48 protein-coding genes and 1 pseudogene (2 of these 49 cut by a window edge) are annotated in these 57671 nt (G+C 59.4%); 26 read left to right on the top strand and 23 right to left on the bottom strand.

Going from position 1 to position 57671, the window contains the following annotated elements; translation table 11 throughout:
* Both LKE90_RS03775 and LKE90_RS03770 read left to right on the top strand, forming a co-directional pair.
* A protein-coding gene (locus tag LKE90_RS03775; protein WP_291490946.1) for a hypothetical protein crosses the window boundary here: on the top strand, window positions 1-31 show its 3' end. Its footprint begins 422 nt before the window's first position; only the last 31 of its 453 coding nucleotides appear in the window; its start codon lies beyond the left edge, outside the window; its stop codon occupies window positions 29-31.
* A gap of 36 nt (window positions 32-67) precedes the next feature.
* Window positions 68-724: a thiamine phosphate synthase gene (locus LKE90_RS03770; protein ID WP_291490945.1), complete on the top strand. Its 657-nt coding sequence runs from the start codon at window positions 68-70 to the stop codon at window positions 722-724.
* A 19-nt stretch (window positions 725-743) separates the two neighbouring features.
* On the opposite strand, the gene LKE90_RS03765 is transcribed toward LKE90_RS03770, so the two are convergent.
* A complete protein-coding gene (locus LKE90_RS03765) occupies window positions 744-2270 on the bottom strand; it encodes an FAD-binding protein (protein WP_291490944.1) in 1527 nt (508 codons plus the stop codon).
* Window positions 2271-2452: 182 nt separating this feature from the next.
* The gene (locus LKE90_RS03760) at window positions 2453-3415 is read right to left on the bottom strand and encodes an NrtR DNA-binding winged helix domain-containing protein (protein ID WP_291490942.1); all 963 of its coding nucleotides are present in this window, start codon (window positions 3413-3415) and stop codon (window positions 2453-2455) included.
* A 417-nt stretch (window positions 3416-3832) separates the two neighbouring features.
* Here LKE90_RS03760 and LKE90_RS03755 point away from each other — a divergent pair, with 417 nt between their 5' ends.
* Both LKE90_RS03755 and LKE90_RS03750 read left to right on the top strand, forming a co-directional pair.
* Complete coding sequence (locus LKE90_RS03755) at window positions 3833-4519, top strand: carbonic anhydrase (protein ID WP_291490941.1); 687 nt, start codon at window positions 3833-3835, stop codon at window positions 4517-4519.
* A gap of 135 nt (window positions 4520-4654) precedes the next feature.
* Complete coding sequence (locus LKE90_RS03750) at window positions 4655-5425, top strand: endonuclease/exonuclease/phosphatase family protein (RefSeq protein ID WP_291490940.1); 771 nt, start codon at window positions 4655-4657, stop codon at window positions 5423-5425.
* An 87-nt stretch (window positions 5426-5512) separates the two neighbouring features.
* Here the strand turns inward: LKE90_RS03750 and LKE90_RS03745 are convergent, their stop codons facing one another.
* The 5 genes from LKE90_RS03745 to LKE90_RS03725 all read right to left on the bottom strand — a co-directional run bounded on the left by LKE90_RS03745 (window position 5513) and on the right by LKE90_RS03725 (window position 15359).
* A complete protein-coding gene (locus LKE90_RS03745; protein WP_291490939.1) occupies window positions 5513-6436 on the bottom strand; it encodes a transglutaminase family protein in 924 nt (307 codons plus the stop codon).
* On the bottom strand, window positions 6433-9048 hold the full coding sequence (locus LKE90_RS03740; RefSeq protein WP_291490938.1) for a circularly permuted type 2 ATP-grasp protein: 2616 nt from the start codon (window positions 9046-9048) through the stop codon (window positions 6433-6435). The genes LKE90_RS03745 and LKE90_RS03740 overlap by 4 nt, the downstream gene beginning before the upstream one ends.
* A gap of 92 nt (window positions 9049-9140) precedes the next feature.
* Window positions 9141-10235 (bottom strand): zinc-binding metallopeptidase family protein, encoded by a 1095-nt coding sequence (locus LKE90_RS03735; protein WP_291490937.1) that lies wholly within the window; start codon window positions 10233-10235, stop codon window positions 9141-9143.
* Window positions 10236-10357: 122 nt separating this feature from the next.
* Window positions 10358-11776 carry a vWA domain-containing protein gene (locus LKE90_RS03730; RefSeq protein WP_291490936.1) on the bottom strand — a complete coding sequence of 473 codons (1419 nt, stop codon included), beginning with the start codon at window positions 11774-11776 and terminating at the stop codon, window positions 10358-10360.
* A 175-nt stretch (window positions 11777-11951) separates the two neighbouring features.
* The gene (locus tag LKE90_RS03725) at window positions 11952-15359 is read right to left on the bottom strand and encodes a transglutaminase family protein (RefSeq protein WP_291490934.1); all 3408 of its coding nucleotides are present in this window, start codon (window positions 15357-15359) and stop codon (window positions 11952-11954) included.
* A gap of 149 nt (window positions 15360-15508) precedes the next feature.
* Between LKE90_RS03725 and LKE90_RS03720 the strand changes: the two genes are divergently transcribed.
* Entirely contained in the window at window positions 15509-16255 is a 747-nt protein-coding gene (locus tag LKE90_RS03720) for a phosphohydrolase (RefSeq protein WP_291490933.1), read from the top strand.
* A 431-nt stretch (window positions 16256-16686) separates the two neighbouring features.
* Here the strand turns inward: LKE90_RS03720 and LKE90_RS03715 are convergent, their stop codons facing one another.
* Together LKE90_RS03715 and LKE90_RS03710 are read right to left on the bottom strand one after the other, a co-directional pair.
* Window positions 16687-18888, bottom strand: coding sequence for a pyrroloquinoline quinone-dependent dehydrogenase (locus LKE90_RS03715; protein WP_291490932.1), 2202 nt, complete (start codon window positions 18886-18888; stop codon window positions 16687-16689).
* Window positions 18885-19268 carry a glycerol dehydrogenase gene (locus LKE90_RS03710; protein ID WP_291490931.1) on the bottom strand — a complete coding sequence of 128 codons (384 nt, stop codon included), beginning with the start codon at window positions 19266-19268 and terminating at the stop codon, window positions 18885-18887. The genes LKE90_RS03715 and LKE90_RS03710 overlap by 4 nt, the downstream gene beginning before the upstream one ends.
* A 144-nt stretch (window positions 19269-19412) precedes the next feature.
* Between LKE90_RS03710 and LKE90_RS03705 the strand changes: the two genes are divergently transcribed.
* A complete protein-coding gene (locus LKE90_RS03705) occupies window positions 19413-19931 on the top strand; it encodes a hypothetical protein (protein WP_291490930.1) in 519 nt (172 codons plus the stop codon).
* 50 nt (window positions 19932-19981) lie between these two features.
* Here LKE90_RS03705 and LKE90_RS03700 read toward each other — a convergent pair whose 3' ends face one another.
* Window positions 19982-20185 carry a hypothetical protein gene (locus tag LKE90_RS03700; RefSeq protein WP_291490929.1) on the bottom strand — a complete coding sequence of 68 codons (204 nt, stop codon included), beginning with the start codon at window positions 20183-20185 and terminating at the stop codon, window positions 19982-19984.
* A 199-nt stretch (window positions 20186-20384) separates the two neighbouring features.
* On the opposite strand from LKE90_RS03700, the gene murJ reads away from it, so the two are divergent.
* On the top strand, window positions 20385-21947 hold the full coding sequence (gene murJ / locus LKE90_RS03695; RefSeq protein ID WP_291490928.1) for a murein biosynthesis integral membrane protein MurJ: 1563 nt from the start codon (window positions 20385-20387) through the stop codon (window positions 21945-21947).
* 84 nt (window positions 21948-22031) lie between these two features.
* Here the strand turns inward: murJ and LKE90_RS03690 are convergent, their stop codons facing one another.
* The gene (locus LKE90_RS03690; RefSeq protein ID WP_291490927.1) at window positions 22032-22730 is read right to left on the bottom strand and encodes a YfdX family protein; all 699 of its coding nucleotides are present in this window, start codon (window positions 22728-22730) and stop codon (window positions 22032-22034) included.
* 205 nt (window positions 22731-22935) lie between these two features.
* On the opposite strand from LKE90_RS03690, the gene LKE90_RS03685 reads away from it, so the two are divergent.
* The 3 genes from LKE90_RS03685 to LKE90_RS03675 are packed head-to-tail and all read left to right on the top strand — an operon-like array spanning window position 22936 to window position 25062.
* Complete coding sequence (locus tag LKE90_RS03685) at window positions 22936-23214, top strand: hypothetical protein (RefSeq protein ID WP_291490925.1); 279 nt, start codon at window positions 22936-22938, stop codon at window positions 23212-23214.
* A gap of 4 nt (window positions 23215-23218) precedes the next feature.
* Entirely contained in the window at window positions 23219-24748 is a 1530-nt protein-coding gene (locus LKE90_RS03680) for a PepSY-associated TM helix domain-containing protein (protein ID WP_291490924.1), read from the top strand.
* On the top strand, window positions 24745-25062 hold the full coding sequence (locus LKE90_RS03675) for a hypothetical protein (protein WP_291490923.1): 318 nt from the start codon (window positions 24745-24747) through the stop codon (window positions 25060-25062). Before LKE90_RS03680 ends, LKE90_RS03675 begins: the two co-directional genes overlap by 4 nt.
* Before the next feature lie 516 nt (window positions 25063-25578).
* On the opposite strand, the gene yajC is transcribed toward LKE90_RS03675, so the two are convergent.
* On the bottom strand, window positions 25579-25950 hold the full coding sequence (gene yajC, locus LKE90_RS03670) for a preprotein translocase subunit YajC (protein ID WP_291490922.1): 372 nt from the start codon (window positions 25948-25950) through the stop codon (window positions 25579-25581).
* A gap of 138 nt (window positions 25951-26088) precedes the next feature.
* On the opposite strand from yajC, the gene LKE90_RS03665 reads away from it, so the two are divergent.
* The 4 genes and pseudogenes from LKE90_RS03665 to LKE90_RS03650 all read left to right on the top strand — a co-directional run bounded on the left by LKE90_RS03665 (window position 26089) and on the right by LKE90_RS03650 (window position 30284).
* On the top strand, window positions 26089-26949 hold the full coding sequence (locus LKE90_RS03665) for an ATP-binding protein (RefSeq protein ID WP_291490921.1): 861 nt from the start codon (window positions 26089-26091) through the stop codon (window positions 26947-26949).
* A 134-nt stretch (window positions 26950-27083) separates the two neighbouring features.
* Window positions 27084-28211: pseudogene (locus tag LKE90_RS03660) on the top strand (Rieske 2Fe-2S domain-containing protein); the annotation flags it as partial.
* Between the two features lie 280 nt (window positions 28212-28491).
* Window positions 28492-29475 (top strand): 8-oxo-dGTP diphosphatase MutT, encoded by a 984-nt coding sequence (mutT, locus tag LKE90_RS03655; protein WP_291490993.1) that lies wholly within the window; start codon window positions 28492-28494, stop codon window positions 29473-29475.
* Window positions 29476-29528: 53 nt separating this feature from the next.
* Complete coding sequence (locus LKE90_RS03650; protein ID WP_291490920.1) at window positions 29529-30284, top strand: competence/damage-inducible protein A; 756 nt, start codon at window positions 29529-29531, stop codon at window positions 30282-30284.
* 138 nt (window positions 30285-30422) lie between these two features.
* On the opposite strand, the gene LKE90_RS03645 is transcribed toward LKE90_RS03650, so the two are convergent.
* The 3 genes from LKE90_RS03645 to LKE90_RS03635 form a co-directional block, all read right to left on the bottom strand.
* Window positions 30423-31394 (bottom strand): acetyl-CoA carboxylase carboxyltransferase subunit alpha, encoded by a 972-nt coding sequence (locus LKE90_RS03645; RefSeq protein ID WP_291490992.1) that lies wholly within the window; start codon window positions 31392-31394, stop codon window positions 30423-30425.
* 65 nt (window positions 31395-31459) lie between these two features.
* On the bottom strand, window positions 31460-32431 hold the full coding sequence (locus tag LKE90_RS03640) for a tyrosine recombinase (protein ID WP_291490919.1): 972 nt from the start codon (window positions 32429-32431) through the stop codon (window positions 31460-31462).
* A gap of 62 nt (window positions 32432-32493) precedes the next feature.
* Entirely contained in the window at window positions 32494-32763 is a 270-nt protein-coding gene (locus tag LKE90_RS03635) for a hypothetical protein (protein WP_291490918.1), read from the bottom strand.
* Window positions 32764-32907: 144 nt separating this feature from the next.
* On the opposite strand from LKE90_RS03635, the gene aroB reads away from it, so the two are divergent.
* The 4 genes from aroB (at window position 32908) to alaS (ending at window position 39461) form a co-directional block, all read left to right on the top strand.
* Entirely contained in the window at window positions 32908-34683 is a 1776-nt protein-coding gene (gene aroB, locus LKE90_RS03630; RefSeq protein ID WP_291490991.1) for a 3-dehydroquinate synthase, read from the top strand.
* 284 nt (window positions 34684-34967) lie between these two features.
* The gene (locus LKE90_RS03625; RefSeq protein WP_291490917.1) at window positions 34968-36095 is read left to right on the top strand and encodes an OmpA family protein; all 1128 of its coding nucleotides are present in this window, start codon (window positions 34968-34970) and stop codon (window positions 36093-36095) included.
* Window positions 36096-36183: 88 nt separating this feature from the next.
* Window positions 36184-36693 carry a GtrA family protein gene (locus LKE90_RS03620; protein WP_291490916.1) on the top strand — a complete coding sequence of 170 codons (510 nt, stop codon included), beginning with the start codon at window positions 36184-36186 and terminating at the stop codon, window positions 36691-36693.
* 110 nt (window positions 36694-36803) lie between these two features.
* Window positions 36804-39461, top strand: a complete 2658-nt coding sequence (gene alaS / locus LKE90_RS03615; protein WP_291490915.1) for an alanine--tRNA ligase — start codon at window positions 36804-36806, stop codon at window positions 39459-39461.
* A 386-nt stretch (window positions 39462-39847) separates the two neighbouring features.
* Here alaS and LKE90_RS03610 read toward each other — a convergent pair whose 3' ends face one another.
* The 3 genes from LKE90_RS03610 to epmA all read right to left on the bottom strand — a co-directional run bounded on the left by LKE90_RS03610 (window position 39848) and on the right by epmA (window position 42283).
* Window positions 39848-40609 (bottom strand): fasciclin domain-containing protein, encoded by a 762-nt coding sequence (locus LKE90_RS03610; RefSeq protein ID WP_291490914.1) that lies wholly within the window; start codon window positions 40607-40609, stop codon window positions 39848-39850.
* Between the two features lie 149 nt (window positions 40610-40758).
* A complete protein-coding gene (locus tag LKE90_RS03605) occupies window positions 40759-41196 on the bottom strand; it encodes a hypothetical protein (protein WP_291490913.1) in 438 nt (145 codons plus the stop codon).
* A gap of 82 nt (window positions 41197-41278) precedes the next feature.
* Window positions 41279-42283 (bottom strand): EF-P lysine aminoacylase EpmA, encoded by a 1005-nt coding sequence (epmA, locus tag LKE90_RS03600; protein ID WP_291490912.1) that lies wholly within the window; start codon window positions 42281-42283, stop codon window positions 41279-41281.
* 142 nt (window positions 42284-42425) lie between these two features.
* Here epmA and LKE90_RS03595 point away from each other — a divergent pair, with 142 nt between their 5' ends.
* Window positions 42426-43505, top strand: coding sequence for a lysine-2,3-aminomutase-like protein (locus tag LKE90_RS03595; protein ID WP_291490911.1), 1080 nt, complete (start codon window positions 42426-42428; stop codon window positions 43503-43505).
* Between the two features lie 43 nt (window positions 43506-43548).
* Here the strand turns inward: LKE90_RS03595 and LKE90_RS03590 are convergent, their stop codons facing one another.
* Window positions 43549-43953 (bottom strand): hypothetical protein, encoded by a 405-nt coding sequence (locus LKE90_RS03590; RefSeq protein ID WP_291490910.1) that lies wholly within the window; start codon window positions 43951-43953, stop codon window positions 43549-43551.
* A gap of 209 nt (window positions 43954-44162) precedes the next feature.
* Here LKE90_RS03590 and LKE90_RS03585 point away from each other — a divergent pair, with 209 nt between their 5' ends.
* The 4 genes from LKE90_RS03585 (at window position 44163) to LKE90_RS03570 (ending at window position 50935) form a co-directional block, all read left to right on the top strand.
* Window positions 44163-44786: a thioredoxin domain-containing protein gene (locus LKE90_RS03585; protein WP_291490909.1), complete on the top strand. Its 624-nt coding sequence runs from the start codon at window positions 44163-44165 to the stop codon at window positions 44784-44786.
* Between the two features lie 80 nt (window positions 44787-44866).
* Window positions 44867-49417, top strand: coding sequence for an AAA family ATPase (locus LKE90_RS03580; protein ID WP_291490908.1), 4551 nt, complete (start codon window positions 44867-44869; stop codon window positions 49415-49417).
* On the top strand, window positions 49410-50237 hold the full coding sequence (locus LKE90_RS03575; RefSeq protein ID WP_291490907.1) for a hypothetical protein: 828 nt from the start codon (window positions 49410-49412) through the stop codon (window positions 50235-50237). Before LKE90_RS03580 ends, LKE90_RS03575 begins: the two co-directional genes overlap by 8 nt.
* A 152-nt stretch (window positions 50238-50389) precedes the next feature.
* Window positions 50390-50935 (top strand): lysozyme inhibitor LprI family protein, encoded by a 546-nt coding sequence (locus LKE90_RS03570; protein ID WP_291490906.1) that lies wholly within the window; start codon window positions 50390-50392, stop codon window positions 50933-50935.
* A gap of 236 nt (window positions 50936-51171) precedes the next feature.
* On the opposite strand, the gene groL is transcribed toward LKE90_RS03570, so the two are convergent.
* Together groL and LKE90_RS03560 are read right to left on the bottom strand one after the other, a co-directional pair.
* Entirely contained in the window at window positions 51172-52815 is a 1644-nt protein-coding gene (gene groL / locus LKE90_RS03565) for a chaperonin GroEL (RefSeq protein ID WP_291490905.1), read from the bottom strand.
* A gap of 56 nt (window positions 52816-52871) precedes the next feature.
* Entirely contained in the window at window positions 52872-53165 is a 294-nt protein-coding gene (locus tag LKE90_RS03560) for a co-chaperone GroES (RefSeq protein WP_077812914.1), read from the bottom strand.
* 564 nt (window positions 53166-53729) lie between these two features.
* On the opposite strand from LKE90_RS03560, the gene LKE90_RS03555 reads away from it, so the two are divergent.
* The 3 genes from LKE90_RS03555 to cysE all read left to right on the top strand — a co-directional run bounded on the left by LKE90_RS03555 (window position 53730) and on the right by cysE (window position 56284).
* Entirely contained in the window at window positions 53730-53876 is a 147-nt protein-coding gene (locus tag LKE90_RS03555) for a hypothetical protein (RefSeq protein ID WP_291490904.1), read from the top strand.
* Between the two features lie 124 nt (window positions 53877-54000).
* Window positions 54001-55377: an MFS transporter gene (locus LKE90_RS03550; protein WP_291490903.1), complete on the top strand. Its 1377-nt coding sequence runs from the start codon at window positions 54001-54003 to the stop codon at window positions 55375-55377.
* 88 nt (window positions 55378-55465) lie between these two features.
* Window positions 55466-56284: a serine O-acetyltransferase gene (gene cysE, locus LKE90_RS03545; RefSeq protein WP_291490901.1), complete on the top strand. Its 819-nt coding sequence runs from the start codon at window positions 55466-55468 to the stop codon at window positions 56282-56284.
* 155 nt (window positions 56285-56439) lie between these two features.
* Here cysE and folP read toward each other — a convergent pair whose 3' ends face one another.
* Both folP and ftsH read right to left on the bottom strand, forming a co-directional pair.
* A complete protein-coding gene (gene folP, locus LKE90_RS03540) occupies window positions 56440-57471 on the bottom strand; it encodes a dihydropteroate synthase (RefSeq protein ID WP_291490900.1) in 1032 nt (343 codons plus the stop codon).
* A 97-nt stretch (window positions 57472-57568) separates the two neighbouring features.
* Window positions 57569-57671, bottom strand: partial view of an ATP-dependent zinc metalloprotease FtsH gene (ftsH, locus tag LKE90_RS03535; protein WP_291490990.1) — the 3' end only. Its footprint extends 1820 nt past the window's final position; only the last 103 of its 1923 coding nucleotides appear in the window; the start codon falls outside the window, past its right edge; its stop codon occupies window positions 57569-57571.

Raw genomic sequence — 57671 nt, 5'->3', positions numbered from 1 at the left:
TCTTGGCATCGTCGGTCCTTCCGGGGAATAAGCTGTCTCACAGACAATCCCGCTCCCGGAGACTGGAATGAGCAGCAAACAGCCCGACACGGGACGACTGGTAGAACCCTGTGAGGCATATCTTGTCACTCCTCCCCTGCGGGAGGCCTCCTCTTTTGTCGGCCTGCTCGACCATGCCTTGACGGTGCTCCCTGTCGCGGCTGTCCGACTGAGGCTCGCCGATACCTCGCCCGGCACGATGAAGCAGACGATTCTCGACATCCGGCAGGTCATGGACCGGCATGACGCCGCGCTGATGCTGGATGGTTTTCCTGAACTGGTGCGCGAGACAGGGTGTGATGGCGCGCATGTCGGGGCGGAGGATGTTGCCGCGGCACGAAAAATACTGGGAGACAGTTTTCAGCTCGGCGCCGCGTGTGATTTCAGTCGGGATCTGGCGATGCTGGCGGGTGAAAAAGGGGCTGATTACGTGGCTTTCGGGCCATTTGGCGCCCAACCCGAGACGGATGGTCTCGCCCTTCTGACATGGTGGCGGGAAATGATGGAATTGCCCGTGGTCGCTGCCTACAGCCCCGCATCAGAAACAGCCGGTCTTCTCCCCGATGAGACGCTCAGAACTCTTGCAGGAACGGCGGATTTTCTCGCGCTGGGGATTACGGGTGATGGTGAGGGGTTCGACGCCCTCTGGCAGACGCCGGAAAAGTTCCTGCCTCTGTTCGCCTGAGACGTCAGTCAGCCGACCCTCAGGAATCTGACGGACGATGATCCAGCGCCGTCAGCGAGCCTGCCGTGTCCAGCGTATTGAGGTCATGCACATCGTAGGCGATGGAGCGCACCATCGCCGCGAGTGACTTTTCGCAGAGTTCCGTATGACGGGCCGCACCGGATTCCGCCGTGAAGTCGGAACGGAAATGCGCCCCCCGGCTTTCCTCTCTCTGATAGGCTGAAATCATCATCATCTGAGCCACCAGCGCCGCATCGTCGCAGGATGCCAGACGGGAAACCCGAAACAGCGCCTGCCGCAGGGACGAGCCTTCACGCACAGGGCCCAGCCCCATCTTCACAAGCGGACGCAGCATCTCCGCGACACCATTAGGCACAGAGAGATCCGGCGTTATCATGGACACGTCGATCCGCGTGTTCTTCGATTCATTCAGCACGCTCTCCGCAACCATCTCACTGCAAACGATCATTTCCAGAAGAGGATTGGCCGGGAGCGCTGACGCTCCATGAAGACCTGTGCTCGCACATTCACCGCAGGCCCACAGCCCGGAGATGGACGTCCGCCCCGCGATGTCGGCCCTGATCCCGCCAATATGGAAAGCCGCCGCAGCTTTCACGGGCAACGCCTCACTACGGGGATCAAGCCCGACACTCGTGCAGCGTTTCAGAAAACGGTCGAAATGATCACCCGCAATCGCGGACTGGCCGGAAATCTGCCTGCTCAGATCGAGAAAAACGGCGTGTCCTGTATCCGCATGCCGCTGGACGAACCGGGCGAGACCATCCGAATCCTCCCCCGCCACATCAAGCTGGTTTCCTTTTTCATCGAGAAGGGACACCTGCCCTTCCCATAAATCCGGCGGAACGGAAAAGCTGCTTTTTCCGGTAGTTTCGATGGACAGGGCAAACGGATCGAACCGGACAAACTCCATGTCACACAACGTCGCGCCAGATCTGGCCGCGATCGCCATGCACGAACCCGTTCCGCGGGACAGGCCGGGGTCGTTGCCAAAAAGCCCGCACGCGCCACTGCCAGCCATGATCACGGAACCTGTATCAAGAATGCCTGTTTTATCTCCTGTTGCGAGAACTGCGCCCCTGACATGACCTTCTACAAGAATGAGCTGGCGCAACGCGGTTGCGGGAATGATCGTGACATTCTTTCTTTTCGCCAGAATACCGAACAGGATCGCGTAAAGAGCGCTTTCAGAATCCGGCCAGCCATGCGTTCTGATGAAATCGAACCTCGCAAGACTGGCCATGGCCTGATCCATGCGTCCCATGACACACTGCACGACATCGAGCCGCGCCAGTCCTTTCCCGGCGCGAAGCGTGCGGGCGGCCCTTTCCGTAGAGGAACCTGTTTCTTTCAGCAGAGAAAACAGACTGTCACAACCGGCATCGGAAACCTGAGGCTCCCTCCCGGCGATAAGGATGCAGGGCGCGTCATTCATGTGGAGAGCGACAAGCACTCCGGCAATACCCGCGCCGACAATCAGCGGCTGTCCACGCAGTTTTTCAAGATTGACGGTATGAGCCGCAACCATGCCACTTTCTCCTCTGAGCCGCACAGATCCAGTCCAAGGCTCTGCTTTTCCGCCCTTACGCCATCGGGCATTTCTGCCACGCAACCAGACTGTCCTGCCGCTCCGGGTCCACGGGGAGCCAGCCACCTCTTTTCCCAGAGAAAAGTCAGCAAAGGGTTACTGCGTCCCTCCCCCATCCGGATCTAATTTTCCTCGCTGGTCCCGTCCTGACCTTTTGTCCGTCTGCGATGCGAGAAAAGCAGATTTTCGATTGTTTCCGCATCTGTCAGTGTATCAGCCAACGGAAGAACCAGCGGCATGCTCTGGGCATTGCGGGCGATGACCACATCGTTTTTAAACCGGAACAATCTCGCGGGCCGACCAAATATCTCGTCACTGACACCACCCGCTTCTTCAATCAGTCCGCAATTCGATACATTCCTACGAAATGCCTGTTTATCGAGCGTCTCACCCAGAACGCCCTCCATGGACGCCTGAAACTGCGGAATGGTGAAGCGCTCAGGCATCAGTTCCACCGGCATGAGCAGCGATCTGAGCGGCTTCCGGAGATGCCCCAGCCCCTGAGCAAGCCATTTGTAAAATCTGCTGCCAGCAAGTGTCATCATGTCCACCTGTCCCTCTTGAGGCAGATATCCGGCCTCAATAAGCACCCGGCAGCGCTCGGCAGCGAGTTCGGGACGCCATCGGGAACCCTCAAGCGCAAAAAGCACGCACAGTTTTTTACGCGCGCCGACCTGTTCGGACGTCGATGGAGGCGTGAACTGCCTCAGAAGCGCCTCGCCAAGCTGATTTTTGAGGCTGACGCCGTGATGGTTTCGCTGATCCTCCCACGGTAAAAAATCGTAACAGGATGACCAGCCCCTTCCGTCACCCCCCGTCTGGGTTGTGACAAGATAGGGAATCTCCAGATTTTTCCGGCCATCCGCAGTCACTTCGATTCTGGCCGACAACTGTTCGGCAAAGGCCGAAAAGACCCGACGACGGGTTACGATCAGCGCCTCCAGAGCCTCGCGGATCTGCGCTTCTTCCGTTCCGTAAAATTGCATATGTGGCAGGCCGCGCTGCCCGTCCGTCAGAACAAGCGGTTCGCCTGCCTGCAGGGCAACAGGCACCGCAGCAATGATGACCCCGGTTCCCTCCGTCATGTTGGGCGGATCATGTCAGCCACGTCTTTGGCTCACTTTGCTGGACGATGCTCTCGTGCGACGCTCATCGTTCCGTTGTTTCAGGCGAGCGTACGCGCTCCCATACATACCCCCAGCTCCGGCCCCCTGCTCCGGTCCTGCGTCCGGTTCCACGGTCTGCGGGCCCAGCTATCCGTGAAAATCCCCTTTAATCCCGTACAATTCTCCTGAAACATTGCGGGATACGCCGGACAGGACAAGCGAAACCATTGTCGCGTTGTCAACGCCCCGCTGTCCATTATGTCATAGCTGTTGCGCCGCAATAACTTTTCCTGTCGTTGGAAACCCGCTAGCCCTTCAGAGTTTTAAAACGCATGCGCGGCGTGCTACGCTGACGTCAGGATATGCAGCTTTTTCCTTATTATAGAGAGGGTCACAATGGCAGCCACCAGCGCCAGAGAAAGTCTCATTGCTCTTCTGCGCGGCGTTGAAAAGTTCAACACCGAAATTTTCCCTGAAAAGCAGAATCTTTTTCAAGAGCTGGCAGAGGGACAATCGCCCAGCACACTGTTCATCACCTGTGCGGACAGCAGGGTAAATCCCACCCTCATCACCCAGACGGACCCCGGCAATCTTTTTGTCCTGCGCAACATCGGCAACATTGTCCCGGCCTATGGCGAGATGCTCGGTGGCGTCTCATCAGCCATCGAATATGCCGTACAGGCGCTCGGAGTTTCCAGCATCATCGTCTGCGGCCACTCCAACTGCGGCGCGATGATGGGGCTGCTCGACCCCGACCCGTCCAAGCTGGACAAGATGCCGACGGTCAAATCCTGGCTCCGCAACGCAGAAGCGGCGAAGGCCGTTATCGGTGCTCTCAACAGCACGGATGTCGGACCCGCCGCCGTTCGCAGCCTCGCGGAACAGAATGTGCTGTTGCAGATTTCCCACCTGCGCACCCATCCGTCTGTCGCGGCTGCCCTCGCGCAGAACCGACTGATCCTTCAGGGCTGGTTCTATGATATCGGAACGGGTGAAGTGCTGGTTCTGGACGAACAGTCACGCAAGACCATCTCGATTGATGAAGCCATTGACCATCTTGAAGAGTCAAAAACTCCCGCCTGACGTTCTGCTTCCCTGATGGCGGGATCACTCCTTCCAACAGGAATCAGATCAGCCGCTGTTTCTGTGGGCCTCTGGCTGGCCGTGCTCTTTCCTCAGAAAGGGCATTGCCAGCCACTTCGCATCACGACCTGGAATATGAGCTGGCTCACATCGCGTGCGGCCTCTGACCCGGCTTTGCCGGAAGACATCTATCACCGCTCGCCTGAAGACGTTCAGCGTCTGGCCGATTATGCCCGTCGTGTCGATGCGGACATCATTGGATTTCAGGAAGTTGACGGTCCACAGATTGCCGCCAGAATTTTCCCTGCGGCCCGGTATCATATCTATATGACCGATGACCCTGTTGTGCAGCGTGTTGGTCTTGCCGTCAGAGATTCCCTCTCGGTCGAGCGTCACCCCGACCTTACCGGCCTGAACGTCTATCCTCCTACCGCACCACACCCTCTGCGTAGTGGTCTGGACGTGACGGTTTCCGATGGAAAAACCTCTCTCCGCATCCTTGTCCTGCACCTCAAAACGGGCTGCTGGGAAAATCCGCCTGACGAGCGCAAACATGCCTGCCCGACCCTGCGTCGGCAGTTCGAAGTCCTTTCAGACTGGATTCTCGAACGTCAGGATGAGGGAGAATCCTTCGCCATCATGGGGGACTTCAACAGAAGAATGACACCCGGCGACCCGCTTTTCCAGAACCTTTCACAGTCCGCCCCCCTCCTTCTGACAACGGCAGGCAAGGCCAGCCCGTGCTGGGGTGGTGAATATTTCATTGATCATATTCTTCTGGGCGGACCGGCCAGAAGCTGGCTCGTCCCCGACAGTCTGCGGGTCATGACGTTCAGGGGAGCGGGAGAAACACCGAAAAATGTTTCTGACCATTGCCCTGTTTCCGTCGAGCTTTCAGCTCCCTGAGATTTGCGCGGATCGGCGCTCAGAGAGGAATGCCCGCGCGGTCTGTTTCGGTGTTCACCGGAGGCCTCCATTCAGGAAAAAAGAATCTCAGGCCGTTTCCCGTGTCGGAAACGCCCCGAGATTCATCAGCGTCGGATCGCGTTCCCATTCATCAAGCGGAACGAGATCCACCCCGACACGCAGGACATCGCCACCACCGCCAAGAATCAACCCGCGAACCGGGCTGATATCGGCGTAGTCCCGGCCCCAGCCGAGAATCACATGCTCATCACGAACGACAATGCCGTTGGTCGGATCAAGACCGATCCACCCCGTTTCCGGTCCCAGCCAGACGCCAACCCACGCATGGGAGACATCCGCGCCAAGCCTGCGTTTCTGCCCGGCGACCGGTCTCGTGCGGATATAGCCCGACATATAGCGCGCGGGCAGACCCAGCCAACGTAATCCGCTCAGCATCAGATGCGTAAAGTCCTGACAAACTCCCTCCCGGCGCTGAAGCACTTCTTCCGGAGTTGTCCTCAGGTTGGTGACCCCAGACCGGAAGCGGAATTCCTTGTATACCCGCTCATTCAGCGCGAGCAGTCCTTCCAGCACAGGCCGTCCGGGAGGGAAGTCCGCCGCCACATATTCCCCCACAAGCCGGGAAGGCCCACCCATCGGGCCGCCGAACAGATACTGGGAAACGTCCGCGCCCCTTGCAGCGAGAAGCGCGCTGTCCTCCCACGCTGGCGTGCTGTCGGGAGGAGGCGGTTCCGGAAAATTCACATCGACATCGGACAGGGCGACGATATCGAAGTGCGAATGCGGCTCTTCGTGAAACAGCCACACGATACGGTTGCCGAAATGATCGACGCCTGTTTCACGCCGCACAGGCGCGGGATTGCATTCCAGTTGGGTACGCAGAACCGTCTGTCCCGGACAATCACGAGGCGTCAGATGCAGGATATGCGCCGCCAGATCCACAGGATGTCCATAGGTATAGGACGTTGTATGCCGGACACGATAAATCATGCCACGGTTCCATCCGTATCAAGGACGGTCTCGCTTTCGATGCCGACAAGCCGTGCAGAGTTGAGAACGGAGAAATAGCTGCGGCCTATCTGCTCGGAAAGGTGCAGAACAGCTTCATGCATCTCCTTCAGGGCCGGAGGCAGCGCGGCGGTGGCGGCATCCTGACTGGAGGCGGACACAACCGACGCCACCATCCCCGCCAGTGTCGCGCGGATATTTTCCGCTGTATGCGCCAGTTCATAGGAAGCGGATCGTAGTCCTTCCGGCATAAAGGGACTATCCGAGGCCAGTCCGGTCAGGGAGTTACGCAGGGCGGCAAGCTGGTAGGCCACACCACGGGGATTGTCTTCATCAAGCAGGAGAAGATCCAGCACGGGCGCTGGCTGCACCACCCCGAAATAACGGGAACGATAGGTAATGACGCTATCGCAGAGTTGCAGCATCAGGCGCAGCGCGGCTTCCATGCGACCACGCTGATAGACATCCGGCTGCTCAAGAACACCGGAACAGATGAGAAGCACGGACGACGCCCTCTCGATCCTGCGTCCAAGATCCAGAAACTGTCGGCCACCGGACAGAACCATGCTTTCCGCAGCAAATCCCGATAAGGTCGCGGAATACAGCAACAGATCACTCGTCAGCCCCGAAAGCTGGTCAAGCATGCGGGCCGGATCGATACGGCGGGGGCGCTGGTCGATCTTTTTGAGTAGTTCGCCTCCCCGGTGGGAGATGAAATCACGGACATCCTGCGTCAGCCGATCAACCAGTTCAGGAACAAGACGGATGATCTTTCTCAGCACACGGGCAAAGAAGCCATCAGACCCACCGATGGCGAACAGCCCGCGCACCATCCCGGCATAGCCGTAGGCTGCTACCGGTGTTTCCTGCACAAGCCCCATGGTACGCATCTGCCGCATCAGGACAGCGATATCCGCGAGTTCTCTGGGAGACGGGTCCGTACCGGACATGTGCGTCATGATGACACGCAGAAGACGCGCGCCGCTCTCGATCTGTTCGAGATAACGTCCGAGCCAGAAAAAATCATCAGCCGCCCGGCTGGGCAGGTCGCCCTGCGACCGACGGATGGCCAGCGGATACGGAGTGGAAAAAGAGGTTTCCTGAAAAGAGAAAGTCTCGTCCACCATCACCCAGACGTCCTTGGTCGTCTGGCCCTCTCCGATCGGTCCTGCTGTAATGGCCTGCCCAGCATCAAATACGCGGCAGACACCGCCGGGCAGGACTGACCAGCCATTTTCGTCCTGAATCGCAAACATACGCAGGACAATCGACCGGGGCACGATTTCCTTGTCGCCGACACAGGGCGACAGCGACGCCAGCGGTTCACGGCAGGCGACATAGCGCCACGGTTCCGCAAGGATTTTTTCCCAGAGGAGAGTACGCTGGCCGTCATCCAGTGTTGCAAGACGCTGGACCGGCAGTTCCTCCCCTATGGCGGATGCAACCGCCCAGTAGTCAGTCCTGCCATGATCGGGCTCAGGCCGTCCGAACAGAATCTGCTCAAGGAAAGCCCGATTCTCCGGCTGTCCCAGCCATAAACTCTCCACGTTCTCCAGATTCAGCGTTTCGCCGAACAGCCGTGACACAATGTCAGGCAGAAACGACTGCACGCCGAGCGCTTCGACAAATCCGGCTCTCGGGTCATTGATCAGCCGCACAGATCCGTTGCGGGCCGCATCAAGAAGACCCGACACGCCCGCCGGTCCAGTGCCTTCCAACTCAAGAGGATCAATCGAGTCAGCATTCTGGCGGACAAGAAGAACGTCTATCTTCCGTAGCCCTCGCACGGTCTTGAGCCACAAGGCCCCTTCCCGCACGGTGAGATCACCCGCCTCCACCAGCGGGCATCCCAGTTCCCGGGCAAGAATGACATGCTCACTCCAGAAAGGACTGGAGGGGCCCGGGGTCAACAATGCCGGATTGGCCGTCTCCCCCCCGCCCGTCTTCTGCACGCTGTCCTGCCAGCACTCCAGAAAAGGACGGAGCCTCTGAAGCGCCACACCTGCGAACAGTTCGGGGATCATCCTCGTCATCTGCCGACGATTTTCCAGAGCGAGACCGATCCCATTTCCCTGCCGAACTCGGTCGGCCAGCACACGCCATTCGCCGTCCGTTTCGCGGACAAGATCCACTGCATAGGATGAAATGAAATGCTGACCTGCCTGACGCAGAGCATCCACCATTCCGCAGCGGAGAAATCCCTTGTTAGCCCAGACGAGCGCGGGAGGCAGCAGGTGGTCGGCCAACACGTTCCGCTCGCCGTAAACATCCAGCAGAAGAGCTTCCTGCAGGCGGGCGCGCTGGATGATCCCGGCTTCCAGCCTGCTGAACTCATCGGCCTTCAGTAGCAGCGGAATAGGATCGCACTGCGCCCCGATAAAGCTGCCCTGAGCTTCCAGCGTTTCTCCAGCGCTGGACGAAGGCGAGGAAGGCAGCGCACCTGTCTGGTCGGCCAGAGCGAGCGCGATTTGCTGCTGGCGCGACCTCAGTTCCTGATGCCCCAGATCGGAAATGGCACTCAGGAGACGACGCCATTGCGGACGCACGCCTCCCTGACCGTTCACCATCTCATCAATTGGAATCGCGCCGTTCATCCGATCGCTTCTAGGGTGTCACGCTCTCCTCATGCAATCCTGCAGTAAAGAATGGAGCTGATTTCATGCATGAAATCAGACAAACCAAAGACTTACTGTGGCGCGGGGGCAACGGGTGTCAAAGGCAATCCATGCACAAGATCGTGCACAAAACGCAGTTTTTCGGCGATCGCCGGTGTAATGACAAAAGGATAGAGATCCGGCTGTCCCATTGAACGATTCAGCGCGTTCACTGCCACCGTCAGAGGCGGCCAGGCCACCAGCAGCTCCTCGAAACTGGTCGCTGCATAGGTATCGAAATTGAAGGTCTGCGACAGACTGCCATCCTTCGCCACTGCCGGACTGACCGCCACACCGAACGCCACGGCGGTCTGGAGCGTGTCCACGATATGCAGATAGTGCGCCCACGTTTCCGCGAAATCTTCCCAGGGATGCGTGGTGGCATATGAACTGACGTAATTCTCCTGCCAGCCAGTCGGCGGCCCGTTTTCGTAATGCTGCTGAAGAGCCGCGCCATAATCCTGCGTGTGATCACCAAACATGGCGCGGCAAGGCTCTTCGTTACCCGCGTCACGCACCAGGACGTTCCAGTAGAAATGCCCGATCTCATGCCGGAAATGCCCGAGCAGCGTGCGGTAATACTCACCCATCTCGACCCGCATCTTTTCACGCTCGGCATCATCAGCCTCGCGCAGGGCAATGGTGATGATGCCCTCGTCATGACCGGTCATGACTTTTTCATCCCCGTTTTCAGGGTCATCCGGAAAATTGAAGACCAGCCCTCCCGTCGGGTTTTCCTCACGGGTCGGCACGGGAAGATGCAGCAGCAGAAGGCTGTAAAACAGGCGGTGCTTGGCCTGTTCCAATCGCCACCACAGTTCCCGGTTTCCTTCCTTGTTCAGGTCGGGAATGACGTGGTTATAACGGCACGCGATACAGAGGGCATCCGTATGGCCTTCGGGAACCAGCCAGTTGCAGACGCCATAGTCCGCGTTGGTGCAGAGAAAGCGCGTCGGTGCTTCTGCGCCATCCCCAACGGCGAGCCAGCCGCCTTTATCAGCGGACGCTTCAAGCGCGAGAAGCCGGCCCGTTTCAGTGCAATATCCCAGCCTGTGGCCACAACTTTCGCATTGCGTGTTTTCAAAGAAAAGAACCTGACCACAGCTCTGGCAACTGAACAGTTTCATGGCAGCCTGACTTCCATCCGCATCGATATGCCGATGAACGCGCACAAGGTGATTTTGTTGCACCCTTGCGGCGGATAAATTGCCTTCCTGACATGACAACAAAAACTGCTCTTGTACGATTTTTACTTGGTCAGCCTGAGAGAGGTGTCAGTGATAATTTTATTAAAAACCGATGAAAATGCCTGCTTGATTTCAGGGCCATCAGTCGCTTCGAAATAGTAGTCATCGCTTGTGGCACAGTCCTGCACAGCATCCTGCATGGACCCGGCGCCACTATCGGGAACTGATCCGAAATACTGATTGAACCACGAAGAACTTCTGTCGACGTAATAAGGTGTCCAGACCGAAAAAATCTTTACGTTCATATTTTTCAGAGTTGTACAGCCTGATCCGAAATAAGTTGTAACATTTCTGTTGGCCAGAGAATTATTGTTGACGTAGGTGTCTGATGTACCATCAGACAGAAACACAACATAGGTCGTCATCTTGTTGGCGGCGGAACCATCACCGACATTTGTCAGATGAGAAGCAACATAGTTCAGGGCATCTGCTGTTTTCGTATAACCACCATTGTAAACATCAATTTGCATTCCGTATCTGCTTGTATTTTGACTGTTATAGCTGTTGATGTAAGGGGTGGCATCTTCCACATCCACGGAAGACAGAGCAGATGAAATCTGGGACTGGTCCGAAGTAGGCGCAAGAACCTGCGTTATCTGCGTGCCAAAAGTCACCATGCTGATCGAAAAATGATTGGCAGCATTTGCTGACACATCGGATATCTGCGAGGCCAGATTGGACAAAGCGGACCGCACATAGTCGATTTTCAGATCAAGTCCGTTGTTCTGCGCGTAAGCCCGCATGTTGCAGGCTGGCAGACTCTGATAAGATGATGTCTGTGTCGTACATTTTATTGATTTGATGCTATCGTAATAACCATGAGTATCATGGCAGGCAAAAGCGCACTGGGCAGGTGTGTTGAGCAGTGTATTGATGACCGCCTGCGTGCCACCAATCGCCATAGAATTCGAAACATCCACAAGAAAAATGATCTGTAGATAGGACTGTCCGGCTGTGACACTTGCGGTCGATGATACGCTGACCGCCCCGCTCATACTGGGAATCAGATTGGCCAAAACAAACTTGGGGGTAGAACTTAAAGCGACGGTTACAGTACTGGAATAATCTCCAATGCTGTTATACGTCACAGTCGCAGTCGGGGTGGCCGACAATCCGGCTCCGGCAGCGTTTGCACTCACGGTCGCCTGAGCAACTGTTGTCGCTACGGTCTGAGCATTGCTTTTGGCGTCACTCCCTCCCGAAGCAAGACTTTCATTCGCCGCTTTCGCCGCCTTGAGCGCCGCAGCATCCGCAATGCTCTGAAGTCTGGTTTTCGTGTTGACGATCGTCCCCACGTTGATCGCGACAGATACGCCGATCATCGTCGTAAACATGGCGGCAGCCACAAGAATCGCGACGCTACCTTCTCTCGCCCTGAGGAAAGAAACCTGACCTACAAAGAATTTTTTGAAATAGGACACATATATGTCCTACAGGAATGAGGTTTATAAAATATTTATTTTAAAAATCCTGTTTCCTCAAAACGGCGAAGACCGTCCTGAGGATGGATAATCGCGTCCCCAACCTCGTCCTTGTCAGCCGTGAAACAGTCAAGCCGACGGGACATCAGGAAACTGTCCCGTCGATCATGATCTCTCAGAACCTTCTGAGATCCAGCGTCCTTGGCTGCTCCATCGACCGCTCCACATGCGGTTCCCTCATCGCGCCCGGCGTATGACCGAACGGGAAGAAACGGATGCGACGCCGTGCCTCCGCCTCATTGGCGTTGACGGGCCGTGTCTCGTAATTCCGGCCACCCGGATGCGTCACATGATAAGTCAGGCCGCCAATACTGCGTCCGGTCCACGTATCATAAACATCGAAGACCAGAGGCGTTTCCACACCGATCGTCGGATGGAGGGCGCTTGGCGGATTCCATGCCTTGAACCGCACACCGCCGACATATTCTCCCTGCCGCTGCGTTCCGGTCAGCGGCACGGCGCGACCGTTACAGGAAAGGATGTAACGCTCATCCACCCAGCCGGAGACGAGGGCCTGCACACGCTCGACAGAGCTATCGACATAGCGCGCCGTCCCCCCTGCCGCCGGCTCTTCCGCCAGCGTATTCCACGGTTCAAGCGCCGTGCGCAGTTCCAGCGTCATGCCCAGTTCAGTGACGGAGCCGATTTCCGGGAAACGGAACTGGAAGTGAGGCTCGAACCATTCCTTTTCGAGCGGCGCGCCCAGCATCCGCAGTTCGTCGATGGCATCTCCGAAATCCTGCCTGACATAATGGGGCAGCATGAAATCGTCATGCAGACGGGTCCCCCAGCGCACCAGACGCCGCTCATACGGCTTGTCCCAGAAAGCCGCGATCACGGCCCGCATGAGCAGCACCTGCGCCGCCGCCATGCGGTGATGCGGCGGCATTTCGAACGCGCGATATTCCATCAGCCCAAGCCGCCCGGAACTGCTTTCCGGCGCGTAGAGCTTGTCGATGCAGAATTCGGTGCGATGCGTATTACCGGTGATATCCGCGAACAGATTGCGGAACAGCCGGTCCGTCAGCCAGGGCGGCGTAAATACCTCCCGATTGACCTGCCGGAAGGCAATCTCCAGTTCGTAAAGAGCATCCTGCCGAGCTTCGTCGATACGAGGGTGCTGCGAACTCGGGCCGATGAAGAGACCGCTGAACAGGTAGGACAGCGACGGGTGATTGTGCCAGAACCCGGCCAGTGATTTGAGCAGGTCGGGCCGCCGCAGGAACGGACTGTCCTCTGCATTGGCTGCGCCCATCACCACGTGGTTGCCTCCACCCGTGCCGACGTGACGCCCGTCAAGCATGAATTTTTCCGCAATCAGCCCGACATTGCGCGCTTCCTCATAAAGCTGGCGACTGCGGGTTTCGTGCTCGTTCCAGCTCGCCGCAGGATGCACGTTGACCTCGATCACACCCGGATCAGGCGTGATGGAGAAAGAAAGCAGGCGCGGATCACGTGGCGGCGCATAGCCTTCCAGCACGACCTTGCGGCCAAACTCGGCGGCCGTCGCCTCGACAGCCGCGCAGAGATCCAGCCAGTCTTCCACCGCGTAAAGCGGCGGAAAGAAGACATGCAGAATGCCGTCGCGGGACTCTACGGTCAGCGCCGTACGGACGACATCCGGTTCCTCGCGATTGATCTCCAGCAGATGTTCGCTGAGCGCCCGGTCTGTGCTGATGCGCCACGGCTTCCGCACCGGGTAGGGCGGCAGGGCCGGAAGATCGGAGAGCTGCGGCATCGGACGCTCGGGTGGCGCCACCGACCGGCTGATAAGATCGGGCACGGTCGCACGATAACTCTGCGATGAACGCCGCGCAAAAGCCGGATGGGGCGGTAGCCGCGGGTGAGGCGCGAACGGATCGACAGGGAGCGGCTGGTCAATGTCGTCGGCGTCCGCCCAAGGCAGACTCTGCAAAGGCAGCCGGAAGCCGATCGACGAATCACCGGGAACCAGAAAGATCGTATCGCCCCGCAGGAACCAGCGGCCGGACTGCCAGCGGCGTACACCGTCCTGCACGGTCACCCGCAAGGGCAGGACTGATCCGGATTCGCGTGAGAGGCCACGACCGAAGACACGCGCCAGACGGTCGCGTTCCAGCGGATCGTTCAGTCTGGAGCCTTCCGCCAGCACGTTGGCCGGAAGACGATGTTCTTTCCAGAGGTAGTAATGAATGTCTTCGTAGGCAGGCGTGACGAGTTCCGGATCGACCTGCAACTTGCTCGCCAGAGACTGGGCGAAGCGCCTTGCGTCATGCTCGGTGGCGTTGTCGGTATCATCATCGGACGCCAGCAGCCCGCGATCCAGCCAGACCGGCTCGCCATCGCGCCGCCAGTATGTGGTCAGCGCCCAGCGGGGAAGCTGTTCACCCGGATAATGCTTGCCGAACAACGTCATATAAGTCGCGCCGGGCGACCAGATCGACATGAGACGGCGCAGCAGACGGTTGGCGTAGGCCCGCTTGGTCGGGCCAAGCGCCTCGATATTCCATTCCGGCGCGTCCATGTCATCGGCGGCGATAAAAGTCGGCTCACCCCCCATGGTCAGGCGGACATCGCCTTCTTCAAGCTTGCGATCGACCGCCTCGCCAGCGGCGAGAATGGTGGCCCATGTCTCCTCATCATACGGTTTTGTCGTGCGCGGCGTCTCGGCGACACGCTTCACATGCATGTCGAAACCGAATTCCGTTTCACACAGTTCGACACCGCCGGAAATCGGCGCTGCCGAACCGGGCTCGGGTGTCGCCGCGAGCGGGATATGTCCCTCGCCTGCCAGCATGCCCGATGTCGCATCCAGCCCGATCCAGCCCGCCCCGGGGAGATAGACTTCCGCCCATGCGTGCAGGTCGGTGAAATCCTCGCCCGGGCCTGACGGTCCCTCCAACGGTTTTTCATCGGCCACAAGCTGGATCAGGTATCCTGAGACAAAACGGGCTGCGTAACCGAGGTTGCGAAGAAGCTGGACAAGCAGCCATGCGCTGTCACGGCAGGAGCCCTTACCCTCTTCCAGCGTCTTGTCCGGAGACCAGACGCCGGGCTCCATGCGGACGATGTAGCTGATGCGTTTCTGGACAGTCTGATTGAGCGCCACCAGCATATCAACGTTGCGCCGTTTTTCCTTTGGAATCTCGGCGATAAGCGCCTTGAGCAGAGGACCGGCGGGTTCGATTTTTCTGTAGGGAGCGAGTTCCTGATCAAGAACATGGTCGTACGTAAACGGCCATTCTTCGGCTTCCGGCTCAAGGAAGAAGTCGAAGGGATTGATGGTCGCCATATCGGCGACAAGATCGACGGTGACGTCAAAATGCGTGACACGTTCAGGAAAGACGACGCGCGCCTGCCAGTTCCCGGACGGGTCCTGCATCCAGTTGATGAAATGGGGCTTCGGTTCAATGGTCAGCGCATAGGACAGAATGTCTGTCCTGGCGTGCGCGGCAGGTCTGAGGCGAATGACCTGAGGCCCCATCGTGACAGGGCGGTCATAGCGATACGTTGTCTTGTGAGTCAGCGCGACGTTCAGCGTCATCGTCATCTTTCCAGATCGGTCCTATAAGGGATTAAACCTCAGCTCTCGCCGCTTCGACAGTCCTTTTCGTTACGATTCTAAAAAAAATTAATGATCCCTCCCGAAAGCGCCAACACCCTGCCGTGAACGTCCTGCCCGGAAGAGACGAAATGCCAGCATCATCCGACACATCCCACACACTTCATGCTCTCGCTCATGACCTGCAAGGCTGGCGCTGTCAGGAGTTGAGCCCCCATGTCCAACTGGTCGTCAATCAATCCGGGCCTGTTCTGACACCGGATATCGAGCTGCATGTTCAGACCATATGGGAAGACGCCTGCACCCGCCGTCCGGGACTATTTAACGGGCGTATCTTCTGCATGGAGACAATCGCCCCTGACCGCATCGCAGGCTACTGGACGGAATACCGCCGGGCTCTGGCGCAAATGGCGGACCCGACGATTTTTGGTGACATGCCCCTGCATCAGTTAGCCGTTTGCGGCCTGCTACGCTGTGCGGACGGTATCATTCTGGGCAGACGAGACCCTTCATCCCTCTATCTCGGCGGCTTCTGGCAATCGCCGCCAGCGGGGACTGTCGAGATGCGCGAAGCGGGACAGCCTCTTTCCCTTGCCGGGCAGATTCTCGCTGAAGCCGAAGAAGAGCTTGGCCTGACATCCGCCGACATCAGCGTCGGCGCACCCCTCCTCGCCGTCACCCATTCCAGAACCGCCATTGTCGATATCGGTATTTCCCTGATCACACCGCTCTCTTTCGCCGCCGTGAAAGAGAAATGGCTGTCGCGAGCCAACAAGGAATACGACCAGTTGATGGTCATTCCTGACGAGCGGATCGAGGACTGGTGTCTGCGGGATGACGTGCTGCCGACGACACGGGCGTTACTACGCACGACATGATCTCTTCTGTTTCAGCCATGTTATTTTTTCATGTCTGAATTACGATTTTCGTTTACCAATCGATCCGTAAATGATAAATCTGGCTCAGGATCAAGCCTCAAACGAAACAGGAGCCCGTGCCATGGTCACCCGCATTGCCCGTTTTGTCTCGAACGGCCTGATTGCCGTTCTGGTGGCATCGAAAGATGAAGTCGGCATTCCGATGACTGCTACCGCCAAGTCGCAGCAGAAACCCTTCTGATACGCGCTGCCCGCAGGTAACGTTTCTTACAGGCACGACGTCCGTCAACGATTTGTCGTAATCAAAAAACCCGCAGATTTTTTCTGCGGGTTTTTCTGTTTCCGGGTCTATTTCAGGAGCATGGCACACCCCGAAGAGGTCTCCCTTTTCACACTGCCCATGGCAGAGGGAAAGGAAGACCGTTTTCTGTTCAGTGCGCCTCAGGCAGTGCGTAGACAACCAGTTCATCGCTGACCGGCGTCATCATGAAGTGATGCCCTCCGGCCATGATCGCAACATACTGCCTACCCTTGTACTCATACGTCATCGGCGTGGCCTGTCCGCCGCCCGGCAGGACAGCGTTCCAGACTTCCCTGCCTGTTTTCAGGTCGAAAGCGTGGATCAGATTGTCGGTCGTCGCTCCGACAAACACCAACCCACCAGCCGTAATCACCGGACCACCGTTATTCGGCGTGCCGATTGTCAGCGGCAGGTAGGTTGGAAGTCCCCACGGACCATTGGCGCGTGCGCTGCCCAGCGGATGCTGCCACAGCACTTTTCTTGTGTGCATGTCGATCGCCGTGATCATGCCGTATGGCGGCTTGTTGCACATCATGTTGGTGAACTTGTTCCAGAACGGCGTCACGACAATACCGTACGGTGTGTCGGCCATCGCGCCATTCCCTTCGGCGCCACCGGCCTTGGGATTGAAATGCGGACTGTCGATCGGCAGAAGCCCCAGTTCATCAGCCTTGGCGCGATCCACCAACTGGTCCCGCATCGGGGTATTGTTCCAGTTGGCGATCAGGATGCCGGTCCCGGCATCATACGCCACGCTGCCCCAATCGCTGCCACCATTGTAACCCGGATATTCAATCCACGGCCTGTTGATCTCGGGAGCCGTAAATTCACTCTCGTATTTCGACTTGCGGAACAGGATGCGACAGTAAAGCTGGTCGATGGGCGTCATGCCCCACATGTCGCTTTCCTTGAGATCAGGAAAACCGAGACGCGGCATTCCGACCGACCAGGGCTGTGTGGGAGAGCGCGGGTCGTCCGGAACATCCGTGTCCGTCGGAGCCGGACGCTCCTCCACCGGCAGGATCGGTTTGCCGTTCCGACGGTCCAGCACGAAGGTCTGACCACGTTTTGTAGGCATGATGAGAGCCGGAACAATGCCATCCGCCGTGGGCATGTCCATCATCGTGGCCTGAGAACCGATGTCGTAATCCCACACGTCCTTGTGGACCGTCTGGAACACCCAACGGGGCGAGCCCGTCTTGACGTCGATGGCGACAACGGAGGAAGAAACGGCGTTTTCCTCCGGCGAACGCATGGCGCTGTAATAGTCGGCCGCAGAGTTCCCTGTCGGCACGTAAACCAGCCCAAGCTCGTCATCACCCGTCATGGCCGCCCATGAGTTCGGGGTGCCACGGCTGTAGTGCTCGCCTTCCTTGGGCTCGCCATGCTCGTCGGGACGATTGACATCCCACGCCCACAGGAAACGTCCGGTTTCAGCGTCATAACCACGGATCACGCCAGAAGGCGCCCAGCGTCGCTGCCCGTCCAGAACCTCCTGATTGGTCACGATGGCACCATTCACAACCGGCACCGGCGCAGTAATGGAGACGAATCCCGGAACGGATTCCCCCATGCCCTTCATGAGATTGACCTCGCCGTGATAGCCGAAGCCTTCACATTTCCGGCCGGTCTCCGCATCAACCTCGATCAGACGCATATCCAGCGTGCCTTCGAGAATACGGTTATGACAGGGTTGTCCTTCAGGAACGGTTGAGGACGTGTAGTAGGTCACACCCTTGCAGGCGGCCGTATAGGGAATGCTCTCGTATCTGACGCCAGCCTTGAAGTGCCAGACCTCCCTGCCCGTGGCGGGATCAATCCGCATCATGTCGTTCATGGCGGAACACATGTAGAGACCATCGCCCACCTTGATCGGCGTGGTCTCGGCGGCCCACTTGTTGGCCTGTCCGGGGCCGGGCTTGCTGCCTGTGTGGTAGACAAACGCCTGCTTTAACTGGCTCACATTGTCAGGCGTGATCTGGTCGAGCGGAGAATAGCGCGTGGCGTTACCGTCACGACCATAGGCTGGCCAGTCGTCATGGGCTGGATGACTGCCTGCCTGTGCGACCGCAGGAGTGACCTCACCGGGAGGCGCTGGTGGCCCATCCGGAATGTCTCCCGCATTCACACCGCTCGCCTGAGGCGCGCTGGGGGACGGCGCTCCATACCAGTTCGCGGGATGCGGAGGGGTATCGTTACTGGCGCCCGCCCCATCTCCCGGCGGTGTCTGGTTCTTCGACGGAGCCTGCGCCAGCGACACGGAAATCGGTCCGGACAGGCAGGGCAGACCGCATATGACAGTGGCCGCGAGCAGAACTCTTTTCCGTATCATATCATTCCCCCTCTGGGCGAGGTCTCGCGCTGGATACGGTTGAGAACCGGAATTGTGAGCAGGACGGCAACAGCCACAAGGGAAGGCCCGAACAGACGGGGAAGCAGGCCCCAGCCATCCATTCCGACTTCCCAGAAAGCCCATGGCCAGGTACAGATCCACGCTGCGAGATAGACAAGCGCCCCGACGACGCGCCCGAACGCCATCAGGATACCTCCAGCAATGATCGCCGCCCCGAACAGCACATAATATAATGAGCCACCCAGCACCGCGAGTTGGGCTCCCATTATGAGCAGGGGCAATCCAAGCAGAACAATCAGAATTGCCACAGCAAGCGTGGCCAGTTCTGATGCGCTTTTCGGACGATGAACCGTTTCCATCAAAAATCTCCGACTGCGTTGATACGCTGCCGGGGGTAACGCTGAATGATATAAAGTGTTCCGTGCTGATAAATCGCCATTCGCGGCTACCGGTTGGCGCAGGCAAATGATAGATTCTACGGACATTTTTTCGGAAGGATGGAAATGCGGCGTTTAGGCTTTACCGCAGGGCTGCTGTTCTGCTTTTCGGCTCATGCACAGGAAGCCGTCACCACGCCGGAAAGAATGGATGGAGCATGGGTCGCCCTGCATCATTCGTCCGATGGCGGCGAGCATGTGGATGCCTGCATCCTCAAGGCCAGCGGGCCGGTGCTGCAATTCCGAGCGACCCGGAAAGCGCTCGCCATTCAGGTCGCGGACGAGAACGCTTCTGTCGGACAGTCCCTGCCCGTAACCCTGACAGCGGGACATTTCACCAGAACCTTCCAGATGACGTCAGCAGAAGCAGCCACCCTGTCGGCAGGTGTCGAGGCTGGCGTCATACGGAGCACGCTGGAGGCTTTCAAAAAAGCGACGAATCTGACCATCCGGATTAACGGAATTGACGGAGAGCCGATTTCTCTGGACGGCAGTTCACGCACTCTCGATGCGTTTCTTTCCTGCATGAACACACAGGGGTTCGGAGACCAGAAAAAAGGTCAGGAGCAAAAGCAAACACGCTGACCGAACCTGCATCCGGTCGCCTGTCGAAAACGAATGGCGTCCGACTTTCTTCAGGCAGCGAGCCAGATGGCGGCCAGCACGAAAATGGTTCCCAGAGTGACGAGAACCAGTATCCCGGCCGCATTGCCGGGCATGACGGAAGGCAGTTCGACGACAAACCGCGTCGCGGCCAGCAGCATCAGCACTCCGGCGACAAAAGCCACGATCCTGACGATTGACGTGGAACTGATGGGAAAACGTCTGATCGGTCGCATGATGACTCCGGGTCCGCTCCTGTCCGGAAGCCGGTGAGGAAGCACTCTCACGCTCTAGCATCTCTCTGAGGCAGGGCAACCCATGACTTCGCGGCCCCTCTCATGCAGAAAGAAACAGGCTGGCTTCTTACCTATTTTTTCTGCGCGCCGCCCCACAAGCCGTCTTCCCGATAAGCGCTGGACGCCCCTATAAGCATTCATGCTCAAAGGGTTCCTCACTGTCGGCGGCTGGACCATGCTCAGCCGCATCCTCGGTCTTGTCCGCGATCAGCTTCTCGCCGCCTTCATGGGGGCCGGGCCGATGCAGGATGCCTATCAGGTGGCGTTCCGTCTTCCCAACATGTTCCGTCGTCTGTTCGGCGAAGGCGCTTTCAACGCCGCTTTCGTGCCGCTCTTTTCCGCAGAACTGACGACGGAAGGTGACGACACGGCCCGCACGATGGCGCGGCAGGTGTTCGGCGTCCTTCTGACGTGGCTGGTGATCCTGTGCGTGCTGGGCGAGATCTTCATGCCCGCCGTGCTGCGGGTGATCGCCCCGGGTTTCGCTGAAAACGGCGCGCAGTATGCGCTCGCCGTTACTCTCAGCCGGATCACCTTTCCCTATCTCGTGCTGATCTGCGCGGCGGCGCTGGTGTCGGGCGTGCTGAACGGGCTGCATCGCTTCAGCATGGCCGCCGCCGCCTATCTGTCATTCAACGTGGTCGGCATCGCCGCCGTTCTTTTCACGACGCCGTTCTTTCCCAGCGTCGCCCATGCCGCCGCATGGGGCGTGACAGCCTCGGGCTTCGTACAGCTTGGACTTCTCATGTATGCCGCGCGCAAGGCTGGCTTTGACCTCACGCCGCTGCCGCCCCGCATCACGCCGAAAATCCGTCAGCTTGGACGCCGCATGCTGCCGGGGCTGATCGGCAGTGGCGTCACCCAGATCAATCTGACCATCGACACGATCATCGCCACCCTGCTTCCTGCGGGCAGCGTCTCGCTGATGTATTTTGCCGATCGCCTTAATCAGTTGCCTCTTGGCGTGCTTGGAGCCGCCGCCGGAACGACGCTTCTGCCGGTTCTGACCAGACATCTGGCGTCAGACGATATCGACGCGGCTCACGCGGCACAGAACCGGGCGATGGATTATGTCCTGATGCTCACCCTGCCTTCGATGGCTGGCCTGCTGGTTCTCGGCACACCCATCATGCAGGTTCTGTTCGCCCACGGCTCCTTCAGCCTGATGGATGCGGCCCTATCCGCCCAATCGCTTCGGGCCTACGCGCTTGGCCTGCCCGCCTTCGTGCTGGTGAAGGTTCTGGCTCCGGCCTTCTTCGCACGCGGCGATACATCCACGCCGGTCAAAATCGGTTTCTTCACATTGACGATCAATCTGATCCTCAACCTGCTGCTGATGAAACCTCTGGCGCATGTCGGGCCACCTCTTGCCAGCAGCCTCGCGGCCATCGTGAATGTCAGCGTTCTTTCTGCGCTGCTCATCCGCCGTGACGCCCTTCGCCCGGATGCCGCCATGCTCCGGCGGATTGCGCTGATGGCGATGGCCTCTGTCATCATGGCGATGGCCCTGCTTGGGCTGAACAGCCTGCTCCCCATGCCACCGTCACATGTCACATTCTGGCTGGCTGTCCTGCTGGCCTGTGAAGTGCCTATGGGCGGTCTGCTCTATCTGCTGTCCCTGCACCTGTTCGGCGTGCTGGATCTGGCCAGCGCCCTTGACGGCGTCAGGCGTCGCCTCAACCGGAAGCGAGGAAAGGCCTGACGACAGCAGAAGGCGCGGCAAAAGCGTTTCTTCTGTCCGGAAGTCTCTCTGACACGGCTCCCGGACAGAAACAGCGGACTGGTTTCAGCGGGCCGAATGCGACGGAACCGGCTTTTTCCCGACGTTACCCAGCACATTGTCTTCACTGACGAAACGAAGCGATTCCTGCGCCCCGGTCAATGCGGCGACAGCTTCTTCGGTCTTGCCGCCCTCCAGAAGAACGGAAGCACGGTAAACGTCTGCCGTGAAAGTCTGCTGGGGTGCGATGGCGAGAACGAACTGAACGTCCACACCTGCCTTTTCCAGCCCTTCGGCAGCGGTTCGGGGCTGTCCTTTCTTCAGCAGATCATTGGCTTCGGCGATAGCCTGCTGCTGGCCGGGGGACTGTTTCGCCTGTGACGAGATGACATACTGTCCAAGCACAGGCAGCCACAGAACAGGGTCAGCAACAGCGACCGAGGATGGCAGCCTGCCCGAATGACCCGCGGGAATGGCGGCGGCAGGATGCAGCTCGTTCTCGGCCTTCAGAAACTGGCGGTTGTCCTTCGATGCCCGGGCCAGTGTCCGGTTGGCGTCGGCCAGCGCATCCGTGGCAATCTTCTGGTCCTTCTCGATAATCGCCCTGCGCGCCACATCGACGTCAGCAAAAGCCCTCAACCCTTCCTGCGAAAGGCGTCCGAAATCCTGATCGACCTGTCTGGCGGTCACGGGGGCGGCAAAGGCGGGCTGGGCGCAGACTGCGGCAGTCACGAAAGCTGAAGCCAGAAAGGTGCGAATAGTCATGAATTTCTCCAGAAAAACGATCACCACACATTGACGCATCCGGCCTCAGATAAAAGACAGGGAGATGCAATGCCGCCTGCAGATTTTGGCATGGAACAATTTTCAACAATTCCGGGGGCTGCTTCCCGGCATTATCCACTTTACAGGATATGAGGACAGCCCCTATCAATTGCGAATAACTATCATTTACAGAACCGGTTCTCCCATGGCCTTCGCATCCTACTACCTGCCCCGACTGCTGATTGCATCCCTTCTGGCGTATCCGGCGGGGCTGGTCGTCGCAACCTTCCTGCCCCATCTGCTGCATATGGCCCGCCCGGACTCGTTCTGTGTGGCCCAGATGGGAGCGATCATTGTGGTGCCCACCACGGTTCTGACCATTTTCGGGACGCGTTCTCTCTGGGTTGGACTGCTGGCGGCCGTCGCGGTCATCTCCGCGACCATGCTCATAGCACTCCCCCTCGCCGCTTTCGGACCCCAGTGACGCGATGACAACCACACACAAGCAGAGCGCGCCTTCCCTGCGTACGCGTATGGGATGGCTTCACGCATGGGTCGGCTTTATCGCGGGGCTGCTTCTGGTCTGTATCTTCGTAACCGGCACCATGGCCGTTTTCGATACTGAGATCACGCACTGGATGCAGCCGGAAACGCCCTACGCACAGCCGGGCATCCCCTCCGCTGCGGCGCTCGATCAGGCCGCCGCAGTCGTGATGACGCAGGAAGGCAAGAAAAACCGTATCTTTCTCGGCCTGCCCTCGGATCGTGATCCCTTTCTCCATGTGAGCTACATGGATCACGACGCTTTCAAGAGCGAAACGTTTCATCCCCAGACCGGACAGGCGGTTCCCCTGCGGGAAACGGCGGGCGGACTCTTCTTCTTCTCCTTTCATTACACACTTTATATGGGCCATATGTTTGGCGTCATCTGTGTGCAGGTGCTCGCCATCGGGATGCTGGTCACGCTCGGATCAGGCGTCATAATCCATCTGAAAGCCCTGCTGCCCAATCTCGTGGCTTTCCGCCCGCAGTCCAGCAGCCCTCGCCCGTGGATCGACGCGCATGTCATCGCCGCCGTCCTCTTCCTGCCCTTCATGTTCATGATCGCCTACACTGGTGTTCTGATCCATGCGAACCGCTTCTTTCCCAACACGGCCATCGAACGTCCGAACCGTGATGGACCGGGTCGAAACGGTCATCACCAACTGCCTCCCCTGCCGCCGCTGGCTCCCCTGCTGGCTGACGCGGCAGAGACATTCGGTGCGGACAAGCTCGGCTTCATGCAGTTTTCTCCCAAAACCGTGACCGTCGTGCGGGCGGACAACAGCAGGATCGGCATCAGCCGGGATCATATTGACTATGACCGCGTGACAGGAGCGCGCATCGGTCTGGTCAGCAAGGACAGTCCGGCAGCGAACACCTCCCAGTTTCTCAGCGGCCTGCATATGGCGCGCTGGGCTCCTGTTCCTGTCCGCTGGTTCTATTTCATTTCGGGCTGCGCCGGTTACGTGATGTTTGCCACCGGACTGGTGATGTTCCTCATCAAGCGCCGTCGCTCCGCCTCTCAGAAAAACTCCCTGCCCATGGAGATTGCGGAAGGGCTGGCTCTGGGAACCGTGCTGGGCATGCCCCTGGCCTGTGCTGGCGTTCTCTGGATGAACCGGCTTCTTCCCGCCGATCTGCCTTCCCGCGTCACGATTGAAGGCTCGACCCTGTTTGTTCTGTGGGGCGCTCTGACTGTCCATGCACTTGGCCGGACGTTTGGACGCAAGATGATGAAAGGCTGGATTGAGCAGAGCAGCCTGCTGTCCCTGCTCCTCTGTCTGCTTCCCGTCCTTGATCTTGCGACACGCTGGAAATGGATCGCCGGACAGGATCAGACCGTCTATGTCGCCGTCGATCTCACCTCTGTCGTGCTTGGCCTCGTCGCGCTGCGTCTCTCGGTCGTCCTGAAACGCAGGAGCGACACAAACGCCAGCCTGACTGAACCGTCTTTCTCGAAAGAGATCGTGTCATGACCATGCTGACAGTGTCGTTGCTGTTCAACCTTGTCCTGTGGAGCATCGCTCTGACCTGCCATGCCCGTCTCCAGAGCGGCTGGCAGAGACGCCGGAAATGGTCTCCCTCCCGACCCGTCCAGCAGATCATGCAGGCAGGCAGGGCGATCCTGCCCGCGCTGGGACTGATCCTGTCCATATTTCTGACCGGATCGGAAGGGGTTGTCGGCTGGGTAGCGTCCGCTTCTCTCGCGGGTGTCCTGATTGCTTTGGGAGATGCATGGCGCGCGCCACCTCCAAAATCGCAACGCGTGGTAAGTTCATCAGGACGATAAGGAAAACGGACAGGATCTCCTGACAAAAACAGAAGACCTGTTGAGGCGAAAGAAAACACCGTGAAATATTACGTCCCCATGTTTGCGGCGGGATATAGCTTCATAATCGTCGCAGGGCTGATATTTTCCATGGAAATATGGGAAGGTCTGGCGCCCACTGGCTCTGCCCCTCACATGACGCCTGGCTTACGGTGGGCGGGGCTTATCCTGCTTGAAAGTGGCAGCTGCCTCTGTGCTGCCGCCGCTGCCCTGATGGTTCAGATTTTTCTCAGGACACAGCAGGACAATCGCGCTCCCCGCATCCGTGCTGATTGAAAGCAGCATTAGGGCGGGTCTTTGTCATGGCGCGGTTCGCGGACATCATGCCTCAAGGAACATCACCCTTTACGGGTAACTTCCCGAAGACCCTGACCGTCCGGGATAAAGCAGAGAGCGGGCACAGAGGATCAGCCGTCACCGATACCGATCCTCTCACACCGTGCCGACAGTCATGGGTTAGAGAGACATGCGTTCCGATCAGGCCTTGCCGACGCTTGCGCCTGTGTCGTTGGCGGGCTTCTCGACACTGGAAAGCACAGTAGAGACCGTGGAGCGCAGAACTTTCACAGTGACATTCGGCGCAATTTCCACGTCGATTTCATCCATCTCCGGCGAAGCCTTGCGCACCACACCGATGATCCCGCCTGACGTGACGATACGATCACCACGACGCATGTTCTGGAGGCTCTCTTTCAGCTTCTTCTGTTTCTGCTGCTGAGGGCGGATCATCATGAAATAGAAAATGACAAAAACCAGCGCATAAGGGAGCAGTTGATACATGCCACCCAGACCGCCTCCGGCGCCGCCGGCAGCCTGAGCGTAAGCAGGAGAAATAAGGAAATCACTCATCACGGTAACTTTTCGTCCGACGGGTTGCGGTCAGCCATAGCTGACTGATAGGCCGGGACCATAGATTTTGGACGCGATGCGTCAACCATTGCTTTATGGCATGACCTTCCGTCTCAGGACTGTTTTTCGGAAATCAAGATGACAACAGATATCATGCCCGTTCTGGAACGTATCGCCTCCGCACTGGAACGTCTTGCACCGGCGACAGCCTCGCTGGACGGTCTGGACGCGGCCGACGCCTTCGTCTGGCAACCGCAGCGCGGCAGACTTTCTCCTGTCCGCGCCGTCTCGCATGTCGCCCTGAAGCTGCTTCAGGGAGTCGATTCCCAGAAACAGCTCCTCCTGAACAACACCACGCATTTCGCAGCGGGACTTCCGGCCAACAACGCGATGCTGTGGGGCTCACGCGGCACAGGGAAGTCCTCTCTGGTGAAAGCGTGCCACGCCGAGATCAACGCGACGCTTCCGCAGGACCAGCACCTGATCCTCATCGAGATCGAGCGTGAGGATCTCGGCACCCTCCCCGATCTGATGGATCTTCTCCGCGCATCAAACCGCCGCTTTATCGTGTTCTGCGATGATCTCTCGTTCGAGCGTGAGGATGCGGATTACAAGGCGCTCAAATCCGTGCTCGATGGCGGCATCGCGGGACGACCGGAGAACGTGCTGTTCTACGCCACTTCCAACCGGCGTCATCTGATGCCGCGCGACATGATCGAGAATGAGCGGGCGACAGCCATCAACCCTTCCGAGGCGACAGAGGAAAAAGTCTCTCTCTCCGACCGTTTTGGCCTCTGGCTGGGCTTTCATGTCTGTCCGCAGGACGTGTATTTCGACATGGTCAGAGCCTATGCGAAAGAGCGCAAACTGGCGATTTCGGATGAAGAACTCTGTGCCCGCGCCAATGAATGGGCTGTCACGAGAGGCAACCGCTCCGGTCGCGTCGCCGCCCAGTTTATGGATGACCTGACAGCCTCTCTGGGAAGCAGAGGGCGATAAAGTCACAAATTTTTTCCTTTTGATCTACCTCACTTCGCCGGGAGGACCGAATTGCTATAGGAAAATGACTTTATTTTTTATACCGTTACGAAAAGCAGTGCATACTGTGCGTTATGGATGTGAGCAGAGATACGATGGATCAGCCAACCACGACCGAACTGCCCGACGACCTTGAAGACATCTGCGAAACAGCCTCTGAAGCAAAGCGCAGCCAGACGGTCGACCTCCGGCGTGTCCACTGTGATCCTGATTTCTGGTATCCCGTCGCGTGGTCACGTGAACTGAAACGCGGCAAGACGATCGGCGTGCGTTACGCCGGTCAGCCCATCGCCCTGATCCGCCCTGAAGAAGGGAATGTCTTCGCCCTAGAAGACCGTTGCGCCCACCGACAGGTTCCCCTGAGCAAAGGCCGTGTGCAGGGACAGTCCGTGCAGTGCTGCTATCACGGCTGGGCCTACGGACGTTCCGGCCGCTGCATTGACGTGCCGTATCTCGGCAAAGGCAAACTTCCGAACGGCGTGCGCACCTTCCCGGTGATCGAGCAGGACGGTCTGATCTTCGTGTTCCCCGGAGACCCGGAAAAAGCCAAGACGGTTCACCTGCCCGCAACCCTCGCCCGTGTGGATGATCCGGCCTACAAGACCCGCCGCTTTGGTCGGGAAGTCGGCTGTCATTACAGCTTCATGCATGAGAACCTGATGGATATGAATCATCAGTTCATGCACATGAAGCAGATGGGCCAGATGCGCCCGCGCTTTCTGGGGCAGAAACGTGAGCCCGGCCTGGTCGAGGCGCGCTATTCCTTCGCCCGCACCGGCGGCAAGCAGCCGATCGGAGAAGCGCTGATCTTCGGCGAACGTCGGGATGCTTCGGCAAAGCATCAGGATCGTGACGTCATGACGATCCGCACGACCTACCCGTATCAGACCCTGCATATCCAGACCGGTGATGAAGCCCCGGTGATGGATTTGTGGATCGCCTACACGCCGCAGGACAAGGACCAGTTGACGAACCGCACGTTCGGTCTTCTGTCCGTAAAACGCCCCGGTATTCCGGGCCTGCTTGATCTGGCGTGGCCGTTCCTGATCGCGTTCACCGAGCGGATTTTCGCGGAAGACCGTGAAATCGTCGAACTTGAGCAGAAAGCATGGAATGAACTGGGGGGAGACCACAATGTGGAGGTCTTCCCGGTCATCAACACCCTGCGCGCCCTGCTGGCTGAATGCGGCGTTCCTGCCGACACCAGCAAGACCGATACGCCTGCATCCTGTGCACCAGCTTCCTGCAAAAAGGCAGAACAGCCCGTAGCGGCTACTGCCCGTCCTGTGTCAGAATCCGACGCAGATGCTGTCAGATCAGAAGCGCCCGACTGTCAGAATCCTGACGGCTCTGCCGAAGAAGCAACGGCGTCTTCCCCTGCGACATCGACAAAGCGGAAGCGTCATCGGACCAGAAAGCACCCCAAAGATAACACCGTGACCCCTTCCGTTTCCTGACAATATCGAGGCTATTGTGACTTTTCCGGTCGAACCGCCAAGGCTGATGGCTGGAACATTCTGTCTGCGAGGTCTCCGCCCCGACGATGCCGGGGCCATTCACACGCAGGTCAATGACTGGAACGTCATCCGGATGCTGAGCCGGCTGCCGTTCCCCTACCCCCGCGATCTCGCCGAACGCTGGATCACCAGCGCCGTGCAGCAGGCTGAAGCCGGGACAGCCTATCATTTTGCGGTCGAAAATCAGGCTGGCGTGGTCATCGGCTGCATCGGTCTGACACTGAGCCAGACTGACGGCCATTGCCGCGGCTCACTGGGCTACTGGATCGGGCGCGAACACTGGCGGCAGGGTATCGCTACCCTCGCGTCCGACCGGCTGTGCGGCTGGGCTTTCGCCAATCTGCCTCTGGATACGATTGAAGCTTCTGTCGCACAGGATAACGTCGCGTCCGTCGCCGTGCTGAACAAGCTCGGCTTCCGGCAGACGGGCGTCGCTACTCAGGTGTTCACAGCCAGAGGCGGCAATGTGAATGTCCTGCTGTTCAGCGCCTCAAGAGAGAGCTTCGACACCGCTCACGAGAACAAGCCTCTCGCGGACACCGACACATCCCCCCAAGAGGCAGCCGAACCCCGCCGTCTCGTGCTCGTCGTGGCTGCGGCCCTGATTGATGCGAGCAACCGCATCCTTCTCGCCCGCCGTCCGGAAGGCAAGACGCTCGCGGGGTTATGGGAATTTCCCGGCGGCAAGATGGAGCCGGGCGAAGCGCCGGAAACCTCGCTGATCCGCGAATTGCGGGAAGAACTCGGCATTGACGCCAGCACCGCCTGTCTTGCGCCTTTTACCTTCGTGTCTCACAGTTACGAGAAATTCGATCTGCTGATGCCGATCTATCTGTGTCGACAGTGGCAGGGGCAGCCAGAAGGCCGTGAAGGACAGAAACTTGCCTGGGTGGAGGCCCGCGATCTCGATCAGTATCCGATGCCGCCCGCCGATATTCCTGTCATTCCCTTTCTGCGTGATCTGCTTTGACTGCCTGACGCCCGATTGTCTTTACTGCGCATGAGAAAACGAGATACCCGGTCATGAATCCCACTTCAGCTCTTATCGTCATCGGCAACGAAATTCTTTCCGGGCGCACGCAGGACGCCAATATCCGTTTTCTGGCGACGCAACTCGGCGATCTTGGCGCTCCGCTCAAGGAAGTCCGTGTCATTCCTGATGTAAGGGAGACGATCATCGCCACCGTCAACGAGATGAAGGCGCGTTATGATCAGGTCTTTACGACCGGCGGGATCGGTCCGACCCATGACGACATCACCTCATCCTGCGTGGCCGAGGCGTTTGGCGTCCCGCTTGAGCTTCACGCTGAAAGCGCCGCCCTGCTGGAAGACCATTACGGCCGGGATCAGTTCACGACAGCCCGCCAGCGGATGGCGATGCTGCCGCGTGGCGCAACGCCGATCAAGAACACCGCCTCCATCGCGCCGGGATTTTCCATCGGCAACGTGCATGTCATGGCCGGGGTGCCATCGATCATGCAGGCCATGTTCCACGCCGTCAGCCCGGCGCTGAAGCGGGGGCAGCCGATCCAGTCGAAAACATGGTATGCGCTTGGCATCTATGAGAGCGTCATCGCCGCTGCTCTGGAAGCCGTCCAGAATCGTTATCCTGATCTGGATCTTGGCTCCTACCCGTTCAAGCGGCCTGACGGACGTGGTGGCGTCGCTCTCGTGGCGAAAGGTTCCGATCTTGCCGACCTCGAAGCGGCGTCACAGGCAATCCATGATCTGATCGTAGCGGCTGGCGAGACGCCGGTAGAGGGTGAACCAAAACCCTGATCCGGGCCTGTCAGAGTCCCAGAATGCAGAAAGGCCCGGACACGATGTTCCGGGCCTTTCTTTATGGCTGATAGCCCCAACACATTGTTTACCGAGCCCTTTATCCGACCAGACGATCCCGCCTGATCGGATGTTGCTCTAGCTTAGCGCGCTGCGCCCCATGGCAAGGAACTTTTCGCGTCTCTGGGCGACAAGGGCCGCCGCGCCTTCACTCAGAAGCGGCATGAGTTCCTGTGCAATCGACTGGCCGAGTTTCTCGATCATTGACTGAGGGTCACGCTGCGCGCCTCCGACCGGCTCTTCGACAATCCGATCGATCAAACCCAGCTTCCGCAGATCCTGAGCCGTCAGACGCAATGCTTCGGCGGCGGTCCCGGCCTGCTTCGGGTCACGCCAGAGAATCGACGCACAGGCCTCCGGTGAAATCACCGAATAGATGGCGTTTTCAAGCATCAGCACGCGGTCAGCCGTCGCCAGAGCAACAGCGCCACCCGAGCCGCCCTCACCAATCACGGTGGCAATCAGTGGCACAGGCACAGTCAGACAAGTCTCGATGGAACGGGCAATGGCTTCCGCCTGACCACGGGCTTCCGCGTCAATGCCGGGCCATGCGCCTGAAGTGTCCACAAAAGTCAGAATCGGCAGACGGAACCGTCCGGCCAGTTCCATGAGACGAATGGCCTTACGATAGCCTTCCGGACGCGCCATGCCGAAATTATGCTGTAGGCGGGTTTCCAGATCGGAGCCCCGCTCGGTCCCGATGACGACCACGGACTGTCCGTTGAAACGACCGAGGCCACCAACGATGGCCTTGTCATCGGCAAACTGCCGATCGCCCGCAAGCGGTGTGAAATCAGTGATCAGCCCCTTGATGTAATCAAGGGTATGCGGCCGCTGCGCGTGACGTGCGACCTGCACCTTCTGCGACGGCGTGAGCTTGGCGTAGAGAGCACGAAGCTGCTTCTCGACCTTGTCGGAAAGCTTTCCGATCTCATCGGCGATGCTGACGCCATCACTTCCGCCATCGGCTGCGGCGGCGGTGTTGCGAAGGCCATCGATCTTGGTCTCAAGCTCGGCGACCGGTTTTTCAAAATCCAGAAACTGACGCATGGTCGACGCCGATAGCACACTCACAGACAATTCCAAGCGTGCTGATTTCCCTCACCCGCTCTTTCTTACGGTTTTTTCTCGATAGCGTCTTCGTGCATGGGACTCTGTCCGTCTGCATCGACCGCCCCGATGGCGGACTTCCCCAGCGGGTGATGCGATTCGACGGCTGCCCGCAGACGGTCTGCCTGCACATGGGTATAGATCTGGGTGGTTGCGATATCTGCGTGCCCAAGCAGCGTCTGAAGCACCCGAAGATCCGCTCCATGCGCCAGCATATGGGTTGCAAAGGAATGGCGCAGCACATGAGGCGACAACCGACCGGGATCGATTCCGGCCCGTGCGCCGATATCCGCGAGAATCTTGTCGAATCCCTGCCGCGTGACGGGGCGCAAGGCCGTGCGTCCGGGGAAGAGCCAGAGGCTTTTTCGGGACTCGTCTTCCTGTAACAGCGCCCTGACGGCATCGCGGGCCGGGTCGGACAGAGGGACAAGACGCTCACGCCCTCCCTTGCCACGCACCATCAGCATGCGCGCTTCCTCGCGGAACATATCCCGCCTCAAGGCCAGCAGTTCCGAGATTCGCAACCCGGTAGAATAGAGCAGTTCGAGTGCCGCCCGTCCCAGCAACAAGCGTCGGCGCTGTGCCGGACTGTTGTCCGGTGAAGAGGCTGAAGCATCTATGAGAGCTGCAACCTCATTTTCCGTGAGGAATTTTGGAAGCGTCTGCTCAGGTGACGGCGCATCAAGCTGACTGGCAGGATTATCCTGCCGCCGCCCTTCTCTCAGAAGAAAGAGATAGAACTGGCGGACACAGGAAATCCGCCGGGCAATCGTGCGGCGGGCCAGCTTGTCTGCCGCCATTTCAGCCACCCACCGCCTCAGGGCGTCGGCCGTAGCCGTAGCCAGCGCCTCCCCTTCGGCTCCGAGACTCGCGCTGCAATGCTCCAGATCCCGCGTATAGGCCGCAAGAGTCGCAGGAGCAGCCGCCCGTTCAGCCGCCAGCATTTCCAGAAACGAATCGACTGCATCCTCAGTCACGTTTCTCTCCCGCGTCCCGGCGCGTCTCCGTCAGACGGCCGAAGCACGCCGACTGGTGGCCTTCAGTGTGTCGGCGCTGCTGCCGGAGACGCGGATGGCACTGCCGACGCCGGTGAGGGAATAGGGGCCGCCGAAGGCGCGGTGACGGCTGCCTGTGACGGGATGACGGAAACGGGCGCAGGCTGCGCGGCGGCTGTCAGGCTGGCCACGGAGAGTTCCTTGTGAACCATCTGCTGGGTCGCCGCCGGACCGGACGACACTCCCAGAGAGAGGATTCCACCACAGATGACGACAGCAGCGGCTCCGGCTGCGATAAGGACGATTCGGCGCATTTCAGCCTCGATTCTTTCAGTCCCGCAGCCGGTAATATCCGCCGCGTTCCGACGATGACGTGTGTTTGCCCGCTCTATGTTACGATAACCGACATGTCACGCCCATTCTTACCTGAACGGGGGAATGCAGCCCTGCCGGAGCAGATGCCTGCGTTGCCTCCCTCCCCGCCTCCGGACACGATCCCGGAGCCCGCGCCTGCGCTCCCGCTCAATCTCGATGCGGTTCGCAGCAGCACAGGCTTTGGTCCTCTCTGTGGTCGCAGCATCCTGCTGATCGGCCTGATGGGAGCCGGAAAATCAACCATAGGCCGTCGGCTCGCCCAGCGCCTCGGACTCGGATTTGTCGATGCCGACGCCGAAATCGAGCGGGCGGCAGGCTGCTCAATCAACGATGTCTTCCGCCTTTATGGCGAGGACGCCTTTCGGGACGGCGAACGGCGCGTCCTGAAACGGCTGATCGACGGCCCTTCCCGCGTGATCGCAACGGGCGGCGGCGCTTTCATGAACGAGCAGACCCGCGCGCTCATCCGGGAGCGCGCCATCTCGGTCTGGCTGCGCTGCCCCCTGCCTGTGCTGCTGAAGCGGGTCAGCGGCCGGACGCACAGGCCGCTTCTGAACGGCCCGAAACCGCGTGAGGTGCTCGAACGGCTGATGCTGGTTCGTCATCCGGTTTACGCCGAGGCTGATATCATCGTGCAATGTGGAGAAGACAACGTGGACAACGCCACAACCCGCGTCATCGAGGCGCTGGCCCTGAATCACCGCCCGCGTCGCCTGCCGGTGCGGCTTGAGCGCAATCCTTACGAAGTCGTCATCGGCACCGGCCTGATAGAGCGTGCAGGCGCCCTGCTGGCGACGATGCTGCCGCAGAAGCGTGTCATCGTGGTTTCCGACACGACGGTCGCTGAACTTTACCTCCATCCTCTGCTGGAATCCCTGACAGATTCGGGCTTTGCCGTTCAGGCAATCGTCGTGCCGCCGGGTGAACAGTCGAAATCGCTGAGTGAGTTCCAGCGCGTCACGGACGCCATGCTGGAGCAGAAGGTCGAGCGGCGGACCACCGTCATCGCTCTCGGCGGCGGCGTGATCGGTGATCTGGCGGGGTTCGCCGCTTCCGCTACACTCCGCGGGCTGCCTTTCGTCCAGATGCCGACAACATTGCTGTCGCAGGTTGATTCTTCTGTTGGCGGCAAAACCGGCATCAACACGTCCTGGGGCAAGAACCTGCTCGGCGCCTTCCATCAGCCGACGATGGTGCTGGCGGACGTTTCAAGTCTGGCGACTTTGCCTGTGCGCGAGATTCGGGCCGGTTATGCCGAAATTGTGAAAGCTGGTCTCATCGGTGATGCGGATCTGTTCACCTGGTGTGAACGACATGGCGCTTCCGTCATTTCACAGGACCCCGACGCACTGGCTGAGGCTGTCGAGCGAGCCTGCGCCTTCAAGGCGGCCATCGTGACCGACGATGAGTTCGAACAGAAACCGGAAGGAGGCCGCGCACTCCTCAACCTCGGTCACACGTTTGGTCACGCTCTTGAGGCGGAGATGGGCTATAACGGCACTCTCCTGCACGGAGAGGCGGTCTCCATAGGCCTCCGGCTGGCTTTCATGATCTCCGTGCGTCTGGGATACTGTTCGCAGGAAGATCTCGACAGGGTGACGGCTCATCTTGATGAAACCGGAATGCCTGCGCGGATTTCCCAGCTTGGCCGCACTTTTGAGGCCCGTACGCTTCTTGACCACATGACAAGGGACAAGAAGATGCATGACGGCAGACTCAAATTCGTGCTGGTCCGGGGAATCGGTCAGGCCTTCACCTGTCGGGATGTCCCGGCCCAGGCGGTTCATGATGTTCTTGTGGAAGATGGATGTGCGCCAGATGCGATGCAGACACACGCTGTTCGCGCGACTGACATCTAAAAGCCACATAGGTCGTTACAAAACCATCATCAGCCAGCCATCTACGGACGTTCTGGCTGGGGAAAAACAAGAGGGTTAACACCTTTTGCAACATAGAAAGTTCATGACCCGAACATGAACTGTTGCAAATAAATCACGCCTATGGCGTGTAATGGGTGAAAGCCCCATCAGATGGGTTCCATTCACGGAACCCATCGTTTTATAGGGCTTTTAGACAGCCTGTAGGGGCAAGGGACCGCATTTCATCGGTCCAGCCCAAACAGTTGATAAATGAGGACGAAAAAATGCGTCTCCGCAGTGCGTTACTCGCAACCACACTGATGGCAGCAGCACCGGTTGCTGCTTCCGCAACAACGATCACCGGCCCGTACGTCAATATCGGCGGTGGTTATGACCTGACACAGACCCAGCATGCCAGCACATGGGATCCGGGTTCACAGAGCACCGTCAGCTCCAAGTACCGTCACCAGAACGGCTTTACCGGCTTTGGTGCATTCGGCTGGGGCTTCGGCAACGGTCTGCGCGTTGAGGTCGAGGGTGTTTACAACTACTCCGAAATCAACCACCGCAACGGCGCCGGCGTCGCCAACAACAAGACGCGTGGCAGCGACCAGTCCTATGGTGGCCTCGTCAACGTCCTGTATGACATCGACCTGAAGCAGTTCGGTATCGATGCGCCTGTCACACCGTTCGTCGGTGTCGGTGCAGGTTACCTGTGGCAGCACTACAACCCGACTGACTCGAACTTTGCCAACGGCTCACGTTCACGTCTCGGCGGCACGAACGGCAGCTTCGCGTATCAGGGTATCGTTGGTGCATCCTACGACACGGGCGTTCCGGGTCTGCAGGTCACAACCGAATACCGCATGATCGGTCAGACTTTCTCTGACGGCGCGTTCAAGACCACAGCGTATGCTCCTGGCGGCGCGAAGATCGGCAGCGGCAACACCAGCTTCGATCATCGCTTCAACCACCAGTTCATCGTCGGTCTGCGCTATGCGTTCGATACGGCTCCTCCGGCTCCGCCGCCGGTGCCCGTCGTGGCTCCCCCGCCTCCGCAGGCAGCTCGCACTTACCTCGTCTTCTTCGACTGGGATAAGTCCAACCTGACGGCACGCGCTCGCCAGATCGTCGCTGAGGCCGCTCAGGCTTCCACGCACGTTCAGACGACGCGCATCGAAGTCAACGGCTACACCGACAACTCGTCGGCTCGTGGCGGCGCTGCTGGTGCGAAGTACAACATGGGTCTCTCCCTCCGTCGTGCAAACGGCGTCAAGGCTGAGCTGATCCGTGACGGCGTTCCTGCTTCCGCCATCGACATCCATGGTTACGGCGAAGCTCACCCGCTGGTTCCGACAGGCCCGAACACTCGCGAGCCTCAGAACCGTCGCGTGGAAATCATCCTGCACTGATCCGCTTTCCGGATCTTTCAGGAAACGCTACGAAGAAGGGCGCCTTTCGAGGCGCCCTTTTTTTATGTTTATTGCTCAGGAACCATCCATGGCTGACCGGAAGTCTTCTGTCCTGCGTCTTTTCAGATTCGCAGTGGTCGGCAGTCTGGGCTTTCTCTGGGATACAGGCACCGTCTATGGATTAAGGGATTTCATCGGGCTGAACGCAGCCACCCTCGCCGCTTATTTCGTAGCCGCCAGTCTCAACTGGGCCATCAATCGATTCTGGACGTTCGGCGATGTTGGGAGGCACGACCATCCGGTTCTCCAGTGGCTGCGTTTTCTCTCCGCCAACAGTCTGGGCTTTCTGCTGAATCGCGGCACGGTTTACGTCCTGTTCTTTCTCTCGCCCTTCTGTGTGCACCATCCGGTCGTAGCTCTCGCAGCAGGCGCGCTTGCTGGCATGACAGCCAATTTCAAGCTGAGCGAAAGGCTTGTCTTCCGCGAAAGACCTCCAAAATCTGTCATGGATCTCGCGGAAATCTCAGCCGGCATGGCTGATGCAGAACTCCCACAATGCCCGGATGATGAGTCACCATCGTCCTGTCATCACTCCTAGCCACCTTTCCCTGCTGGCACCGACTGCGCTAATATCGTGCCTCAGATATCTTTCTTGCTTACCGGCTGTCGCTGACAGACGGCAGCCGCCACAGGACGCTCTTCCGCACCATGCCAACAACAAATGAAATCCGCTCCGCTTTTCTGGATTATTTTGCGTCCAACGACCATCAGATCGTCCCCTCGTCATCACTGGTTCCCAGTAATGACCCGACGCTGCTGTTCACCAATGCCGGAATGGTGCAGTTCAAGAACGTCTTTACCGGTCAGGAAACCCGCCCCTACGCGCGCGCCACAACCGCGCAGAAGGTTGTACGGGCTGGCGGCAAACATAACGATCTCGACAATGTCGGCTACACAGCCCGGCATCACACTTTCTTCGAGATGATGGGAAACTTCTCTTTCGGGAATTATTTCAAGCCCGGTGCTATTGAACTGGCCTGGAATCTGATCACGAAGGATTTCGGACTATCGAAAGAGAAACTCCTCGTCACGGTCTATTCGGAAGACGAGGAAGCGGCGGGACTGTGGCGTAAGATTGCCGGTCTGACCGATGACCGCATCATCCGTATCTCGACTTCGGACAATTTCTGGCGCATGGGCGACGTCGGTCCCTGCGGTCCCTGCTCGGAAATCTTCTATGATCACGGTCCCGATGTATTCGGTGGTCCTCCGGGTTCTCCTGACGAGGATGGAGATCGCTTCGTAGAAATCTGGAACCTCGTGTTCATGCAGTTCTTCGAGGACCCACCGGGAACGCGCACGCCGCTTCCCCGCCCTTCGATTGATACGGGCATGGGTCTCGAACGCTTCGCCGCCATCATGCAGGGCAAGCGCGACAACTATGACACCGATACTTTCCGTTCCCTGATCCTCGCCTCCGCCGAGGTGACATCGCAGGACGCGGACGGCCCGTTCAGGGCGAGCCACCGTATCGTCGCCGACCATCTGCGCTCCACAGCCTTCCTGATCTCCGACGGCATCCTTCCATCCAAGGATGGTCGCGGCTATGTGCTGCGTCGCATCATGCGTCGCGCCATGCGCCATCTGCACATGATGGGCACGTCCGAGCCGGTCTTCTACAAGCTGCTCCCTGCCCTGATTCAGCAGATGGGCGCGGCCTATCCTGAACTCACTCAGGCGGAAGCCCTGATCCGTGAAACGATGCGCGGCGAAGAAGAGCGCTTCAAGGCGATGCTCGGTCGCGGACTGTCGCTCCTGACGGAAGAAACGGACAAACTGTCAGCGGGTGGTGCCCTGCCGGGCGATGTGGCCTTCAAGCTGTACGATACGTTCGGTTTCCCGCTCGATCTGACGCAGGATGCTCTGCGTTCAAGTGGTCATCTGGTGGACGTTCCGGGCTTTGAAGCCGCCATGAAGGTGCAGCGGGATCGTGCCCGTGCCGCATGGTCCGGTTCGGGCGACACCGCCGTCGAGACCGTCTGGTTCGAGGCGCGCGACAGGTTCGGCGCGACTGAATTCCTTGGCTACAGCACGGAAACGGCTCAGGCGGAGATACAGCTTATTGCTTCGGCTGGCGTCAGCGTTGAAACCGCCGGACCGGGCACCGAGGTTGCGATCCTTCTCAACCAGACCCCTTTCTATGGCGAAAGTGGCGGACAGGTTGGCGATACCGGTGAGATCGAAGCATCAGGCGTAAAGGTGGCCATCTCGGACACCCAGAAAAAGCTTGGTGACCTGCTGGTGCATTATGGCACCGTCACGGAAGGCACCCTGAAGACCGGTATGGCCGTCACCGCGAAGGTCGATCACGCCCGCCGCTCCGCCATCCGTGCACATCATTCCGCAACTCATCTCCTGCATGAAGCGATGCGTCGTCGTCTGGGCGATCATGTCATGCAGAAAGGCAGCCTCAACACACCGGACCGCCTGCGTTTCGATGTCAGCCAGCCACGCCCGATCACCCGCGAGGAACTGAACGAGATCGAGGCTGAAGTGAACGCCCGTATCCGAGGGAACACGGCCGTCACGACCCGCATCATGACGCCGGATGAGGCTTCGGCCGAAGGGGCGATGGCTCTGTTCGGTGAAAAATATGGCGAGGAAGTTCGCGTCGTCTCCATGGGCGGCAGGGATGCTGACGGCAGCAAGCCTGCGTGGTCAGTCGAGCTATGCGGCGGAACGCATGTCAGTCGCACGGGCGATATCGGCCTGTTCCGGATTTCCTCGGAAACCGGTGTTTCGGCAGGCGTCCGACGGATCGAGGCCGTAGCTGGCTCCGCTGCCGAAGCTGCGGCTGTGGCCAACGAAGAGCGTCTTTCGCAGATTGCCGCGATGCTGAAAGTGACCATGACCGAAGCGCCAGAGCGCCTCGCCACACTTCTCGACGAACGGAAGATCATGGAGCGGAAAATCTCCGACCTTCAGCGCAAGCTGGCGGCCGGTGGAAGCAATGCAACCAAGGTCGAGACCATAGCAGGCATTTCTTTTGCGGGCCGCAATGTCGGAGAAACCCCGGCGAAGGAACTCAAGGGACTGGCCGACACGATCGGCAAGCAGATTGGCGAAGGTGTCGTCGCCCTTGTTTCAACGGCTGATGGAAAAGCCAGCGTCGTGGTGTCCGTCAGCCCGGCCCTGCCAGAAGGGATTGACGCCGTCTCCCTCGTCAAGGCGGCAAGCGAGGCTCTTGGCGGCAAGGGTGGCGGTGGACGTCGGGATATGGCGCAGGCAGGTGGGCCGGATGTCGGCGCAGCCGATGCGGCACTCAACGCCGTGCGTGCCGGAATTGAGGCCGCTGTAAGCGCCTGACCAGCAGGAACTGCTAACCACCATCCGGGTAACACGTGTCATGTTATCCGGATGGTGCGTCATTTGTTACACGAAAAATTTCCGTGCTCCGACGCTGCCTGACCGAAGAAACACGGTCAGGTTTTTCATGTATTATATTGATAATAAAAATAAAAATAGTTTTCATGCAGGACCATTCAATGGACACCTGACAGAGAGATTCTTGAGAACGACACCCGTGATCCAGCCTGAACGGATACCGCTCTAACAATCTTCCGCACAGTCAGGCCCATCCGGTCACTGGCTGGTTACGCGACCTCGAAATGGAAAGTGGAGGTGCCTACCCGGTTCTCTGAACGTCCGAAGCCGACGTGCATTATTCACACGTCGGACCAGTCTGACTGAACTCAGTGTGTCGCAGGCAACGGTGTCGCAACGACGCCTTTGGAGGCGGCAGGTTGAACGACGGGCTGGGCCGGAAAGACAGGAGCAAGCGTTGACTGCGTAAAATACAGAACGCCATTGGACTGGGGCACGCCTGTCACCCAGAGATGATTGCTCGCACCCGAAGCGTTACTGATCAAAGGCTGACCGGAGGTTGCATCCAGCGAAAAGGTCAGCGGAATTCCGGCAAGTGTCTTCAGGCTGAAGGCATGCGTCGGCGATTTGGCGAGACGGTTCTTGATCTTCGCCACGGGCCACTTTCCCGGAACGATTGTGTAAGAAATCAGAGCTTTCAGGGCTGACTGGTTGGCCGGGTCAAGCAACCCGTTCCGGAACTGCGCCGAATAGTGCGCCAGAGGCTCGTTCGGAATGGCGAAGACCGTGTAGGGTCCAGCCTGCTGCAAGACTGCGAAATAGCCGGAAACGTGCAGCGCCTGAGCATAGTTCGCCAGTTCGATCGCCTGTGAAACAGCCTCCGAGATGGGACGGTCACAATAGATCGGCGTTTCCGGGTCGGCATAGGCAATCCGGCTGTCCGGCGCCTCTTTGTCGCTGGCCGGTGTGTAGTTTCTGGTGCCGGACACTGTCGGCGCCATGAACGAGCAGACGCTGCCTACCTGCTTGTAGGAATCCTGCCGTGCATTGCTCTGGCATCCTCCGACGGACAGCGCCATTACCATAGCAGCGCCTGCCGCGCTCCACTGCACTGCCCGCTCTGGCCGCATACTGAATCCCCGTTCCAAATCCCGTGCCCCCGCCCCGGCGGGTGCTGTTCTTTTACTCTCTATGGGGTCCGGGTTTCGTATCTGTAAATCCCTGCCAGACCGCAAAGGAGGATTACTTCTTTTTTCAGGCCTCTGGAAAGTGGAGACGATCAGCAACCGTCTCCCCGCATGGTCCAGCCGCGAACCAGTCCGTCAGACAGCTCAAACGTGGTCTGACAGACGGAGTTGTAATAGCTGGGCGGAAAACCGCCGCCCATACCCATACCCCAGCCGCCCATGCCACCCCATCCTCCCATGCCGCCCCAGCCCCAGCCGGGTCCCCAGCCAGGACCGCCCCAACCCCAGCCCCAACCCATGCTGCCCGGGTAGTACTGGGTCTCGTTGTCTATGTAGGCGAGGAACAGGTGATTATTGGCCATGAAGGTCCGTGTCGGCACGCCGAAGGCGCGCACGACGTCCACTTCCGTCTTGCCTACAAGGGCGTCAAGCTGACGACGCTGCTCCTTTGTAGGGCCAGAGCAGGCCGTCAGAGAAATCAGAGTTAAGGAAGCGAGCGCCAGAAATGGCCCGTTACGCCTGATGCTCATGACAAATTCCCCTAATTGTTTCTCCTGCATGGTCAGGCCGGAGAGGATGACGACAGTGATCGGACAGGATGCTGGCGCGAAATCACTCCAGCCACAAGATATCTGACAGACGTGGCGCACCCGTGGCCAGCATCACCAGCCGGTCAAACCCGAGCGCAATACCGGATGTGGGCGGCAGATGAGGCAGGGCCGCCAGCAGATTTTCATCCATCCGCCAGTCCGGACGCTCAGGATACAGCAACGCCCGCCTGTGACGATCGTTTTCGAAACGCGCCCTCTGCTCGCTGGCGTCGGACAGTTCCTCAAAAGCATTCGCCAGTTCAATGCCGCCGATATACAGCTCGAATCGGAGCGCCACACGCGGGTCCGCCGGACACCGGCGCGCCAGCGCCGCCTGACTGGCGGGCCAGTGCGTGAGAAAGGTCGGCCTGTTCCGTCCGATCACAGGCTCCACACGCTCCAGAAGCAGCCGAAAGAAAAGGTCCTCCCATTCTTCACCCGCTCTCAGGACAACACCCGCCTGCTCGGCCAGAGCTTCCGCGTCATCCGCTGTGGCCAGAACATCCGCTCCGACATGACGCTGGAAGGCTTCCGCGACTGTCAGCCTTTCAAAGGGCTCTTCAATCGGGATCGCATACCCGTCTCGCTGGACGACTGGAGGGAGCATGGTGCGGACCAGCAGTTCCGTCTCATCCATCAGATCTTCAAGACCGGCCCCCGGCCGGTACCATTCCAGCATGGTGAATTCAGGCGAATGTAGCGCGCTTCCCTCGCCATTCCGCCAGACGCGGGCCAACTGGAAAATTTTCAGCCCCGTCGCGGCGACGATCCGTTTCATCGCAAATTCGGGACTTGTGTGCAGGAAAAGCGGCACCCGCTCGCCAGTCGGAGCTTCCCGTTCCGTGGCGAACACATGCAGATGCACTTCCTCACCGGGAACAGGCACCGCATAGGGCGTCTCGACTTCGAGATAGCCCCGGGCATCAAAGAAAGCCCGCAAACCCTGCACCATCAGCGAACGGCGACGCAGCAGAGGCAGACGTTCCGCTATCTGTTCAATACCGCCCTTTGCGCCATCCGTTTTCATCCTGAAGCTCCCCGTTTTCAACATGCCTCTCTGCGAGAACCGTGCAATCCTATCAGGCAAGGCGATCGTCGGCACGCCCCGTTTCCTGCTCCTTCCTGCCCGACATTGCCCAAACACAGACAAACCCATTAGAAGCGCGCCCATGTCCTCGTCAGCTTCTCCCATCGCTCGCCATGGGACACATCTCTCTACTGCCGGCACGCTCCGCTCCCCCGAGGAACTGGTCGGGGCTGGTCTTGTAGGGCACGAGCAACTGCCCGCCATCGCCCGTGTTGCGGAACAGTATGCGACGGCAATTCCGCCAGCCTTCCTGAAACTGATCGAGACACCGGACGATCCGATCGGCGTGCAGGTCATCCCCTCACCGAACGAACTCCATACAGCCCCTCATGAACTCGCCGACCCGATTGGAGACGATGCACTCTCACCGGTTCCCGGCATCGTTCATCGCTATGCCGACCGCGCCCTGCTGAAACCGCTACTGATCTGCCCTCTTTACTGCCGCTTCTGTTTCCGGCGCGAACATGTGGGACCGGACGGAGGACTGCTCGACGAAGCCGCCCTTGAGACCGCGTTCAACTGGCTGCGTGAAAACACCGCCATTCGTGAGGTGATTCTGACAGGTGGTGATCCGCTGATGCTCTCGCCAAGGCGGCTTGGGCATATCATGAGCGAACTGGCCGCCATACCGCACGTCACAACCCTGCGGATTCACAGTCGCGTGCCGCTTGCCGCGCCGGAGAAAATCACCGAAGCGCTTCTGGATGCGATGGATGCGGACAAGGCGGTCTGGCTGGTCGTTCACGCCAATCATGCGCGCGAATTCAGTCTTGCCGGGCGTGAGGCACTGAAACGAATTCTGCGCCGAGGCATTCCCGTTCTGGGCCAGTCCGTTCTTCTGCGCGGCGTCAATGACAGCGAAAACGCTCTGGAAGGACTGTTCCGGGCCATGGTCGAGAGCAGGATGAAACCCTACTATCTGCATCAGCTCGACCCCGCTCCCGGCACGGCACGCTTTCATGTGCCCATTGAGGAAGGTCGCCGACTTCTCGCGGGGTTACGGGGGCGCGTAACCGGACTGGCCTGGCCGACATACGTGCTGGATATTCCAGGCGGATACGGGAAGGTGCCGCTGGGACCGGACTATCTTGAGCCCTCTCTGGTCGAGGTCAGCGATCCGAACGGACACCGGCACGCCATCCGCACACCGGACTCTCTCTGAAACTGCGTCCGTGTGGCAGCCGAAGCCACCACACGGAACGGAATCACATGTGAGTCGTATCGGGCCCAGGCTGCCCCTGCGGAACAGGGCCATTGGTCTGCGGCGCATTGACCTGCGGCACAGCGGTTGTGGGGTTCATTGCGCCCGGCTGGGTTGAATGTTCGACATCATAAGCCGTGGCCTTCTCGGCGTAGGTGCCTTTCGCGCCCGGATGTTCCTTGTCGTAAAGCACAGCCTTGGCGCGGGCTTCCTTACGATAACGGTGACGCACATACATGCCGGTCACACAACCGCCCAGAGCGCCCAGCACGCCATGATGATTGGCAACATGACCACCCACGGCACCAGCAGCGCCATACTTGATGCAGCCACCGGGTTCGGCATGCGCGACCGGAACCACACCGACAGCCATCACAGCCGCGAGGGAAAGAGAGAGAAGTTTTTTCATTGCAGCGCCATTTCAAGAATGAGGTTCCGCTCGGTAGAACCAACTCTCCGAGAGTGACTCATAATTGCGGCAGAAACCAGAACAACGACAACACTTTGTAATATTTCCGGACCACTGATACCTTTTGTGGACTTGACGTTCTCCTGTCAGACCGGTCATGACCTCCGGCAGTTTTCTCAAGTGGCCCTGTTTTTGCGGAGTTCCATGTCATGTCGCTTACACGCCGTGCCCTGCTTGCACTCGCCGTTCCGGCCACATTCGCCCCGAATCTGCTCGGTCGGGCGATGGCCGCCAACACGACGGACCCTCGTATGGCTCCACGCGCCTTCGGCAACCCGAACGCCAAGGTGGTGGTTGAGGAATGGTTCTCCTTCACCTGCCCGCACTGCGCCCGGTTCGAACTGGATGTGTTCCCGGAAATTCGCAAGAAGCTGATCGACACAGGCCGTATCCGCTATGTTTTCTGCGACTTCCCGCTTGATCGCACGGCACTGATGGCCACACAGGTCGCCCGTAGCCTGCCGCTTGAGCGTTATGAGCCGTTCATGACATCGCTGTTCTCCAACCTCGACCGCTGGGCCTATGGTGAGAACGTCAATCCGGAAGAGCAGCTCCGCAAGATGGCCGGTCTTGCGGGCATGTCACCAGCCGAGTTCGACACAGCCGTCAATGACGTCGCTTTCCAGAACGCCATCCTCGCCGAACAGACCCGCGCCGAGAAAGACTACAAGATCGACAGCACGCCGACCTTCCGCTTCAACGACGAAGTCTATCGTCAGGGTGAACTGACCTACGATGCGTTCGAGAAAAAAGTCATCGCGGCAGGCGGCTGAGGCCCCGACCGGGCTGACAGCCTGACGACGGACGCCAAACTCACCGTGTCTGACACCTTCATATCCGCCGTGGTGACTGGATGAGCGCACGCTTCGTCCAGCTTCGCATCGCGGGCTTCAAAAGCTTCGCCGATCCGGTCTCCGTGGACATCCTCCCCGGTCTGACCGGGATCGTCGGGCCGAACGGCTGCGGCAAATCCAATGTCGTGGAAGCGCTCCGCTGGGCGATGGGTGAAAGCTCCGCCCGCTCGCTGCGTGGCGGCGAGATGGACGATCTCATCTTCGCCGGAACGACCAGCCGCCCCGCACGCAACCTTGCGGAAGTCACCCTCGTTCTGGAAAACGCCAAGGGGCTTGGTCCCGGACCGTTCGCCGAACAGGACGATCTGGAAGTGTCCCGTCGCGCCGAACGCGGCTCTGGCAGCGACTACCGCCTGAATAGCAAAGCTATCCGCGCCCGCGACGTGCAAACCCTGTTCGCCGATCTCGCTTCCGGCGCACGTTCGTCGGCCATGGTCAGTCAGGGCCGTGTGGCCATGCTGGTCGGCGCACGCCCCGAAGAGCGGCGCACCATTCTGGAAGAAGCGGCAGGCATCACTGGCCTGCATGCACGACGGCACGAAGCCGAACTCAAGCTCCGCGCCACCGAAAGCAATCTGACCCGTGCCGAAGACCTCCGCACACAACTGGAGAACCGACTGGAAGGGCTGACCGGCCAGTCCGAACAGGCGTCCCGCTACCGGGAACTCTCCTCCAGTCTGCGCGATGCGGAAATTTCCCTGCTGGCGCTCCTGCACGCCCGCGCCCGACAGCAGGTCGAACGGGCCAGACTGGCCGCAGTGCAGGCTCGCAATGCTCTGATTGCCGCTGAGGAAGCCTCCGAAACCGCCGTCCTCGCGGATTACGAGGCCGACAAGGCGCTCCCTGCCATTCGTGAAGCCGCGGAACTCGCCCGCACCGCGCTGGAACGTCAGAAGGTCGCGGCGGAAGGCGTCGCGCTTGAAGAGCAACGCGCCGCTCAGGCTGCGGAAGCCGCCACGGAACGACTCCGGCAGAGTGAAGCCGATCGTGACGCCGCCCGCTCCCGGCTGGAGGATGCCTCCGCCACCCTGACCCGTCTTCAGGACGAGATGGCGACGGTTCAGGCGGCCCAGACCAGCCTGCCCGACAGACAGGCGGACGCCGAGGCAGGCCTCACTCGGATTCAGGCGGCTTTGCAGGAGGCTTCTGAAACGCTGGAACGCCTGATGGCCGAAGCCACAGCGGCACGCACACGGTCGGAGCAGGCTCAGGCGGCGCTTGAATCCGCGACCCTGCGCCATACCCGTCTCGCCGAAGACCATGATGCTCTGAAGCGGCAGATCGAGGCATTGCAGGCGGAACTGCCGGCGCAGGATGTGCTGGCGGAAGCGGAGGCTTCCGTGCAGCAGGCCGCCACAACTCTGGCGCGCAGCCGTGAAGAAGCGGATGCAGCCAGCCAGAAACGCTCCGAAGCGCAGGTTGCCCTTTCCATCGCGCGTAACGCTGCGGAAACGACAAGAACCCGGCACATCGAATGTGAGAAGGCCTTCGCAACGGCAACGGCTACTCTCAATGGTCTTCGCAAGGACCGGGATGCGCTGGCGCAGCGCAAGGAGCAGACAGAGCGTGAACTGATCCCGGACACGCAACGGAGCGCGCTGGCTCAGGCTGTGACCGATGCGGAAGTCGCCCGGACACAGGCCGTCACCGCACTGGAAGCCGCTGAAACCGAGAGAGCCGCTGCTTCCGCCGCGCTGGTCGAAGCCCGTGGGCGTATGCAAGAAGACAACACCACCCGCGCCTCGGTAGCTGCGGCCGTTCAGTCAGCCGAAGCCGCCCTTCGGCGCGCCGAACAGGAAGCTGCGACCTTTGCCCGGGAACTGGCGACGGCTGAACAGAACGCCGTTCCGGATGCCGTTCTGGAACAGGCCCAGAATGCGCGCGCGGCGGAGGAGAAGCGCCTGAACGATGCGGAACTGGGTCTTGCAAACGCGGAAGAAGCCGCCACTCAGGCCGAGACAGACGCACAGCAGGCCGAGACCGCACTCGGAACTCTGAAAGCCGAACTGACCCGTCTGAAAGCGCAGATCGAAGGGCTGTCACAGGCTCTCGGCGCTGATGAAGAAGATTCTGCCGCCCCGATTTCAGGGCAACTGGATATTCCTGACGGGATGGAAATCGCCATTGCGACGGTACTGGCTGAAGGACTGGACGCGCCGGATTCCACTGTCGCGCCGGATGCGTCCCGTTCATGGTCGGCGCTGGGGCCGCTGACTTCAGCGCCAGCATTGCCACCCGAAGCAACGCCGCTCGCCTCCTTGCTGGCTTCAGTGCCGCCTACCCTCACCCGCGCTCTTGGACAGGCCGGACTGGTGGCAAGCGTGGCTGATGGCGATTCGCTCGTCCCGTCGCTACAGGCGGGACAGTCGCTCGTCACGCGTGACGGCGCGTTCTGGCGCTGGGATGGCTACCGCATCGCCGCCGGTCAGCCGAGCGCTGCGGCGCAGAGGCTGGCGCAGCGTCGTATCCTGAAAGAAACACAGTTTCGTTTCGACGAGAAAAGCGCCGACCTCCCGGCCACTGAACAGAGAGCGTCCGAGACCGCTCAGGCGCGCACCCGAACGAACGAAGCCGTCCGCACGGCCCGCATGACCCGTGCTGCGATCGAAGGGGCTCTCGGGAAAGTGCGGACAGCGGAAGCAGAGACCTCCCGCCGCCACGCTGCCGCCCGCGCCAGACTTGATGCCGTGCGTCCGCAATGTGAACGGGCGACACAGGCTCTCGCCGCGGCGAAGCAGGCTGTCACGGATGCACAGGCCACTCAGACAGCCCTCCCTGCACCGGAAGTGCTGCGGGCAGCCCATGAAGAGGCCAGAACCCGCGACCAGAAGGCGATACAGACGGAAGCGGCTGCAAGAGAAAGCCGTCGCAAGACGGAGGCCGCCTTCGAGCAGGCGCGACGGGCGCAGCAGGAAACCGAAACCCGACACGGAAACGCCGAATCCCGGCTGGGCACCATGCTGCCCGAACTGGTCCGCCTCGATTCCGAACGGAGCAAGGCCGAGGAAACCGTTGAAGCGGCCCGTCTGGCTCTGGAAGCGTCGTCTGACCCGGCATCTGCGGCCACTGCCCTGAAAAATGCAGAGACAACGGCTCAGGAGGCGGAACAGGCCGCCATTGCCACCCGTGCAGGACTTGAAGCAGCCAGTCAGGAAATGACCCGGCTCGAAGCCGTTCATCGGACCATGCAGGAAAAGGCGTTGGAAGCGCGCTCCCGTCTGTCCGCCACGGAACCGCGTCTGGCGGCCCTTGGAGTCGAACTGCTCGAAGCAGCCGCAACTCTCGAGTCCGCTGAAGCGGCTTGTGCGGCGACAGTGCTCGACGCTCAGGATTCGGACCCGATTGAAACATTACGTGAAAAGATTTCTGAGCTACGTCGAGAAGAGCAGACAGGCCGTGAAGCACGCGCCGCTCTTGTCGCTGAGATCGGCAGCCTGACCAGCCGGGATGCCGCACTTCGGGACTCCTTGTCGGAGTGGACCGTCCGGGCTGCGACAGCCGAAGAACAACTGACGGAAGCGCAGCTTCGCTTTGACGCGGTCACTGTGGATCATCAGACCCTGACGGCTCTTCCCGATGAGGCACGGCAGCTTCGTGAACGGACGGCAGCCGCCCTGTCTGGAGCGGAAGAGAGTTTTTCGGCCGCGAACGCCGCGAGAGAAGCAGCCGAGAGCCGGTTGAAGGACGCACAGGAATCACGGCGACAGACTGAAGGTGGACTGGCGACCGCCCGGGAAAATCTGCTCAGAAGCGAGGGCAAGAGCGAGCAGGCTCAGGCCATTCTCGATCAGTTGCTCGCCGAGACGCCTGATCCTCCCACAGCGCCGGTCGGCGATCTCACGGAGTCTGCGGAAACAGGACTGCGCCGCAAGATTTCCCGCCTGACCCGTGAGCGGGAAGAACTTGGTCCGGTCAATCTGCGCGCCGATATCGAGGCTCAGGAGGCAGAGCAGCAGATTGAGGTCATCCGGCGCGAGCATGGCGAAATCGAGGCCGCCATCGCGCGTCTGCGCGGGTCGATCGGGAGCCTCAACAAGGAAGGACGTGAGCGCCTGATGGCGGTCTTCACGCAGGTCGATCACCACTTCCAGTCTCTGTTTTCGCGCATGTTCGGTGGTGGACGCGCTCATCTGGGTCTTGTCGGCAGCGATGATCCGTTGCAAGCTGGCTTGGAAATCTACGCCCAGCCTCCCGGCAAGAAGCTTGCCACCCTGTCGCTCCTCTCCGGCGGTGAACAGGCTCTGACGGCTCTGTCCCTGATTTTTGCGGTCTTCCGCTGTAACCCGGCTCCGATCTGCGTACTGGACGAAGTCGATGCTCCACTTGATGACGCCAATGTCGGCCGCTTCTGCGCGCTGCTGGGCGATATGGTCAACGAAGCAGGAACACGCTTTCTCGTGGTGACACATCATCAGCTTACAATGGCTCACATGGATCGGCTCTACGGCGTGACCATGCAGGAACGCGGTGTGAGCCGCGTGCTGTCTGTCGATCTCGACAGGGCCGCCGCCATGGCTGGCGAGCGCAAGAAGGAAGAGGCTCATGCCTGAGCCTGATAGACAGGACTCTCTTGAAGACCAGAAACGGAAAGAGTCTTTCCTGACCCGTTCCTGCCGCCGGAATATTCTGGTCGCGCTGTCAGTCATCACCATTGCCGGTGGTGGCCTGATGTGGCGTGACTCCCATGCAGACGCGCTGCTGACCCGTATCCATCATGGACTGGTCATCTGCGCGAGTGGAAAGGCGGCTACGACCACCCTGCCTTCCCCGACGGTGGAGGCCTCCCGGACTGACACGCTGCTGGCCAGACTGCCCGTGCCGACCCCGGACATTCTCGATACCAATGATCTGCCAACAATGGTGGCTCTGGAAGTGACCCGGAATGAAGGCGGCAAACTGGCGATCGCCGGCAGCACGTCTCTTCCGCTGCACGATGCGCTGAAGCTTTCCTACAGACGACACGAACTGGTCATGCTGTCGATCCACGACATCCCCGCTTCTGAAGTGGTGAAGGAGCTGAGGGCAACGGGGATGAGGAAAAGGGCCGTCCTGATGGCGCATGACCTTGCCAGCGCTCATGACGCCCTGGCGGCCGACCGCTCGGTCGTCGTCGCAATGCCGGTTCAGTCCGCTCGGGACGCGCATCTGGCAAAACAGTTGGCAGGACGGCATCCTTACGCGCTTTATCTGCCCGCCAACGCCTCGTCCTCACTTTTTGAGTCGGCGCATCGTGACGCTGACGCCGTCATCGCTTCCAGTCCCGATCCCGCCAACAACGTCACCGCCACCCGAAAACTTCTGGATGAGCCGGTGGACATTGTGGTGACAGAACATCCTGACCGACTTGCCAGCGTTATCGGTGGCACCTGAGATTATCCGGTGACCGAACAGTGGCAATAAGGGCCGAGGTTATCTCCAGACACTCCCCAAGATAAATCGTTCAACGGCATCAGGAATCCGTTCGCCGATTTTTCCTTCATCCGCACAAACAGAAGAAAATCCTGCACGGGATCAAGGTCGTCATGCTTTGCTCAGTGCTCTGTTTGCATTCGAGAGAAAACAGATATTACTGGCAATACAGCGCCTCTCATCTTATAAACTGGGAGTTCTGTCTGTATTTAAAGAAAAACAGAACTATTTATTCACCTTTTCCACACATCACCCCAGGAAAGAGCAATGCCATGAAATATAACTGGATTGCGGTTGGCTTGATATCCGGCTTTCTGCCGACGGTCAGCGCCCTTGCCGCAGGCTGCGCCACGCCCCGGAATGCCTTCGATCAGGTTTACTGTGCAAGCAACGAGTTTTCGCAGACAGACCGCGATATCAACGCGCAATATGGCACGCTTCGCAAACTCCTGAATACCGACCAGCAGAACAAGCTCAAGCAGGGACAACTGGCGTGGATCAAGAATCGTGATGAAGCTTGCAGTTTTGCAAAGCCGAATGGCTATTATGTCAACCTGTCATGTGCCATCAACATGACCCAGGAGCGTCTTAGCTTTCTGAAAGAACAGGAAAGAAACTGCAGAAGCACTGGTTGCAGCGATACCGAAATCGGCAAGTAAAACCTCAGTCTCTTACCTCGAACAGAATTCCTGCTTTTTAATCAAATACGCGTCAGATCGGTTTTCATAACCGTGATGGCCCATCTGATCTTCGTTCAATCACATACATGCGGTCGACAGGAAGAACATCTGAAATTCACTGTCATGCGGCTTCAGATTTCTTTTATCGGACCAAAGAAAAAGGGAGAGCGAAAACCGCTCTCCCTCTTCCGGAAACCAGTGTCTGAACGAGTGGATCAGAAATCCATATCGCCCATGCCACCCATTCCACCGCCACCCGGCATCGGCGGAGCTTTCTTCTCCGGACGCTCGGCGACCATGGCTTCCGTGGTGATCAGCAGACCGGCAACTGAAGCCGCGTCCTGCAGAGCCGTACGGACAACCTTCATCGGGTCGATGATACCGGCCTCGACGAGGTCCTTGTACTCACCAGCCTGTGCGTCGAAACCGAAGGTGTAGGTGCTGTTTTCCAGAACCTTGCCTGCGATGACAGCGCCGTCTTCACCTGCATTGTGCGCGATCTGACGCAGCGGAGCCTGAAGAGCCTTGCGGATGATTTCGCCGCCGACCTTCTGATCTTCGTTGTGGTAGTGCAGGTGGCCGAGAGCCGTGGAAGCGCGGGCCAGAGCCGTGCCGCCGCCCGGAACGATGCCTTCTTCAACAGCAGCGCGGGTTGCGTGCAGCGCATCGTCAACGCGGTCCTTGCGCTCTTTCACCTCAATTTCGGTGGAACCACCGACGCGGATGACAGCAACGCCACCGGCGAGCTTCGCAAGACGCTCCTGCAGCTTCTCACGGTCGTAGTCAGAGGTTGTTTCCTCGACCTGAGCGCGGATCTGGTTGCAACGACCCTTGATGTCGTCCGGGTTACCAGCGCCCTCAACGATTGTGGTGTTCTCTTTCGAGATGTGCACCTTCTTCGCCGTGCCGAGCATCGGCAGCGTGACGTTCTCAAGCTTGATGCCGAGGTCTTCGCTGATGACCTGACCACCGGTGAGGATGGCGATGTCTTCCAGCATGGCCTTGCGGCGATCGCCGAAGCCCGGAGCCTTCACGGCAGCGATCTTCAGACCACCACGCAGCTTGTTGACGACCAGCGTTGCCAGAGCCTCGCCATCGACGTCTTCCGCGATGATGACCAGCGGACGGCCGGACTGCACGACGGACTCGAGCAGCGGCAGGATCGGCTGCAGGGAAGACAGCTTCTTCTCGTGGATAAGGATGTACGGGCTGTCGAGATCAGCCGTCATCTTCTCCGCGTTGGTCACGAAGTATGGGGAGATGTAGCCGCGATCGAACTGCATGCCCTCAACGACGTCGAGCTCGGTCTGGATGCCCTTGGCTTCCTCAACCGTGATCACGCCCTCGGAGCCGACCTTCTGCATGGCCTGCGAGATCATCTCGCCGATTTCTTTCTCGCCGTTGGCGGAAATCGTGCCGACCTGCGCCGTCTCGGCCGGAGACGTCACTTTCTTGGCGTTCTTCTTCAGCTCTTCAACGACAGCGGCAACAGCCTTGTCGATGCCGCGCTTCAGATCCATCGGGTTCATGCCGGCGGCCACAGCCTTGGCGCCCTCACGGACGATCGCCTGAGCCAGCACGGTCGCCGTGGTGGTGCCGTCACCGGCCGTGTCGTTGGTCTTCGACGCAACTTCACGCAGCATCTGCGCACCCATGTTCTCGAACTTGTCAGCAAGTTCGATCTCTTTCGCAACCGACACACCGTCCTTGGTGATACGGGGCGCGCCGAAGTTCTTGTCGAGCACGACGTTACGGCCTTTCGGGCCGAGTGTTACCTTTACGGCGTCGGCAAGAATGTCGACACCACGCAGCATGCGCTGACGCGCTTCACCGCCGAACTTTACGTCCTTGGCAGCCATTGGGAATTCTCCTTGAAAATGAAAACGGACAATTAAAGGGGATCAGAAGCCGGTGATCAGCCGGCGATCACGCCCATGATGTCGCTTTCCTTCATGATCAGCAGTTCTTCGCCACCAATCTTGACTTCGGTGCCGGACCACTTGCCGAACAGCACGCGATCACCAGCCTTCACATCGAGAGCCACGATCTGGCCCTGCTCGTTGCGTGCGCCTGGACCAACGGACACAACCTCGCCTTCCATCGGCTTTTCTTTGGCCGTGTCAGGGATGATGATGCCACCAACTGTCTTTTCCTCGCCTGTGAGGCGACGGACCACTACACGATCATGCAGGGGACGGAATTTCGTCATTATGGATTGCTCCACATTCTATCTTGGGGCGACGCCCTCGTTTCTAAAGCAACATCGCCGCGTGCCACGCGCTCTACGCCGCGGTGCGTTAGCACTCCCACCCCGGGAGTGCCACGTATGGAGATAGGTGTGCCTACAGGGGGTGTCAAGATATATCGGCACTTTTCTCACACGATTGCCAATCGCGAGGAATAATAAAGATTTTTTAAATTTTAATACAAACCACAGTGGGAAAATTCCTCCTGATCGGATCCATCCTTACGAATACCCGGAAACGCTTCTCTTTCCTGCAAACAGCAGCAGGCAGAGTCTGTCCGGAAAGCCGTTTACCGCAAATCCCGAGCCTTCATGACCCTTTATGCCCTGATGAAGACGTGCCCAGCACACAGAGCCCTTCAGGAGCCTCCGTCTCATACCCACATGCGGCTGGTTAAAACTGGATCAGTCTCCACGCCTGCCCTCAATCCCTCAATTCCATTGCAAATACGTATGCACTCTCTCGCTTCCCGCCCCATTCTGGTGCATCCTCACTTCGAATCGAAAACTGAAATCATGTCAGGGATCATGCAGCGCGCACTGTTTCTGGGCTTCTGTGGCCTCATTCTTTCCGGCTGTTCCTGGTTCGGGGGCTCTTCCGGACATCACCTGACGCAACAGCAGCAGTGGGAAGCGCTCGGTTACAAGGACGGCCTCAAGTCAGTGAAACACTGACCTCTCCGTCTGCTTTCGTGATGTCACAGGCAAGGCTCCAGTCACTCGCCTGTGACAGAGGTCCGCCTCTTTCCACGCCTTGTCCTGTTCTGAGAATCCTTCCCATGAGGGTAAGGTCTGCAGAATGACAGCCTCAGAGCCCACACAATCCCCGACGACCGGTCTTTACGGCGCAGCCCGCTTCAAGGCGATGACGGCAGTCTGCCTTGCCGTTCTGCTGGCGCAGATCGATTACGCGATCGCCAACATTGCGCTTCCCGACATCGGCGCCGACCTGCACAGCTCCGCCTCCGACACGGTCTGGGTCGTGAACGCCTATCAGCTCGCCAGCCTGTCATCACTGCTGCCTCTGGCCGCCGCCGGAGCCTGGATCGGCTATGCGCGCATGTGCATGATGGGGATCACGCTCTTCATCATCGCTTCTATCGGATGCGCCCTCGCCCCCTCGCTGCCGCAGCTGACCATCGCACGCGCCATTCAGGGCTTTGGCGCAGCCTCCATGCTCGGCGTTGTCTCCGCCCTGATCCGTTTCATCTATCCGGTTGAAGAACTCGGCAAAGGCGTCGCCGTGAACACGCTGATCGTCGGTGTCGGCATGGCCCTCGGGCCAACCGTCGCGGGCATGATTCTCGCCGTCGCACACTGGCCGTGGCTATTCTGGATCAATCTGCCCATTGGTGCGCTGACCTTCGTGCTCGCAGCCTCCTCCCTGCCCGTAACGCCCCGTCAGAAAGAGATGCCGGACCCCATCGGAGCCGTGCTCTGCATCATCGCCGTCACAGCACTGGGACTTGGCGGGAACTCGGTCGCCCACTCCGACGGCACCATGCTGGCCTGCGCCATGCTGGCTGTCGGCGTGGCGGCAATGGGCAGTCTCATCCGCAAGGAATCCGGGAGTCTTCAGCCCATTCTGCCCGTCGACCTTCTCCGTGGCATCGGTTTCAGAATCGCCTTTATCGTGGGGATCATCGCTTATATCGGTTCGAACCTGTTCATGATTTCCATGCCCTTCACGTTGCACGACCATTACGGATGGAACGCAACCTCCACGGGCCTGCTGATGACACCTTGGGCATTCGGACTGATTGTTTCCGCTTCCGTCACCCGTCGTATCGCGGACAGAATTCCAGCCGGTATCCTCTCTTCCATCGGTCTGATCTGCTCGATGGCAGGGTTTCTTGCCCTCCGTTTTCTGCCAGCCTCACCCACGGCTTTCGATGTCGCCTGGCGTATCGGCCTGGCCGGCTTCGGCTTTGGCGTCTTTCAGGTTCCAAACAACCGGGCGATGCTGCTGACGGCCGCCGCCGGGCGTGAAGGCGGCGCGAGCGGCATGGTGCAGGTCTCCCGCCAGAGCGGACAGACCTTTGGCGGCATCGGAACCGCCCTGATCCTGCGGCTTGTGCCGGTGAATGGCAGCCTTGTCTGTCTTGACGGGGCCGCCTTCTGTGCCGGGATAGCGGCCCTGCTCAGCGCGTCACGCATGGTCAGCCGCCGGAAATAACCCTTCGTTGCGGTCTGGCGGGACAGTCTGTAAATTCCATTTTTCTCAGGCGGCGCTTTCACCTTCCAATCAATGGACCTCTCCACCAATGACACATCCTGACAGCGCAGAGGCTCCCATCAACCTGAACACCCTGTGGAAACAGATGATTCAGGAATCTCAGGTCTGCTGCGATCCGCTTGTGATGGGGCTGCTTTCCACGGGCATCAAGAACCACTCCAGTTTCGCAACAGCCATGGCGGCGCTCATCGGCCGAAAACTCGGCGACCATTATGTGAGCGTCGAACAACTGAACAGTCTGGTGCTGGAATGCTACGAGGACACGCCTGACACCATCGCCGCCGGAGCCGCCGACCTTCAGGCCATACGTGACCGTGATCCCGCCTGCCCCGACTATGTGACGCCCTTCCTGTTCTTCAAGGGTTTCCACGCGGTCCAGTGCTACCGCGTCGCCCACTGGCTCTGGAATGGCAACCGCCGCCACCTTGCACAACATCTCCAGAGCCGTGCTTCGGAACTGTTCAGTGTTGACATCCACCCCGCCGCCTCGCTGGGGCGACGCATCCTGTTCGACCACGGAACGGGAATTGTGGTCGGAGAAACCTCGATCATCGAAGACGATGTGTCGCTGCTTCAGGGCGTGACATTGGGCGGCACCGGAAAACATGCTGGCAACCGCCATCCAAAAATCCGCCGGGGTGTGCTGATCGGCGCCGGAGCCAAAGTTCTGGGCGCCATTGAAGTCGGTGAAGGCGCCAAGGTGGGGGCCGGTTCCATCGTTCTGGAAGCCGTGCCACCATACACCACGGTCGTCGGCAACCCTGCGCGGAAAGTCGGAACGCGTCTCAAGGAAATGCCGTCCCTGACCATGGACCAGACATTGCCGCCGATTGATTACATCATCTGATCCCGAGCAGAATCAGCCTGATATAACTGGCTGCTCCCTGCGGGGCGATACGGGCTCCGCCTACGCCCTGATTTATTAATCGCAAACCGTTTCCAAAGGCGCGTCTTTGGTGGGGCGCGGGACAGCGCCCCGCCACTCTCTCCCCGACAAAAAGATCAGGCTGGCGAAAAGCAGCCTTCCCAGACCCGCATGGCCTGTGACATTCCGGCGCAGTCATGCACCCGCAGGATCGTGCCCCCCAGCGCCAGCCCCGGCAACGATGAGGCAATCGTTCCCGGGTCGCGGGAAACTGCCTCACTCACTCCTGCGAGAGCACCGATCATCCGCTTGCGGGACGTGCCGAGCAGCACACGGCAGCCGAGGTTGGCGAACAGGGGAAGCCTGCGGATCAGTTCGGCATTCTGTTCTGTGGTTTTTGCAAAACCAATGCCGGGGTCCACGATAATACGCTCGCGGGAAATACCGGCTCTCTCCGCTGCGGTGATTCTGTCACCAAGCTCCCGGACCACATCAATCGCCACATCCCGATAGGCCGTGAGACTGCCCATCGTTTCAGGGGTGCCCCGCATGTGCATCAGCGCAACCGGACAGGAACGGCTCGCCAGAAGAGGGAGCGCCTCCGGGTCATGCTCAAGCGCTGTCACGTCATTGATCAGGCAGGCACCGACATCCAGTGCGGCCTCCATGGTCCGCGCGTTGCGTGTATCGACGGAAATGCAGACACCTCGCCGGGACATTTCCAGCAGTAGCGGTTCAAGCCTTACCCATTCTTCTTCGGCCGACACGGGCGCGGAACCGGGGCGCGTACTTTCTGCGCCGATATCCAGAATACGGGCTCCATCATGGAGCAGTTTTTCGGCGTGAGACACCGCAGCCGCCGGGTCTACATAACGTCCGCCATCACTGAAACTGTCGGGCGTGACATTCAGAATACCCATCAGAACGGAACCGGGAGGCAAACCCGCATCGGAAGGACAAGCCGTGATGAGGTCCAGTTCTGACTGCCACCCACCCGGAATACGCTCGACAGGCAGGGGGTCGGAAACGCTGTCGCCCTCAATGAGTCTCGCAAGCGTGAAGCCTGTCTTCCCTCCCACCAGAGGCAGGGCGACCCCGGCCCGGACTGCGACTTCGGCTGCGGGTCCATGCACAAGCCCGATCGGCTCGATAAGGCGCGTGGTCTCCATCAGTCACTCCGTCTCAGGTTCAGGCAGCCCATGTATAAATCAGGCACAAAAAAAGGCGAGGACCGAAAGCCCTCGCCTTTTCATGGATGCAACCGGATCAGCCGGGTTGAGGCGATGCCTCTCCCAGAGACGGCGGCGCTGCCGGTTTGCTGATCACCGGCGGCACCGAAGAACGCCGGTTCTCCGGCATCGCATCATCA

It is taken from the genome of Acetobacter sp. (assembly GCF_022483985.1).
Classification (GTDB): domain Bacteria; phylum Pseudomonadota; class Alphaproteobacteria; order Acetobacterales; family Acetobacteraceae; genus Acetobacter.
This window is presented reverse-complemented; position numbering and strand designations above follow the sequence as displayed.

What these genes read in the sequence shown, in the direction of transcription:
- LKE90_RS03770 (WP_291490945.1), top strand. Translation starts at nt 68, where the DNA reads ATGAGCAGCAAACAGCCCGACACGGGACGACTGGTAGAACCCTGTGAG.
- LKE90_RS03765 (WP_291490944.1), bottom strand. Translation starts at nt 2,270, where the DNA reads ATGGTTGCGGCTCATACCGTCAATCTTGAAAAACTGCGTGGACAGCCG.
- LKE90_RS03760 (WP_291490942.1), bottom strand. Translation starts at nt 3,415, where the DNA reads ATGACGGAGGGAACCGGGGTCATCATTGCTGCGGTGCCTGTTGCCCTG.
- LKE90_RS03755 (WP_291490941.1), top strand. Translation starts at nt 3,833, where the DNA reads ATGGCAGCCACCAGCGCCAGAGAAAGTCTCATTGCTCTTCTGCGCGGC.
- LKE90_RS03750 (WP_291490940.1), top strand. Translation starts at nt 4,655, where the DNA reads ATGAGCTGGCTCACATCGCGTGCGGCCTCTGACCCGGCTTTGCCGGAA.
- LKE90_RS03745 (WP_291490939.1), bottom strand. Translation starts at nt 6,436, where the DNA reads ATGATTTATCGTGTCCGGCATACAACGTCCTATACCTATGGACATCCT.
- LKE90_RS03740 (WP_291490938.1), bottom strand. Translation starts at nt 9,048, where the DNA reads ATGAACGGCGCGATTCCAATTGATGAGATGGTGAACGGTCAGGGAGGC.
- LKE90_RS03735 (WP_291490937.1), bottom strand. Translation starts at nt 10,235, where the DNA reads ATGAAACTGTTCAGTTGCCAGAGCTGTGGTCAGGTTCTTTTCTTTGAA.
- LKE90_RS03725 (WP_291490934.1), bottom strand. Translation starts at nt 15,359, where the DNA reads ATGACGCTGAACGTCGCGCTGACTCACAAGACAACGTATCGCTATGAC.
- LKE90_RS03720 (WP_291490933.1), top strand. Translation starts at nt 15,509, where the DNA reads ATGCCAGCATCATCCGACACATCCCACACACTTCATGCTCTCGCTCAT.
- LKE90_RS03715 (WP_291490932.1), bottom strand. Translation starts at nt 18,888, where the DNA reads ATGATACGGAAAAGAGTTCTGCTCGCGGCCACTGTCATATGCGGTCTG.
- LKE90_RS03710 (WP_291490931.1), bottom strand. Translation starts at nt 19,268, where the DNA reads ATGGAAACGGTTCATCGTCCGAAAAGCGCATCAGAACTGGCCACGCTT.
- LKE90_RS03705 (WP_291490930.1), top strand. Translation starts at nt 19,413, where the DNA reads ATGCGGCGTTTAGGCTTTACCGCAGGGCTGCTGTTCTGCTTTTCGGCT.
- LKE90_RS03700 (WP_291490929.1), bottom strand. Translation starts at nt 20,185, where the DNA reads ATGCGACCGATCAGACGTTTTCCCATCAGTTCCACGTCAATCGTCAGG.
- murJ (WP_291490928.1), top strand. Translation starts at nt 20,385, where the DNA reads ATGCTCAAAGGGTTCCTCACTGTCGGCGGCTGGACCATGCTCAGCCGC.
- LKE90_RS03690 (WP_291490927.1), bottom strand. Translation starts at nt 22,730, where the DNA reads ATGACTATTCGCACCTTTCTGGCTTCAGCTTTCGTGACTGCCGCAGTC.
- LKE90_RS03685 (WP_291490925.1), top strand. Translation starts at nt 22,936, where the DNA reads ATGGCCTTCGCATCCTACTACCTGCCCCGACTGCTGATTGCATCCCTT.
- LKE90_RS03680 (WP_291490924.1), top strand. Translation starts at nt 23,219, where the DNA reads ATGACAACCACACACAAGCAGAGCGCGCCTTCCCTGCGTACGCGTATG.
- LKE90_RS03675 (WP_291490923.1), top strand. Translation starts at nt 24,745, where the DNA reads ATGACCATGCTGACAGTGTCGTTGCTGTTCAACCTTGTCCTGTGGAGC.
- yajC (WP_291490922.1), bottom strand. Translation starts at nt 25,950, where the DNA reads ATGAGTGATTTCCTTATTTCTCCTGCTTACGCTCAGGCTGCCGGCGGC.
- LKE90_RS03665 (WP_291490921.1), top strand. Translation starts at nt 26,089, where the DNA reads ATGACAACAGATATCATGCCCGTTCTGGAACGTATCGCCTCCGCACTG.
- mutT (WP_291490993.1), top strand. Translation starts at nt 28,492, where the DNA reads ATGGCTGGAACATTCTGTCTGCGAGGTCTCCGCCCCGACGATGCCGGG.
- LKE90_RS03650 (WP_291490920.1), top strand. Translation starts at nt 29,529, where the DNA reads ATGAATCCCACTTCAGCTCTTATCGTCATCGGCAACGAAATTCTTTCC.
- LKE90_RS03645 (WP_291490992.1), bottom strand. Translation starts at nt 31,394, where the DNA reads ATGCGTCAGTTTCTGGATTTTGAAAAACCGGTCGCCGAGCTTGAGACC.
- LKE90_RS03635 (WP_291490918.1), bottom strand. Translation starts at nt 32,763, where the DNA reads ATGCGCCGAATCGTCCTTATCGCAGCCGGAGCCGCTGCTGTCGTCATC.
- aroB (WP_291490991.1), top strand. Translation starts at nt 32,908, where the DNA reads ATGCCTGCGTTGCCTCCCTCCCCGCCTCCGGACACGATCCCGGAGCCC.
- LKE90_RS03625 (WP_291490917.1), top strand. Translation starts at nt 34,968, where the DNA reads ATGCGTCTCCGCAGTGCGTTACTCGCAACCACACTGATGGCAGCAGCA.
- LKE90_RS03620 (WP_291490916.1), top strand. Translation starts at nt 36,184, where the DNA reads ATGGCTGACCGGAAGTCTTCTGTCCTGCGTCTTTTCAGATTCGCAGTG.
- alaS (WP_291490915.1), top strand. Translation starts at nt 36,804, where the DNA reads ATGCCAACAACAAATGAAATCCGCTCCGCTTTTCTGGATTATTTTGCG.
- LKE90_RS03610 (WP_291490914.1), bottom strand. Translation starts at nt 40,609, where the DNA reads ATGCGGCCAGAGCGGGCAGTGCAGTGGAGCGCGGCAGGCGCTGCTATG.
- LKE90_RS03605 (WP_291490913.1), bottom strand. Translation starts at nt 41,196, where the DNA reads ATGAGCATCAGGCGTAACGGGCCATTTCTGGCGCTCGCTTCCTTAACT.
- epmA (WP_291490912.1), bottom strand. Translation starts at nt 42,283, where the DNA reads ATGAAAACGGATGGCGCAAAGGGCGGTATTGAACAGATAGCGGAACGT.
- LKE90_RS03595 (WP_291490911.1), top strand. Translation starts at nt 42,426, where the DNA reads ATGTCCTCGTCAGCTTCTCCCATCGCTCGCCATGGGACACATCTCTCT.
- LKE90_RS03590 (WP_291490910.1), bottom strand. Translation starts at nt 43,953, where the DNA reads ATGAAAAAACTTCTCTCTCTTTCCCTCGCGGCTGTGATGGCTGTCGGT.
- LKE90_RS03585 (WP_291490909.1), top strand. Translation starts at nt 44,163, where the DNA reads ATGTCGCTTACACGCCGTGCCCTGCTTGCACTCGCCGTTCCGGCCACA.
- LKE90_RS03580 (WP_291490908.1), top strand. Translation starts at nt 44,867, where the DNA reads ATGAGCGCACGCTTCGTCCAGCTTCGCATCGCGGGCTTCAAAAGCTTC.
- LKE90_RS03575 (WP_291490907.1), top strand. Translation starts at nt 49,410, where the DNA reads ATGCCTGAGCCTGATAGACAGGACTCTCTTGAAGACCAGAAACGGAAA.
- LKE90_RS03570 (WP_291490906.1), top strand. Translation starts at nt 50,390, where the DNA reads ATGCTTTGCTCAGTGCTCTGTTTGCATTCGAGAGAAAACAGATATTAC.
- groL (WP_291490905.1), bottom strand. Translation starts at nt 52,815, where the DNA reads ATGGCTGCCAAGGACGTAAAGTTCGGCGGTGAAGCGCGTCAGCGCATG.
- LKE90_RS03560 (WP_077812914.1), bottom strand. Translation starts at nt 53,165, where the DNA reads ATGACGAAATTCCGTCCCCTGCATGATCGTGTAGTGGTCCGTCGCCTC.
- LKE90_RS03555 (WP_291490904.1), top strand. Translation starts at nt 53,730, where the DNA reads ATGCAGCGCGCACTGTTTCTGGGCTTCTGTGGCCTCATTCTTTCCGGC.
- LKE90_RS03550 (WP_291490903.1), top strand. Translation starts at nt 54,001, where the DNA reads ATGACAGCCTCAGAGCCCACACAATCCCCGACGACCGGTCTTTACGGC.
- cysE (WP_291490901.1), top strand. Translation starts at nt 55,466, where the DNA reads ATGACACATCCTGACAGCGCAGAGGCTCCCATCAACCTGAACACCCTG.
- folP (WP_291490900.1), bottom strand. Translation starts at nt 57,471, where the DNA reads ATGGAGACCACGCGCCTTATCGAGCCGATCGGGCTTGTGCATGGACCC.